At 59.6% G+C, this 48618-nt stretch carries 38 protein-coding genes, 6 pseudogenes and 1 riboswitch; of the genes and pseudogenes, 20 read left to right on the top strand and 24 right to left on the bottom strand.

Features of this window, described 5'->3' with window-relative positions:
• The 10 genes from IYY11_RS02865 to IYY11_RS02820 form a co-directional block, all read right to left on the bottom strand.
• On the bottom strand, positions 1-1363 hold a 1363-nt coding region (locus IYY11_RS02865; RefSeq protein ID WP_196402627.1), incomplete at its 3' end, for an HAD-IC family P-type ATPase.
• A 666-nt stretch (positions 1364-2029) separates the two neighbouring features.
• On the bottom strand, positions 2030-5191 hold the full coding sequence (locus tag IYY11_RS02860; RefSeq protein WP_196402626.1) for an efflux RND transporter permease subunit: 3162 nt from the start codon (positions 5189-5191) through the stop codon (positions 2030-2032).
• Complete coding sequence (locus IYY11_RS02855) at positions 5188-6612, bottom strand: efflux RND transporter periplasmic adaptor subunit (protein WP_124740575.1); 1425 nt, start codon at positions 6610-6612, stop codon at positions 5188-5190. The genes IYY11_RS02860 and IYY11_RS02855 overlap by 4 nt, the downstream gene beginning before the upstream one ends.
• Complete coding sequence (locus IYY11_RS02850) at positions 6609-7763, bottom strand: TolC family protein (RefSeq protein WP_245435099.1); 1155 nt, start codon at positions 7761-7763, stop codon at positions 6609-6611. Before IYY11_RS02850 ends, IYY11_RS02855 begins: the two co-directional genes overlap by 4 nt.
• Before the next feature lie 89 nt (positions 7764-7852).
• Complete coding sequence (locus IYY11_RS02845) at positions 7853-8254, bottom strand: FixH family protein (RefSeq protein ID WP_245435141.1); 402 nt, start codon at positions 8252-8254, stop codon at positions 7853-7855.
• Between the two features lie 2352 nt (positions 8255-10606).
• Complete coding sequence (locus IYY11_RS22725) at positions 10607-10903, bottom strand: DUF6522 family protein (RefSeq protein ID WP_109026906.1); 297 nt, start codon at positions 10901-10903, stop codon at positions 10607-10609.
• Between the two features lie 957 nt (positions 10904-11860).
• Positions 11861-12607 carry an ABC transporter ATP-binding protein gene (locus IYY11_RS02835; protein WP_109026905.1) on the bottom strand — a complete coding sequence of 249 codons (747 nt, stop codon included), beginning with the start codon at positions 12605-12607 and terminating at the stop codon, positions 11861-11863.
• Position 12608: 1 nt separating this feature from the next.
• Positions 12609-13742 (bottom strand): ABC transporter permease, encoded by a 1134-nt coding sequence (locus tag IYY11_RS02830; RefSeq protein WP_109026904.1) that lies wholly within the window; start codon positions 13740-13742, stop codon positions 12609-12611.
• On the bottom strand, positions 13739-14989 hold the full coding sequence (locus IYY11_RS02825) for an efflux RND transporter periplasmic adaptor subunit (RefSeq protein WP_109026903.1): 1251 nt from the start codon (positions 14987-14989) through the stop codon (positions 13739-13741). Before IYY11_RS02825 ends, IYY11_RS02830 begins: the two co-directional genes overlap by 4 nt.
• 288 nt (positions 14990-15277) lie before the next feature.
• Positions 15278-15931: a TetR/AcrR family transcriptional regulator gene (locus tag IYY11_RS02820; RefSeq protein ID WP_109026902.1), complete on the bottom strand. Its 654-nt coding sequence runs from the start codon at positions 15929-15931 to the stop codon at positions 15278-15280.
• A gap of 494 nt (positions 15932-16425) precedes the next feature.
• On the opposite strand from IYY11_RS02820, the gene IYY11_RS02815 reads away from it, so the two are divergent.
• The 3 genes from IYY11_RS02815 to IYY11_RS02805 all read left to right on the top strand — a co-directional run bounded on the left by IYY11_RS02815 (position 16426) and on the right by IYY11_RS02805 (position 18367).
• Complete coding sequence (locus IYY11_RS02815) at positions 16426-16995, top strand: hypothetical protein (RefSeq protein ID WP_109026901.1); 570 nt, start codon at positions 16426-16428, stop codon at positions 16993-16995.
• A gap of 867 nt (positions 16996-17862) precedes the next feature.
• Positions 17863-18114 (top strand): transposase, encoded by a 252-nt coding sequence (locus tag IYY11_RS23650; RefSeq protein ID WP_246695852.1) that lies wholly within the window; start codon positions 17863-17865, stop codon positions 18112-18114.
• Between the two features lie 88 nt (positions 18115-18202).
• A complete protein-coding gene (locus IYY11_RS02805) occupies positions 18203-18367 on the top strand; it encodes a hypothetical protein (RefSeq protein WP_154454016.1) in 165 nt (54 codons plus the stop codon).
• A 16-nt stretch (positions 18368-18383) separates the two neighbouring features.
• Here IYY11_RS02805 and IYY11_RS02800 read toward each other — a convergent pair whose 3' ends face one another.
• Positions 18384-18932: a hypothetical protein gene (locus IYY11_RS02800; RefSeq protein ID WP_124740573.1), complete on the bottom strand. Its 549-nt coding sequence runs from the start codon at positions 18930-18932 to the stop codon at positions 18384-18386.
• A gap of 749 nt (positions 18933-19681) precedes the next feature.
• Here IYY11_RS02800 and IYY11_RS02795 point away from each other — a divergent pair.
• The 10 genes from IYY11_RS02795 (at position 19682) to IYY11_RS02755 (ending at position 28885) form a co-directional block, all read left to right on the top strand.
• Positions 19682-20659, top strand: a complete 978-nt coding sequence (locus IYY11_RS02795) for a YncE family protein (protein WP_158273654.1) — start codon at positions 19682-19684, stop codon at positions 20657-20659.
• A 287-nt stretch (positions 20660-20946) separates the two neighbouring features.
• Positions 20947-21648 (top strand): RNA polymerase sigma factor, encoded by a 702-nt coding sequence (locus tag IYY11_RS02790; RefSeq protein ID WP_245435097.1) that lies wholly within the window; start codon positions 20947-20949, stop codon positions 21646-21648.
• 21 nt (positions 21649-21669) lie between these two features.
• Positions 21670-21915, top strand: coding sequence for a hypothetical protein (locus IYY11_RS02785; RefSeq protein WP_109026897.1), 246 nt, complete (start codon positions 21670-21672; stop codon positions 21913-21915).
• Between the two features lie 112 nt (positions 21916-22027).
• Positions 22028-23005 (top strand): multicopper oxidase domain-containing protein, encoded by a 978-nt coding sequence (locus IYY11_RS02780; RefSeq protein WP_204982133.1) that lies wholly within the window; start codon positions 22028-22030, stop codon positions 23003-23005.
• Positions 23006-23033: 28 nt separating this feature from the next.
• Complete coding sequence (locus IYY11_RS02775) at positions 23034-24875, top strand: hypothetical protein (protein WP_245435095.1); 1842 nt, start codon at positions 23034-23036, stop codon at positions 24873-24875.
• Between the two features lie 191 nt (positions 24876-25066).
• Positions 25067-25672 (top strand): GTP cyclohydrolase I FolE, encoded by a 606-nt coding sequence (folE, locus tag IYY11_RS02770; RefSeq protein ID WP_109026895.1) that lies wholly within the window; start codon positions 25067-25069, stop codon positions 25670-25672.
• A gap of 204 nt (positions 25673-25876) precedes the next feature.
• Positions 25877-26083 carry a universal stress protein gene (locus tag IYY11_RS23645; RefSeq protein ID WP_196399175.1) on the top strand — a complete coding sequence of 69 codons (207 nt, stop codon included), beginning with the start codon at positions 25877-25879 and terminating at the stop codon, positions 26081-26083.
• An 84-nt stretch (positions 26084-26167) separates the two neighbouring features.
• The gene (locus tag IYY11_RS22720; RefSeq protein ID WP_246716394.1) at positions 26168-26824 is read left to right on the top strand and encodes a hypothetical protein; all 657 of its coding nucleotides are present in this window, start codon (positions 26168-26170) and stop codon (positions 26822-26824) included.
• 3 nt (positions 26825-26827) lie between these two features.
• Complete coding sequence (locus tag IYY11_RS02760; protein WP_246716395.1) at positions 26828-28474, top strand: nitric-oxide reductase large subunit; 1647 nt, start codon at positions 26828-26830, stop codon at positions 28472-28474.
• 12 nt (positions 28475-28486) lie between these two features.
• Complete coding sequence (locus IYY11_RS02755; RefSeq protein ID WP_196402625.1) at positions 28487-28885, top strand: SirB2 family protein; 399 nt, start codon at positions 28487-28489, stop codon at positions 28883-28885.
• A gap of 42 nt (positions 28886-28927) precedes the next feature.
• Here the strand turns inward: IYY11_RS02755 and IYY11_RS02750 are convergent, their stop codons facing one another.
• The 10 genes and pseudogenes from IYY11_RS02750 to IYY11_RS22715 form a co-directional block, all read right to left on the bottom strand.
• Positions 28928-30091 carry an NnrS family protein gene (locus tag IYY11_RS02750; RefSeq protein ID WP_312029689.1) on the bottom strand — a complete coding sequence of 388 codons (1164 nt, stop codon included), beginning with the start codon at positions 30089-30091 and terminating at the stop codon, positions 28928-28930.
• Positions 30092-30549: 458 nt separating this feature from the next.
• Positions 30550-31169, bottom strand: a pseudogene (gene nthA, locus IYY11_RS02745) (nitrile hydratase subunit alpha).
• A gap of 72 nt (positions 31170-31241) precedes the next feature.
• Positions 31242-31493, bottom strand: a pseudogene (locus IYY11_RS23640) (SH3-like domain-containing protein); the annotation flags it as partial.
• 19 nt (positions 31494-31512) lie between these two features.
• Complete coding sequence (locus IYY11_RS23635) at positions 31513-31689, bottom strand: hypothetical protein (RefSeq protein WP_409455214.1); 177 nt, start codon at positions 31687-31689, stop codon at positions 31513-31515.
• Positions 31690-32454: 765 nt separating this feature from the next.
• On the bottom strand, positions 32455-33180 hold the full coding sequence (locus tag IYY11_RS02735; RefSeq protein WP_246716396.1) for an RNA polymerase sigma factor: 726 nt from the start codon (positions 33178-33180) through the stop codon (positions 32455-32457).
• A 16-nt stretch (positions 33181-33196) separates the two neighbouring features.
• Positions 33197-33322 (bottom strand): hypothetical protein, encoded by a 126-nt coding sequence (locus tag IYY11_RS23190; RefSeq protein ID WP_281431664.1) that lies wholly within the window; start codon positions 33320-33322, stop codon positions 33197-33199.
• A 66-nt stretch (positions 33323-33388) separates the two neighbouring features.
• Positions 33389-34081 (bottom strand): hypothetical protein, encoded by a 693-nt coding sequence (locus IYY11_RS02730; RefSeq protein WP_109026890.1) that lies wholly within the window; start codon positions 34079-34081, stop codon positions 33389-33391.
• 506 nt (positions 34082-34587) lie between these two features.
• Entirely contained in the window at positions 34588-35115 is a 528-nt protein-coding gene (locus IYY11_RS02725; RefSeq protein WP_109026889.1) for a DUF488 family protein, read from the bottom strand.
• Positions 35116-35127: 12 nt separating this feature from the next.
• Positions 35128-35337: a DUF2945 domain-containing protein gene (locus tag IYY11_RS02720; protein WP_109026888.1), complete on the bottom strand. Its 210-nt coding sequence runs from the start codon at positions 35335-35337 to the stop codon at positions 35128-35130.
• 83 nt (positions 35338-35420) lie between these two features.
• Positions 35421-35705 carry an encapsulin gene (locus IYY11_RS22715; protein WP_245435091.1) on the bottom strand — a complete coding sequence of 95 codons (285 nt, stop codon included), beginning with the start codon at positions 35703-35705 and terminating at the stop codon, positions 35421-35423.
• A 544-nt stretch (positions 35706-36249) separates the two neighbouring features.
• A riboswitch (Fluoride riboswitch) is annotated at positions 36250-36309 on the top strand.
• 115 nt (positions 36310-36424) lie between these two features.
• Between IYY11_RS22715 and IYY11_RS02710 the strand changes: the two genes are divergently transcribed.
• Both IYY11_RS02710 and IYY11_RS02705 read left to right on the top strand, forming a co-directional pair.
• On the top strand, positions 36425-37990 hold the full coding sequence (locus tag IYY11_RS02710) for an MFS transporter (protein WP_245435089.1): 1566 nt from the start codon (positions 36425-36427) through the stop codon (positions 37988-37990).
• A gap of 53 nt (positions 37991-38043) precedes the next feature.
• Positions 38044-38388: pseudogene (locus IYY11_RS02705) on the top strand (transposase); the annotation flags it as partial.
• Positions 38389-38519: 131 nt separating this feature from the next.
• On the opposite strand, the pseudogene IYY11_RS02700 reads toward IYY11_RS02705, so the two are convergent.
• Positions 38520-39076 (bottom strand): annotated as a pseudogene (locus IYY11_RS02700) (TniB family NTP-binding protein).
• A gap of 542 nt (positions 39077-39618) precedes the next feature.
• Between IYY11_RS02700 and IYY11_RS22710 the strand changes: the two are divergent.
• A complete protein-coding gene (locus IYY11_RS22710; protein WP_245435143.1) occupies positions 39619-40377 on the top strand; it encodes a DUF3600 domain-containing protein in 759 nt (252 codons plus the stop codon).
• Positions 40378-40696: 319 nt separating this feature from the next.
• Here IYY11_RS22710 and IYY11_RS23630 read toward each other — a convergent pair.
• A pseudogene (locus IYY11_RS23630) lies at positions 40697-41185 on the bottom strand (LysR family transcriptional regulator); the annotation flags it as partial.
• Positions 41186-41640: 455 nt separating this feature from the next.
• Between IYY11_RS23630 and IYY11_RS02685 the strand changes: the two are divergent.
• The 4 genes from IYY11_RS02685 (at position 41641) to IYY11_RS02670 (ending at position 48125) form a co-directional block, all read left to right on the top strand.
• On the top strand, positions 41641-42723 hold the full coding sequence (locus tag IYY11_RS02685) for an efflux RND transporter periplasmic adaptor subunit (RefSeq protein WP_245435086.1): 1083 nt from the start codon (positions 41641-41643) through the stop codon (positions 42721-42723).
• A gap of 10 nt (positions 42724-42733) precedes the next feature.
• Positions 42734-45877: an efflux RND transporter permease subunit gene (locus tag IYY11_RS02680; protein WP_109026884.1), complete on the top strand. Its 3144-nt coding sequence runs from the start codon at positions 42734-42736 to the stop codon at positions 45875-45877.
• An 86-nt stretch (positions 45878-45963) separates the two neighbouring features.
• Positions 45964-47250: a TolC family protein gene (locus IYY11_RS02675; RefSeq protein WP_109026883.1), complete on the top strand. Its 1287-nt coding sequence runs from the start codon at positions 45964-45966 to the stop codon at positions 47248-47250.
• A gap of 311 nt (positions 47251-47561) precedes the next feature.
• The gene (locus tag IYY11_RS02670; protein WP_109026882.1) at positions 47562-48125 is read left to right on the top strand and encodes a helix-turn-helix domain-containing protein; all 564 of its coding nucleotides are present in this window, start codon (positions 47562-47564) and stop codon (positions 48123-48125) included.
• Between the two features lie 71 nt (positions 48126-48196).
• Here the strand turns inward: IYY11_RS02670 and IYY11_RS02665 are convergent.
• Positions 48197-48618, bottom strand: a pseudogene (locus tag IYY11_RS02665) (hypothetical protein); the annotation flags it as partial.

Raw genomic sequence — 48618 nt, 5'->3', positions numbered from 1 at the left:
GGATGGCCGTGACGCGCGGCTTGCCTTCGGTGAGCGTCCCGGTCTTGTCCACCACCAGCGTGTCTATTTTTTCCAAGCGCTCCAGCGCCTCGGCGCTTTTTATCAGCACGCCCGACTGCGCGCCGCGTCCCACGCCGACCATGATCGACATCGGCGTCGCAAGACCGAGCGCGCAAGGGCAAGCGATGATGAGAACGGAGACCGCTGCAACAAGGCCATACGTCATGCGTGGTTCCGGTCCCCAGATTGCCCAGGCAAGAAATGCAATAACGGCGATGAGAATGACGGCGGGCACGAACCATCCCGCCACTTGATCGGCGAGGCGCTGTATTGGCGCGCGGCTTCTCTGCGCGGATGCGACCATCTCGACAATCCTTGAGAGCACGGTGTCGCGGCCAACCTTCTCCGCGCGCATCACAAAGCCGCCAGTCTGATTAAGCGTGCCGCCGATGACTCTGTCGCCTGCAATCTTCGTCACCGGCATGGATTCGCCGGTGACCATGGACTCATCGACCGAACTGCGGCCCTCGACGAGTTCGCCGTCCACAGGAACCTTTTCTCCTGGACGGACGCGCAGGCGCTCGCCGACCTTCACAAGATCCAGCACAACTTCTTCGTCGGATCCGTCAGCGTTAATCCGAGTCGCCATTTTTGGCGCGAGATCGAGGAGCGCGCGTATGGCGCCGCCGGTCTGTTCCCGCGCGCGCAATTCAAGAACTTGTCCAAGCAGAACAAGGACGGTGATAACCGCCGCCGCCTCGAAATAGATCGGGACAGAGCCATCGAGGTTGCGGAATGCCGGCGGGAAGAGCGACGGCGCCAATGTTGCGATGACGCTGTAAATCCAGGCGATGCCCGTTCCCATGGCGATGAGCGTGAACATATTCAGATTACGTGTCACGAGCGATTGCGCGCCTCGAACCAAAAACGGCCAGCCAGCCCAAATCACGACCGGCGTCGCCAAAATAAGCTGAAGCCAGTTCGACGCCTGCGGCGCTAGCAAGTGATGGAGATTGAATAAATGTCCGCCCATCTCCAAGACGAGCACCGGCGCCGCCAACGCCAGCCCGATCCAGAACCGCCTAGTCATGTCGACGAGTTCGGCGTTCGGTTCGGCTTCGGTCGAAGCGACGAGTGGCTCAAGCGTCATGCCGCAGATTGGACAATTTCCGGGCCCGATCTGACGAATCTGCGGATGCATCGGGCATGTGTAGATAACGTCCGCTACATGGGATGGGTCTTGATGCGCATCCTCGATTGTGACACCGCCACGGGCCGTCTTCGATTCCTCATGCGAGGCGCGATCATGCCGATGCTCGTGGGCCACTCGGTTCATCCTTCCTTGCGCCGTCAGAAGCGGCATCGTAATTGATCTAGGCGTCCTTTGCGCAAGGTCGATCGTCGTTGCTCACTCGGCAATACGGCCGCCCCGCTTCCAGAAATGGCGGTTCCTTCAGTCACGGCCTCGACACCATTGGCTGCGGAGGCTCCCGCTCGACCGATGTCGTCGTGTATCGTCGCTCGAAAAGATCAACAACGCAAAGTTTAACGGCGGAACTGCAAGTCACTGGATGCGGTCCGCCATTTTGCTCGACGGTTTATGAGGGGCGCGGACTCCTTGGATGATATCACGCCGATGAGACCTTCCGCGCCTCGTACTGTTGCCTAAGGAACACGGCCCGACAGCAAATCGATGGTCGGACCGTTCCATTATTGTCGACGACAATTACCGTACGTCAGCTTCGCATCGAATATGCGTTCAATCACGAAGCTCTCTCCATCAGCGACAGACCCACACCCATTTTCCATGATGGCGGTGCCAGCACACATTATGTCTGTGTTGGCCAGGAGTGCTCCAATCACGATGCATGTGACGGCCATGCCCGCCGGGGACCATTCCGTGAGTCTGCGGGTCGTGCTCCTGGAGCTCTTGGGCCATCGCGGGAACGGATAGGGCCAGCATCGTCGCTAAGGCAATAGAGAGTCTAAGCATTAGTCTTTCCTCCTGTGAAGATTGTTGTGCATTGTTCTATGGAGCTGCGTGGATAGTTCCCCCCAACTCCTGTTTGACCTCTCCTTTTTGAGGCAGGCCAAACCCCTTGATCAGCGCATAGATCGCCGGAATGACAACGAGCGTCAGAGCCGTCGAAGACACCATCCCGCCAATCATCGGAACGGCGATGCGCTGCATAACTTCTGACCCTGCGCCAGTGCTCCAGAGGATCGGCACAAGCCCCGCCATGATTGCGACGACCGTCATCATCTTCGGCCGCACGCGCTCGACCGCGCCGAGCATAATCGCTTCTCGCAAATCGGCGCGAGTGAAGATCTTCCCTTTGGCCACGCGCTTGGCCGCGACCTCGCGCATTGCCGCATCGAGATAGATCAGCATCACGACGCCGGTCTCGGCGGCGACGCCAGCAAGCGCGATGAAGCCGACCGCAACCGCGACGGACATATTGAAGTTCAAGAGCCACATCAGCCACACGCCGCCGACCAGCGCGAAGGGCAGCGACAGCATGACAATCAATGTCTCGGTCAAGCGGCGGAAATTCAGGTAGAGCAGCAGGAAGATGATGAGCAGCGTCACCGGTACCACGATCTGCATGCGCCCTCGTGCGCGCTCCAGATATTCGAACTGACCGCTCCAGACGACATAAGCGCCTGCCGGGAACTCGATCGCATCGACGACCGCCTGGCGCGCTTCTTCGACAAAGCCGCCGAGATCGCGGTCGCGGATATCAACGAAGATGTAGACTGTGAGCTGGCCGTTCTCGGTGCGAATCGAGGTCGGGCCACGAACGAGTCCGACACTCGCCACTTCGCCGAGCGGAACCGTCCCGCCGCCAGGTAGGGGAATCAGCACTTCGCTGGCGATCGCTCTCGGATCGGAGCGGAAGTCGCGCGGATAGCGGATGTTGACGCCGTAGCGTTCGCGTCCTTCAACCGTCGTTGTGACGGTCTCGCCGCCGAGCGCCGTGGCGATTATCGCTTGCATGTCGCCGATCATGAGGCCGTAGCGCGCGAGCATCGCGCGATCAGGAACAATATCGAGATAATAGCCGCCGATGACGCGTTCGGCGTAGGCGCTCGAAGTTCCGGGCACGCGCTTCAAGACGGCCTCGACTTGGCGCGCGAGCCCCTCCATTTGCGACAGGTCGCGGCCAAAAATCTTGACGCCGATCGGCGTTCTGATCCCGGTCGCCAGCATGTCAATCCTGTTTCGGATCGGCATGGTCCAGGCATTCGACACGCCGGGGAATTGCAGCGCCGCGTCCATTTCGCCAATGAGCTTGTCGATCGTTATTCCAGAACGCCACTGATCCTTCGGCTTCAACTGGATGACGGTCTCTGACATTTCGAGCGGCGCCGGATCGGTCGCCGTGGAGGCGCGCCCAGCCTTGCCATACGCGGTGTGAACTTCGGGGAAGGATTTGATGATACGGTCCTGCTTTTGCAGGAGCTCGGCGGCCTTGGTGACCGAGAGCCCGGGCAGCGTCGTCGGCATGTAAAGGAGCGCACCCTCATTGAGAGTGGGCATGAATTCGGCTCCGAGCTGCCGCGCCGGAATGATGGTCAGCGCCAGCGCGCCGAGCGCCAGCAGAAGCGTGGCGACCTTCGCTTTGAGCACCAAACGTATGATGGGCCGATAGAGCCAAATGAGCGCGCGATTAATGGGGTTCCTCGCCTCGGGAACGATTTTTCCGCGCACGAAGACGACCATCAGCGCCGGCACGAGCGTCACGGAAAGGAGCGCCGACGCCGCCATGGCGAACGTCTTAGTGAAGGCGAGCGGACTGAATAAACGTCCCTCTTGCGCTTCGAGCGTGAAGATCGGCAGGAACGAAACCGTAATGATCAACAGGCTGAAGAACAGCGCGGGGCCAACCTCAGTCGCAGCATCGATCAATATCTCGATACGCCGCTTGTCGGGCAGCGCGCGCTCCAGATGCTTATGCGCGTTCTCAATCATGACGATGGCGGCGTCCACCATTGCGCCGATAGCGATGGCTATGCCGCCCAAACTCATGATGTTGGAGCCGATTCCCAGCGCCTTCATCGCGGCGAACGCCATGAGTACGCCAACGGGAAGCATGATGATGGCGACGAGTGCGCTGCGCACATGCATTAGAAAGACGACGCAGACGAGAGCAACAATGACGCCTTCTTCGACGAGTGTGCTCCTGAGCGTCTCGACGGCTGCATGAATGAGCTGGGAGCGGTCGTAAACCGAGACGATCTCAACGCCCTTGGGCAAGCTTGTCGCCATCTGCGCAAGGGTCGATTTGACATTGTCGATCACTGTGAGCGCATTGGCGCCATAACGCTGTAGCGCGATGCCGCTCGCAACCTCGCCCTCACCATTGAGTTCGGTGACGCCACGCCGCTCGTCGGGGCCGAGCTCGACGCGCGCGACATCCTTCAGGAGAAGTGGTGTGCCGTTTTCGACGCGCAGGACAATACTTTTCAGGTCGTTCACGCTGCGCAGATAGCCTCGTCCACGCACAATGAATTCAAATTCGGAAAGTTCGACCGTGCGACCGCCTACATCGGTATTGCTGGCGCGGATGGCGCCACGCACTTTCGACAGTGGAAGGCCGAGCGCGCGTAGTCGGTTAGGATCGACAACGACATTATACTGCTTGACGAAGCCGCCGACGCTCGCGATCTCAGCGACGCCTTCAGCCTTGGCGAGGCCGTAGCGGATCGTCCAGTCCTGGATCGAGCGCAATTCGGCGAGCGTCATATCCTTGGCGATGAGCGCATATTGATAGACCCAGCCGACGCCCGTCGCATCGGGACCAAGAACAGGCGTCACGCCCGCCGGCAATCTCTTACTCGCCGCGCTCAAATATTCGAGGACGCGCGCGCGCGCCCAATAAATATCGACGCCATCGTCGAAGATGACGTAGACGAAGGATACGCCGAAGAATGAAAATCCGCGCACCACTTTGGAGCGCGGAACGGTCAACATCGAAGTGGTGAGCGGATAAGTGACTTGATCCTCGACGACTTGCGGCGCCTGGCCCGGATATTCCGTATAAACGATCGCTTGCACATCGGAGAGATCGGGAATGGCGTCGAGTGGCAGTGTGCGCACGGCATAGACGCCCCCTGCGACCGCGAAGGCAGCGCCCACGAATATGAGCAATAGGTTGCGCGCCGACCAGGCGATGAGACGGGCGATCACTTGCCCGCCTCCCCTTGGTCGAGAGCTCGTAACGCCGCCTTCAAATTGCTTTCGGCGTCGATGAGGAAGTTCGCGGTCGTAACTACGCGTTCGTTTTCGCTCACGCCGCTCTTGATTTCGACGAAGCCTTCGCCGCGCCGGCCGATCTTTACTTCTCGCGGCTCGAAGCGCCCTTCGCCCTTGTCGACAATCGCCACTTGCCGTTTACCGGTGTCGATGATGGCGCTTTCTGGCGCCGTTAGCACCTTCTCGTTTCCACCGGCTGCGATCTCGACCTCCGCATACATATCTCCCCGCAGCAACCCGTCGGGGTTCGGCAGTTCGATTCTGACGCGCGCCGTTCGTGTCTCCATATTGAGATGGGGATAAATCAGAGCGACTTGCCCCTTAAAGGCTCGATCTGGGTAAGCCCGTGGCCGCACATCGACCTTTTGTCCGGGCTTGATCAAGGCGATGTCCCGCTCGGCGATGTCCGCCAGCACCCAAACTAGGGAATGATCGACGATGCGAAACAGCATGTCGCCCGGCGCGGCGCGCATGCCGTTAATTGCCGCTCGCTCCAAGACATGGCCGTCTTGCGGCGCGGGCCATGCAATCACACGTGGAACGCTGCGGGCGCGCCCGATCGCGGCGATGGCGCTTTCGTCGAGGCCGAGATTGACGAGCCGCCGCTTGGCTCCCTCCAGACGCTGGGCGTCGATCCCGCCGCCACGCCGCATGTTGAGGACGGCGACATATTCGGCGGCTGCGCTCGAAAGATTCGGCCCATACACGCGCATCAGCGTCTGGCCCTTGCGAACATAATCGCCCTCCGCAAACTTCCCGACCGATTCGATGAAGCCTTCGAAGCGCAGGGAGACGATCGAGATACGTCGCGGGTCGAAGTCGATCCTGCCCGTCGCTCGAACAGGGACGCTCAGCGTCCGGCGTTGGACGGGTTCGGAGCGAACGCCGGTCTTTTGCAGCTTTCCGGGGCTGATCGTGATGGTCGTGCCGTTCTCCGCCTCGTCCTCGTAGACGGGTACGTAATCCATTCCCATCTCGTCTTTCTTGGGAACGGGCGATGTGTCAGGCAGGCCCATTGGATGGCGATAGAAGCGCACGCGTCGTTCGCCACCAATCTTGGCGGAGCCTGCAGGAGGCTTGTCCTCGAAACTCACATCCTCGCTGGCGCGCACCGGCAGATAATCTTTGCCTGCCGATGTCTTCTTGGGCGTCGAGGAATAGGCTGGGCGACCGTCGGGATCCCTGTAGTAAATGATCGGGCCTGTCGTTGCAGGCGGCTTACCCGAGATACTAGGCCCGGCGTCACCCAGCGTTCCTGTAGGTGTGACCCATTTGAAACGTCCCTCGGCCAGCCAAGCGAGGCTGGCCGCGACGACGACAAAGCCCAAAAGAATTGCGAAGTGACGGCGAGTCATAGAGAGCCTCCCGCCAGACGTTCAAGCTCCGCGTATCTGGCTTGCTCTTCGACTTTGAGCTTAAGGATTTCGAGTTCGATCGCTCGCAGGCGTCGTTCGGCTTCCAGAGACGTCGCCAAGTCGGCGGCTCCGGCCGCAAAGCCGCTTCGCGCCGTCTCCACCGACAGCCGCGCCGGACTGAGCTGGCGTTGTTCGACGATCCGGATCGCCTTGCGCACCGCCTCCAGCCCGAACCACGCTTCGGCCACATCGCCGTCGAGCCGGATTCGGATGGCGTCGTAGCGCATCTGCGCGGCGCCGAGCCGCGAACTGGCGGCGCGCTGTTCGGCGTCTTTCGCTTCATATTGCAGCGGCACCTTGAATCCGAGCATGAACATGCCGCTATTGTCGCCGGTGGGACGCTGCACGAAATTCGCGCCAACGGTGACGTTCGGATAGTAATTCAGGTCCGTGAGTTCTTTAGTTCCGATCGCTGCGCGGACCTGCGCGCCGGTCGTGGCGAGGGCTGGATTGGCGACTCTCGCGAGCTCCTGAACGCCGGCGAGCGTCAGCTTTGTTTTCAGCGGCCGAAAGCCTTTGGGCATAGCGAGTGGCTCTTGCGAGCCGCGACCGACCAAGGCATTTAAGCGAGCGGCGGCGGCCTTTGCCTCGCCTTGACGGCGCGCGACCTCTGTTTCAGCCGTCGCCGCCTCGATCTCGGCTTTGATCACTTCCTGCTGGTCGACCGAGCTCGCGCCATAACGCAAGCGCAGGAGCGCGAGAATTTCGTCGAGCCGGCGCTTTAATCCAAGCGAAAGGTCGATCGCCCGATGCGCGGCGCCGTATTGCGCATAGGCGGCTTTGACGCGGGCGATCAAATCTGTGGCGACGGCGCGACTCTGATGCCTCGCAGCCTCGGCGTCGGCCTCTGCGACGCCGCGCTCCAGATCGAGTTTGCCCCAAAGTTTGAATTCCTGCTCGAAGCCGATCCAACGCTGGCCGATGCCGCGTCCATTCACATCCCATGCTTGCAGCGTTACCGTCGGATCGGCCAGCACGCCTGCCGCGCCCACTTTATGCGCTGCCGCATCGGCATCCAGCGCGGCCGCCGCTAGTTCAGGGCTTAGCTGATTTGCAAGGGCGACGACGCTTTCGACGTTGGCGCCGGGCAAGTTTCGCTCGGTTGCCGAAAGCGATGTTGAGCACATCAATACCGCCGCCGATTCCACAAATGAGATGGCGCGAAGGCGCCGTCCTCGACTCATGGCGCCACCTTTAGAATTAGTCGGCCTTGGACCGTGCCGCTCTCGCCCTGCACCTTTGCAGCGAGTGATATCCGCCACGTTCCCGCATCAGTCAGATCGACCTTGAATCGATAAATTCCGGGATCGGGGCTTTGCGCCGGTTCGATCATGCTGGTCATCGTCTCCATGCCATCTGGAGCCATATCGAGACGCATCGCGAAGATCACCGCGTCTGGCGCCGGCTTGTCGTCGGGCTTATGGACGAGACGTACCGATACGATCGCTTGCCCCGTCTTGAATTGCGCTGCGACGAGTCGGAATTCGTAGTCGTTGATATTGGCGCGGGCGAACGGCGCTAGGCCTAGGATGGCAAGCGCGACCAGCGCGAATAAGCGCGCCTTGCTCGAGGTCACGAGCATCATCAGATTCTCTCCGTATCCCATTAATGCGCATGGTCGTCGGGCGGATTGCAGCCGCGCTCAATCCCGACGAGGGACGTCATCGCGCCTCACGCGTCGATGCGACAACGGCGCTGGTTCCTGCGGGAATGGGATCGTGGATAACGATCCCCCTCGGCTAGCCGCAGCGACCGCTTGAGGTCGCGCCAAATCTGCTCCGGGCGCAACCGTGAGCGAGATTGGACTTTCGGCTTTAGACGATTGGAGGCCGAAGAGCGGGCGGGCTTCGCAATCCACCGAGCTCAATGTCGTCGGAGGGAATTAGCGGCGGCGCACACACCCAAAGAACGGCATCAACGAATGGTTGAAACTGCGGAAGCGCTGCTTGACTGGGCCCGCAGAGGATCTCAGCGCACACGGGGAGTGCTGCGCCGTCATGGCCGTTGTGGTCGGGACAATCGTCCATGCTCATTTCGATGCAAGCATGGTTCATCTTCGCGGCAAAAGCTCCGCCCGCCCCAGCTAAAGCTGTAGCGAGAATAACCACAGAGATCAAAAGGCGAAGGCAGCGAAGCATTTCTCTACTCTGTCAGCCGCAAACTACCATGGCAAGCGCCACGCCCAAACCATTTTCTGATCCGGCGAAGGTCGGCTACGGACGGTGTGCGCCCGGATAGCTGGACTCCGCTAGATTGTCTCTCGCCAGTGGCTGGCCGGAATAGGATTGGACTTGAAAAGCGTACTAAAGCGTGAAGGTGCTGAACTAAAACTTCGGAGCGGCATGATTTCGTGCTCATACCGTCGACTGTCGACCTATCGTGCGATGAGATTGTTGAAGAACTTTTGGCGCAAAGTTGTTTCATGCGCATGCCAGATACCGGCGCAAAGACCATCGTCGCTTGTCTGGCCGTGACAACGACCCAAATCGGAGCGATAGGCGATGCCCATAAGAAGGGCGAGAAGAAAGCGCCCGAGATCGACCGAAGGCGAAGGAAGGGCAGTTGCGGTGTTTGCCTGGAATGCGCCCTCGGCGTCCTTTCTCAAACGCGGTCCCCTGAGTTCCTGCCCCCGCGCACGCGAATCGGCCGTGTTCATGTTCCAAATCCAGCGACAGAGCTTCCTTGGTTAGCTCGGCTCGCCGACGTCCTTGTGATTTATCAGAGAAGATGCGCGTTCAGTAATAGCCTTAAGAGGAAGCCGAAGTTCGAAGATCAACCCGTTTGGGTTAAAATCGATCGTTGCTTGTCCACCGAACGGCTTTCCCGACTCGAGTAAGATGGTATTGCCGAATCCGTTCGCTGTCGGTCGAGGATGGATGGGCGGCCCGCCGGCTGGCGACGACATACGACGCCAGCCCCGTTTTTGCACGCGCAGTACAAGCGTGATGAATCTGTAGCCCAGAGTTTTCGAAAAAGGCATCTCGCTCTCTTTTTTTGTCCGCACCTAGTCCCTCACATCGCCCATCCTACGCCTATCGATGATGCACTTGGGTAGCGCGGCTCGAGAGAAGATGCCAAAGACGCTTAGGCTCTGCCTATGACAGAAAGGGTTCTTTCGATGTGGGTCAACCCCCGAGTTTCTTACGAGGACAAATTGAAAGCCCTCACATTAGCTTGCCTCCAAGCCAATCCGGAGCTGGTCAAAAGAATTGAAAGCCGTCCAAATTGCGCTGCAAGCGCGAGCGACGTAATCGGCATTGTCGACATTAAGGTGCTGCTTATGAAGGACGTCTCTGATCGCAGGTGCCTGTCAAATATTGAGACCCTGTCGTGTTGGTGGAATTTCAAGAAAGACGCGTTGAGTTCTCAATCAGACGAATGCATCGGTTTTTTATATGAAACTCTCCTCTATCTCACACGCTAAATTCAGATTCGCCATTCTGAACGAATCCGGGGCACGGCCAGGATCGCGGTCCTTTTTGTGGTGCGCATTGCGAGCCGGCGGGAATGGTCGATGGTAAGCAGCAGCGCCTCGTGCTGTAAATTAGAAGAGGTCGGCGAGTCGGACCCCTCAGAGGTTTGCAGACAGCTTTTCGTTGGCCCGAGCCCATAGGCCGCAGCTCGCGCGGCAACGCGTCAATGCTACGCCCTCGCCACGTCGGCCGCAGGGCGTCGGCGTCGTCATCGAGGCGGAGCACAGCTGCACGACGCTGTGGGGGTCAACACGACGGACTCGCTCCTGACGATGAGCCGGCTGCTCGGCGTGAACCGCGACCACTCGCGCACCCGCAAGGAATTCCTTGCCATGGTGCAGGGGAGGCGAGCGCTGCGCCTAGCAAGTTGTGGAAATTAGCGCCGCGCCGGCGGCGGTACTTGCAAGGCGCCCAGACGAGTCGATGTGATTTATTGGCAAGAGCGCCGGCGCAGCCATAGCTCATGGACGGGATTGTGGTCGCGAAGAGCTGGCGCGTTTAGCCAGGAGCGGGTCTTCGTGGACCGCGCCGTCCCCATCCAGGACGAAGCGCCAAAGCAATATTCCGCGCCGGAAGGTGAGGCGAGTTTTGCCATAATCCTCGCCTTCTCCCCGCTCGCAGGTCGCCACGATTGTTCCCCGCTGCAGTTCCGTGCGAAAGGCTTCGACGGAGAGTCCGAATTTTGGCGCAACGAAAGTCGCGTCCACAACGAAGTCTTCGCCGTCACGGACAATGTCCGCACATCTGGGATTGGCCATCCTGTCCTCCGCTCGCCGGGTCAAGGCCGGCACCCAAAATCAAGTGCCGTTGCTTTATAGCCGACGAGGCAGGGTCGTGTCGCGGCGAAAGAGGCGTGCTTCGATTCAGCGGTTCATCAAAACGCCTTTAGGCTCGGCTTCGGCAACAATGGGGCTGACCTGAGCTTAAAGGAGGTCGATTTTCGCTGGACCTACATCTCATCGCCGCTCAATCGCCGCCACGTGCCGTCCGGCTGAACAGCCGCGCGATCTTGCGTGCTAACGGCGCGCGTGAGCGCCGCAGAATGCGCTTCTCCGCTCTTTTCCTGCGCACGCGCCGCGGCCTTGGGCTCCAAAGCGCGCCGCAGACGCCGATACGCTCAGCGATCACCGCGTCCTGCCTTGGAGTGAAGATGACTCCTGGGAGCAGGTTGGAATGAAATCGGCGGAACGTGAGAATAGCATGGCTCTGCTCCTCTTCGAAATCTCAGACCTCATCAAAACTCACTCAGAGGGCTTATCTCATGAACAGGAACACCTTGGCGATTATAAGGGACTGGGTTGGGCGCTGGTCAGACGAACGTTTCGCCGGGGCGCTCAATCGAATGGTCATCCCTCCGGCAAGGGCAAACCTCAAGTGCGCTCCCGTGCGTCGCGCGCGGTATCCAAGCCTATAATCTTCAGAATGGCTGACGATGACCGAGGCGGCTCAGGCGTCGAGCATAATGAAAGATAGGTTGAGCCATCTTAGCAAGGCTGGCTATTTTCGCCCGCGGCAGGTTGTTTCCGCAGTGCGTAACAAATCCGTGTTAACAGGACCGATGAAATGGCGGGGCTCGAAAAGGGCGCCCGTATCGCATCGCCAACGAGAAGACGCTTCCAGTATTTTACTACGCACGCACCATGATGGGTGTCATCGCAGCTTCGACACGCGTTGTTGTTTTGGATGCTCCGCTTGAGACAAAAGAGCTCAGCCTCTCACAAAGGCGAGTCCAGTCTTGAGACGTCGATCTGCTCGTCGTGCATCCCGAACAGCCTGCCGTCCCGTAGCTGATGGATGTGATCGAAGCGATCGAAAATCTTCTCGTCATGCGTTACGGCGATGATCGCGGCGTCGTGCTCGACCGCGAGCTTGCGCAAGAGGTCCATGACGATGCCGGCGCGCTTGGAGTCGAGGGCGGCCGTTGGTTCGTCCGCGAGAATGATGCGAGGGCTGTTCGCTAGCGCCCGCGCGATGGCCACCCGCTGCGCTTCGCCACCGGAGAGCTTGGCCGGCATCGCTTTTGCGCGGTGGCCGATCTCGAGATAATCGAGCAAAGCCACGGCCCGCTTGCGCGCATTAGCAATGTCGACGCCGGCCAATTGCAACACGATCGCCACGTTATCGGTCACATCGAGGAACGGCAGCAGGTTGTGGAACTGGAAGATGAACCCGATCTTGTCGAGCCTGAGACGCCGCAAATCACCCCGAAGCCGGCGGCCATCGCGGACGACCAGTTCGCCGTCGAGCTCCATGCACCCCGAGGACGGATCCAAAATGCAGCCGATGATGTTAAGGAGGGTGGTCTTGCCGGAACCGGAGGGGCCAAGCAGCGCTACGACCTGTCGGGGGTAAACCTCTAGCGAAACATCGCGCACTGCATCGACGCGGGTTTCTCCCTCGCCAAAGTGTTTTGAGATGCGATCCAGCCGAACAAGCGGCGCGCCAGAGCTTGTGGTTTGCATCTCAGCCCCCAAGCGCGGTCGCCGGATCGACCCTGAGCGCGGCGCGGACGCCAAGGACGCTCGATAGAAGGCATACTACGAAGACAATGGCTCCCAGAATGACAACATTATCCGGCTCCAGCACCACACGTCGTGGAAAGTAGTCCTGAATATTGACGATAAGTGCGCCACCGATTGCAAATCCGATGAAGCCGAGCGCCATGGCTTGCTGCACGATCATCCCGATGATCGTTCTGTCGGGCGCTCCAATCAATTTCAAGGTGGCGATCTGCTTCAGTTTCTCCATGGTCATCGTGTAGATAATAAGCGCGATGATCACCGCGGAGACGACCAGCAGCAGGCCTGTAAAAAGCGCGATTTGTCGGCGCGCACGGTCAACGAGCGAAAGTGTCAGAATGTTCTCTTGAGCTTCCTGGGTAATGGCCGCGAGATGCTTCCACCGCTTGATTGTGCTAGCGACGGCCTCCGAAGAAGAGTTCGGATGCAGACGCGCCACGACCGCATTGACGGTGTCCCGAGTTGATCCGCCCTCGCCACGAGCGAGTTTGAGTCGCGCCGCCGACGGCGCGAGATCGAACTGCAGTTTCTGCGCGTCCTGCAGCGTGACGTAGACGGCCGGGTCGCCTCCCGAACTGACCTGGTGCTGCGTGAGACCAACCACCGTGAACATGCTTCGGCCGAGCGCGACCCGATCGCCGAGGACAAGACCGGCAGCGCGGTCGGCGACTATCTCATAGTGGCTGCGAGCAACTCCGCGACCTTCGATGATTACTGGCGGACCGCCTGGTCGCGTCGGCTCGTAACCGATGACGTAGAGCCGGAGCTTGTTGCCCATGTGCTCACTCTCTACCGTCTGATACGTGACGCTTCCGGCGGCGTCCACGCCCGCGATGCGGGCGATCGCCTCCCGCGTGTCTCCTGGAATGCGAGATATCTCCGCGAAGGGACCGCGCGTACTGGATTCCACAACCCACAAATCGACAGCCGGCGCTCGGGCGATGGTCAGCGCCTCAACGACGAGCCCGCGATAGATGCCGATCATTGCGAGCACGACTCCGAGCAGGAGGCCAAGTCCCAGGCAGGTCAATAGGAACCGACCGAGATTGTGCATAATGTCGCGATATGCAAGGTTCATTTCTTGCTGGCCTCGATCGTCCAAATAAAGCGGCCTTCGCGTAAGCCGCTCTCCAGGTTCGCCACGACACGCGCATCTCCGGGCAGGCCATCCACGATCTCAAGACGCGCGTCCTCCGTGCGATGTCGGAATTTTACCAGACGCCTCCGCAACCGGCCGGACTCGACCGTCCATACCCGGCCTTGCCGTCCGTCGTAGCCCTGCACGACGGCCTCTGGAACGAGGATCGCTCTATCAAGCTGAGCGACGGTGATCCAGACCTCCACCTGCTCGCCGAGATAGACTCGGAATGGCGGATTGTCGCCCTTAATGAGAACGCGCCGTTCCTCCGTAATGCGATCGCTTTCGAGGCCAATGCGGGCGACCCGTCCTGTGAACGCATCCTGCGGACGCGAGCGAAGGCGTGCATCGACATGTTGCCCTTCCTGGATAAATCCCGCGCGCGCTTCGTCGACATGAGCGAGACCCCAGTACGTGTCAGCCGCAATGAGCGTGAAAATTGGATCGCCAGCCTTGACGACAGAGCCCAGTTCCTTGTGGCGCTCCATAATCACGGCGTCGTAGGGAGCCGTGAGCGTCCTATGGCGCAACATCGTTTCTTCGAACTGATACTGAGCTCGCGCATCGGCCAGTTGCGCCTTCGCGCTGGCAATCTCGCTATCTGCAACGGCAACATCGGCGCGGGCTACGGCCTCGTCTCTGAAAGCCTCCTCTGCGACTTGCTTTGTGACGATGCTTCGCGCAACAAGCGCCTGCTTGCGCCGATTGGCTTCCTGTCTTTGCGCCATCACCGCCCGCGCCCTCTCGAGATTGGCATCCGCCCGGTTGATGTTCGTCTCGGCGATCAAGAGCGCAGCGCGCGCCTTTGCGACCTTGGCCTCTTGTTCGCTACTGGCGAGGCGCGCGAGGACCTGGCCCTTCGTCACGCGGTCGCCGTGGTCCGCGTGCAGTTCGACCAGCGTGGCCCCCACTTCGAAACCGATTTTCGACATCACACGGGCCTCGACCGTGCCAAGCCCAAAGACTCGGATCGGCACGTTCTTTTCAATTGACGCGACCTCGACGGCGATCGGACGGTTCGCGTAAACGATTAGAGCCACGGCGATGGCAAACAGTACGCCGGAGGTCGCCAGGGCGTATCTAGCGATACGCCCGCGAAGCGCTGCGGCATACAAGAGGCTGGCTCCGGTCTTTTCGCCAATAGACGTGTCAGGCCCCCTGGCCGATCGTTCGGAGGACTCATTCATGATCAGTCTCCCGGTCGCATAGAGTTCCGCTCCAATGAGGGACTATCGTTCATTCATTGCCGCCACGTCGGAGATCCTCCAGCCCTCGGCCAGCGTGCGAATGCGTTCCATGCCGGCCGGCAGTGGCGCGTCGCTCTCCCACTTCCTTGTCACGTTGAGCATGGATCGAGCCCGATTGGCCTGATCGGTAGTGTTTTCGCCATGTCGCGTCGGAGCCTCCCGACATGCCGAGCTAGAACGCCAGCGCGGCTCCCAAGTTCGTTCCCGCTTGCCATGAACTTGCGCGCATCATCGCCTGATCTTTCCTCTTGGAGTTCTTGCATTCAGCGTCTCAGCATCGGAGGCGCCTGACTTCACGCCACGGAGGTAGATGCCGAGAACTCCATGAGCATGGGTGCGAACGCCTTTGATGTCGCCCGACAGCAATGATTGCATCACCAGACCCTGGATCATCCCGATGAACAGGATCGCCGCCGCATGCGTGTCCAGATCATTGGCTGCTTCTCCAGCCGCCTTGGCCTCCTCAAGCTTTTTTGCAAGCCGCTCGGCATAGCGCTTGATGAGCATCCGTGCGATTTTCGTGGCGGGTGCGGCTTCGGCGCGCTGCAATTCACCGAACATCATTCGAGGCACGCCAGGATATTCGATCACGAACTCGATATGACTCATGAACATCGCTCGCAATCCGTCCATCGGCGAGCATGCGCCTTCTGCCGCATGATCAATGCGATCCAGCAAACGATTGGTCACCCACTCCATCACCGCCTCCCAGATCGCATCCTTCGTGGGGAAGTGACGAAACAAGGCGCCCTGCGTCACGTTCATGTGCTTAGCGATCGCTGCTGTCGTGATCTCGCTGGGGTTCTGCGCGCCGGAAAGTACGACAACTGCTTCGACGGTGAGTGATCGGCGCTCCTCGGCCGGAAGATACTTGGACTGCATGCTGCGGCTTGGCTCGGATAATAGTAAGCAATTACTATTATTGGTTAGCCGACTGCGTTGTCAAGGGACAGGCCTTCCTCTCCCGTGGCGTCGCGCTTAAGTAGAGTTGGATACGTTAGGAGCGCGGCGAGCGGGAGCTGATTACTCACTTTTCCGCTGAGCGGAACAAGCGGAGAACCGTGGCATTGATCCTCTCCATAGAGCGTTGGCTGGAAAAAAGGGGACGCCATGGCTGAGCTGCCCAGACGGCGATCAGGTTTTCTGGTTCAGCGAGATCTTAATCGAGCGATCGGAGACGTGGGATATAGGGCCCCATTAGCGTAACCGCCCCCATAACCAAGCTCTATCTTGATCTTTGTGGCTACCTTTTCATATCGCAACGCTTTACAGAGTTGCGAGATTAGGGTCGCCGACATTTCGCCGGGACCAAAGCGCTACGGCCGATGCCGCCAACTTGCCAGTTGCGCGAAGAAAGCCTTCCCTCCGGAGCTAGAATGCGCAACTTTTTTCGAACACTTGCGCCCGAGCAATTCGATGCGAGCGTCGCAATCCGCGCCGACGGAAGCTATTTTTATTCGTACGACGGCATTCTTATTTTCGTGCCCGCTCTTATTCAGGCCTGCCGAGCGGGTTTCCTGGAAGCACGCCTGGAGGCCCGACTTAAACATGCCGCTGCGCAATTGCGCGACGAAGGCTTTCGATATGCCCAATATCTTGCCCGAGGACGTTACGCAGTATTCTTGGAGCGATCGGTCGCTAGAGGCCAATCGTCCTGTTTCCCATCACGCGAGATGAAGGTGTTTTGCATTCAGCCGCAAGCCGACGGCGCTATCGTGATTGGCGGCTCTCGACCAGACGCTAACGCCCCATGTCAACTTTCCGGAACAGATGCAGAAATCGACGGACGGCTCACCGTCAGGTTAGAAAAAGGCGTCAATGTCGTCAAACATAATGCGCAGACCAAGCGGTCGAATTTGAACCATTTCCTCGTCTACCAATGGCGCATTAAATCACCAGACGCCGACCCGTTCATGGTCGTCCAGCTTCCAGAATTAGGTCGATAAGTCTGATAGCGCCTTGGTAACGCTCATCTTCGACTCGCCGGGCTGCCACGACTTCAGAAAATCGATCCAGCCCCGGCTCAACCAGGACGCTGCCGTTAGTTGCGTGCCATTTAAGCATCGGGTTTCGTTCTGGCGCGAGCGTATCGTCCTTTTACACCGATGCCCCTCATACAAGACGAGTAGAGGATCTCTCGAGCAGCGGCCATAACGCGGACGTATGCCGCCAATCACAGTTCGAGCACGGCATCATGAAGGCAATAAGCCCTTGCAGAAAGGTACAAATCTGATGACGCGCTCAGTCGCGTCGAACCAAAGCAGAGTAGCATCTAAGGCGGAGAGGATCGAGCTACCGAATTCGTTGACAGTGGACTGATGGCTATTTCGACGATGGCCTCCGCCCCGAGGCTGTTACAACTTTGGGCATGGCGCTCCGCGAACCAATGTCCAACGCCCCGTTTAACCTTGCTAAGAAAATCGAGACCGCGGTCGTCCGCCAAGTGACCGAGATCACATATCAAGTCCGCAATAGCATGCGCCTCGACAGTGCCGCACTCCTGTTGAAAAACGGCGACTGCATTAGCGCCGGCGGCTATGTGATTGGCCTTATTCATCGTTTCTCCAACCTGACAATTAGCTGGACCCTTGGAGCAGGATATCAAGTCGGGAACTTGCACAATCACAGAGCGATAGGAGCTGATCAGCGGTCAGTGCTGTTACGGCCCCACCTTCAAACGAACGATGAAAGCGGCGAGTCTGATCTCCTGATTTGGAGATAAGGCTTATGTCTAGACTTGATCTTTCGCTTGAGCCGAACGGCTCCGGGTTACGGCGCATCGAGGTGATCACTGGAGCTGGTGGTCGGCGCCGGTGGTCCGAAGGGGAGAAGGCGCTGGCAGTCGAAGGGAGTCGCTGGCTCCTGACGCGGTCGTCTCGCAGGTCGCGCGTCGACATGGCGCTACGCCACAGCAACTGTTCACCTGGCGAAGGGAGGCGCGCCGGAGGGCAGAGGCGGCGGGTTGCAATATTCTTCATCATTCCCCTCCGTTCATTTCTGATGCGGCAACTCAACTATGCCGAAAAAGGGGGGAGCCATTCCATAATCTTACGCTAAAGCGCTGATGGAGGTTCGCTGGTATCTCGGGATGGAGTTGCGCAGATAAGCCGGACCGCTGCGCGAAGGCCCTATTGCGCACCAAAGGAGCCGGCGATGAAGAAGCATGAAATCGTCTTGGCGCAGGCCCATGCGACGCTGTTCGATCTGCCCAACCGCCCCGTCCCCGACGGCGATCTTCGGCGCCATAATTTAATGGTCCCAGCGCGGAAAGCCGCGTGGGTCGTCGGATGCAAAGAAATCTCAATTGGCAACTATTAGCGAAACGCAGAATGCCTCACATGGCGCCTTGCGGAACGTCTCGGTGATCCAGACGAGTCATCGAATACCGTATGATACTGGTTGTGACAGGCAACAGTAGCGCTCCTCCAAGTATGGCTACGATCATGATCGCTATCCACGTCGTCCTGTAGTTTGCGAGCGCTTCTTCGGGCATCAACCCTTGGAAGGGCGGCATCGCTCCAATGTCAATGATGAGGCCTAGAAAGGCAAAAAACAAAGATAGCACGATCATTTGCGCAGGGGGATTCTTCGCCCAGGCATATAAATCGGCTCCAGAAGTGCGGTTGCTTTCATTTTTTGTTTCTGCAGCGCTATTTTGTGCATCATCTCCGACAAGCTCTCCGCACCGAAACACGCCGACTTGCATTCCGCCATTTTCAACACTTTTCGCGCCAGTTCCGTTCACTTGATTTGCGGAAGGCGGAACCCCGGGGCGGCTAAGGAACACGTCGTCGGATCGCCAAGGTAGTTCAATGGCGTTTGCCGCCGGCGGAGGCGTGAGTAGGAAAGTGGCGAGCGCAAGTAGGTAGAAAACGTGGTTCATGCCATTGGGTCCTGCTACTTGGAGTTATTCGCCGACTCGGAGATCGCCCATCGTGCCGAATGCATGACGCCTCTTAGATGTGATGAAAAGACGAAATCTTACTTAGAGTCGGACTCAAATTCACATCTCGATTATCCAGGGCGATGCGTCGATGGATGCCTCCGATCTCTGGAGAGCCTTAGCGGCGATTGAGCCAAGCGAGCGTTCGTTCGACCAACGCCGTGCGCGAGGATGAATTCCAAGGTATCGATTTCGGAGGACCGCAAGCCTCGCTCGCGCTATTGCGGAAGCGAGCGGTGTGGTGCCCCCTTAGCATCGACAGTCACGCGGGAAAGGCAATCCGTTCTCAGCCGCGACGTTCACTCACACGCGCCAATCACGTCACCCTTTTATAGCGGGCGTTGCTTGCTATTACCGCACCGAGCGGCTTGCGTGTCGCAGCTTTCGTTGACAACGAAGGAAATTGGTGGATCATCGCGCCTGCGAGGGTGGCGATCCCTATTCCAGGCGGTATGCCCAAGCATCGCGGACGGCTCTTCAAAGCCGAGGATTCCGGATGCCGTCTTTATATCGACGTCTGTCTATGGACTTGACCGCTCGGCTCTACATTTGGCGGCGTGCCCCGGAGCGTCTGTTGTCGCGCCAGCAAAGCTGCGCGCGCAGCACGCGGCGGCTTTCTCATTGCGCCTCGCCTTGAACGCAGGCCGGCGGGCGCTTCGAATCCATCCAAAATCAAAAGGAGAAAGCACTTGGTTTCCGCGATCATTCGCATTGTTCTCTTAACGAGCGCCCTGGCGCTTGCAATAGGCGCGCCGCAGCTGCGCGCCGAACCTGCGACGCCCATCAAGGGGACCGCCTATGTGACCTCGTGGTTCGGCGGCGTCGTTTCCGTTATAGATCTCGCATCAGGCGCACTGAAGAAGAAAATCCCAGTCGGCATCCACAATCATAACGTCACGCTGCGTCCCGATCAGAAACAAGCTTGGGTCACGAACAACAACGCGGGGACCTTATCCATCATCGATACGCAAGCAAACAGCGTGATCAAAGCGCTGCCAACAGGAAAGGGTCCGCGACACATCTTTTTCAGCGCCGATGGCAAGGAAGCATACGTTACGAACGAGTTCGACGACCGGGTCGAAATTTTTGACGCGCAGGCGGGTGCATCGCTTGGCGTCGTCAAGGTCGGCGCGATGCCGCATTTCGCGCTCGCTTCAGGCGACAGGCTTTTCGTCTCCAATTTCGGCGGCGGCGACGTGACGGTGCTCTCACGCGCAAAACGCCAGGCGCTCGCGACGATCGCTGTCGGAACAGGGCCGCTGGGCCAAGGCGCGACCAAGGACGGCAAGCGCGTTTATGTCGCCTGTCACAACGCCAATCTCGTCGCCGTGATCGACGCCGAAAGCCTTCGGCGGATCGCGGATATCGAGACCGATGCGGGACCGGTGCAAGTCACGGTCGCGCCAAATCAGACCTTCGCTTATGTCGCTAATGACGGGGCGGGCACGGTGCAGAAAATCGACCTTGCCGTGAACAAAGTCATCAAAACGATCTCCATAGCGCCGGACGCGGGTAGTCACGGCGTCGGCTTCGCCGGCGACGGTCGCTGGCTCCTCATCACCAATACGGGAGCCAACAGCCTCTCGATCTTCGACACGCAGACGGATGAGATTGTGAAGACAATCTTCGTTCCGACAGCGCCTGAAGGCGTTGCGGTCCGGCGTTGAATAGCATCTTTTTTGCGAAACGGGGGAGACGCTCGCAATTCAATGGCGCCAGACTGCCCGAATCAGTCTTGTTCTCTTTAGCTATAACGGCGCTTCGAAATTCCAAGGACTATCGTCCATGCCGCGGGCGCCGTTTAGCAGCTTTCCCTGCCCGCAGCGGATCAGAGACTTAGTTGCGCCGCAAAAAATCCCAGCCGTTCATGAGGATGGCATTTCCCTAAAGTGTTGCTACATTTGGCTGCGGTACGCGTTTGTCACGCACCCGCGTTAATTTCTCCTGAGCCGTGATGGAAATTATGCAACGATCCAATGCAGAGTGGCTGACGGCGCTTCAGGAGAGCGGTCGAGACCAACAGTTGGCGCTTGCGGACCTTCGAGCACGACTGCTTGCGGCAATTCGGGCCTATTTGGCGAAAGGCTACGCCACGCAAGAATCAACGCGTTCAGATGAAGCGCAGCACCTTGCTGAAGACTGCGCACAAGAGGCCATTCTCATTATACAATCAAAACTTGGAGACTTTCGCGGCGAAAGCCGCTTTATGACTTGGGCTTATTCAATCGCAATCAGAGTCGTGCTCGGAGAGCTGCGCCGCCGTCGCTGGCGAGAAGCTACGATCGAGCGCGCTCAGCTTGGACAGACTTTGCCGGCTTGGCCGATTCAAGAACCGGGGCCGGAGCGCAGTCTACAGCAGCGCGAAGCGTGGACTCTACTTGCGCGACTTATCGGCGCCAAGCTTACTCCCTTGCAACGGACCGCACTTGTCGCTCACGCTTTTCAGGGGATGCCCTTGGACGAGGTCGCCGAATGGTTGGGTTCTAATCGGAATAATCTTTACAAACTCATCCACGATGCGCGTAAACGGCTCAAGCAGGCTTTGCTCGAAGAAGGCGTGACGCACAAAGATCTTATTGCCGTGTTTGACGAGCCAAAATCGGGAACCCATCTCCATTCGGAGGGTAAGACTTCCTCCGTTCAACGCATCTTATAGTCAGTCGTGCCGGAACCCGACATGAAACACAAAGACTTTACCCGCCTCATTGACACCGTCTTCGCCGCTAAGAGCGGAGAGGAGATGCTGTGCACGGAATATTTTGATGAACTTCCACGTTACGTCGACATTGAGGCATCCGGTCAGGACGCCGGAGCCTTATTGCCCGAGGTTAAACACCATATGCATCAGTGCCCCGAGTGCGAAGAGGTTTATCTCGCCCTTCTGAGACTCGTGAACGCAGAAAAAACTTTTCCTTCGAGGTAAGACCTCAGCGTTCCGTCGCATCTAAGTCGTATCGGATCGAACTGGTTGGCGCGCGCGATCGGATCGATCGCCGGCATTGTCCCCGGTTCTCCGCTCGAAGGAGTGTGATGCGATGCTAAGAACCTGGGCGCAGTTGGGGATTTCACGTTCGTTCGCGTTTTTGCTCATGTGGCCAGCCGCGCTTCTCGCCGCTAGCGCAGCCTCTGCCGCCGACCAACATTTGATCACGCTCAAAGCAAGCGCAATGCCGTCGGGTCAGCTGGCCTATGAGATGGTCAGTCACAAGGTCAAATCTTCCACGGGAAAAGAAAGCGACCTTACGGATCGGTATGCGAGCGGTCCTACCATCCCTGGTCCCACGCTCGTCATGAAAGAGGGGGACGTCGCCGAGGTGACTCTTCAACATGGCATCGCCGACTCGGCGTTGCCGGTCAGCATCCATGTCCACGGCGTGCACTTCAAGATCGACAGCGATGGCACCATGAAGGTTTTGAATGGCGTCGCCGACGAAGCTGCGTTCCCAGACAAACCTTACACATACAAATGGACGGCCGCGCCTGGAACGGCAGGCACGTGGGCCTATCACGATCATGCATTCGGCAATCCGATGCTCGGAGCCGAGGACAAGGGGCTGTTCGGTACGCTCATCATCAATCCGGCGAGCGGGAAGGTTCCTGCGCTCATCGACGGCAAGATCGTCGACGTTGATCTTGCCGATGTGAAACGCGAATTCATCATCTGGATGCATGAAACGACCTTTTGGGGTCAGGAGCTCAATCATATCATCGAGGGCGGCAAGGAGATTCCGTTATGGACTAATCCGACCGTCGGCGCGCGCCTGGGCGAAAAGGTTCGCTTCCACGTCATGGGGATTGGCACCGCGTTCCATACTTTCCATCTCCATGCGCATCGCTGGATCGAGCCCGGAGCAACCGCCGGCGTTGACACCGTCAACATCGGTCCAATCAGCCGCACCTCGTTCATCGTGAAGGCCGGCGAGGGTGTTGGCCCCGGCGACTGGCACTACCACTGTCACGTTATCCAACACATGCAGTCTGGAATGATGGGTGATTTCCGCGTCATCGAATGATCAATGGCGGAACGGGGGAGTTAAAGGCATGAACCACGCAACAATCATGAACCGCGTATCCTTTCTGACGTTGGCCGTGGCGACGACCTCGCTTGCTGCGCCGCTGGCGGCGCAGGCGAAAGACGCCGTGAAATCTGACGACGTCATCATCAGCCGCCCCGGGGTCCTACCGTCGGCCGTGCTGGAGATGACCGACGAGCCCGGCAAATGGTTCAAGGATCCCAAGAGCGGCGGCTCGCTCGTTGTGGTGAAGCCTGGCGAGGCGGTGCTCATCAAGATGACGGACACCAATACGGATCACACCATCACCAGTCTTGCCTGGCAGCCTGGCGCGGACAAATTCCCGGTCGATCAGGAGAAGCCGTCGAACGCCAGCGTTACGCAGACCTTCGACAAACCGGGGCTCTATGTCTTCACTTGCAAGGTCCATCCCTACATGTTCGGCGCCGTTGTCGTCGACGATCCGAAGACGGAAGGGCTGGACATCGGCGGCGAATTGCAGCTCGTGACCGGCGCCAAAGTTCCGACGACAAGCGACATCGCCAAGAAGCTGCTCCGCACCTTCTTCGTCGCCACGACGCCGGCGCTATGGCGCGACTATCGGCAGCCGAAGTGGGAGGTGAAGCTTCCCGATCTCGGACTCAATCTCGGCGGCGCGCAGATCAATCTGAGCGCGCTCAGCCTTTCGGCGCCGAACACGCTGCTGACGCCCAAGACGCCCGGCGTCGGCGAGGTCTGGGTCAACACGCAGTTTGAAGGGGTGAGCGGCAAGACGAAGTTCGGAACGGCGACGCAAATCGACGCGGCGGATTGGACGCTCAAGAAAAAAGTCAAGGGCGTCGAGCAGAATATGAACAACCCTCACAATATGTGGCCCGATCCGACATATAAATACATTTATCAGACGGAATGGTTCGACAAACGGCTGACCACCTTCGACCGCGAGAGCGGAAAGGTTCTTAACACGCAGGTCGTTGGACAAAATCCGTCTCATGTGATGACGAGCCCGGTAAACGGCATGCTCTATGTCGCCATCAATGGCGAGGACCGCGTGGCGAAACTGTCGCCTGGCGAATTCCCTTCGGCGATGGGCAACATTAATGTCGGCCCGCATTCCGGCCCCCACGGCCATCACATCACCGACGACGGCAAATATATGATGACGCCGAACGCGCTGGCGGGAAGCGTTACCGTCGTCGATCTCGCGACCGAGAAAGCGACGGAAATTCCGACCGGCGGCGTTATTCCGATCGCGATCTGGAGCGACATGAACCATAAGGGCTATGCCGCCAATCTGCTCGGCACGCCCCCCGCCATGCTCTCCTCATTGACGGTCATCGACATTGACAACAAGAAGAAGGTCAAAGACATCGACCTCGCTGCCGATTACGACCCGATCAGCGGCGCGCACAAGGGCGAGGCTTATGGCCTGCTTCCGATCCAGACCCCGGTCAGCCCGGACGGCAAATACGTCGTCACGGCGAACACATTGAGCGCCACAGTCACGATTGTCGACGTGAAGACCGACAAGGTGGTGAAAAGCCTGCCCTGCGAAGCAGGCTGCCACGGCGTCAACTTCGGACATAAGAAGGGGGGCGGCTATTACGCCTATGTGGCGAGCAAATTCGCCAATGACTTGATCGTTATCGACATGGATAAGCTCGAAGTCGTAGGCCGCATTCTGCTCGCGGATTCGAAGGACGGTCAGATCACCGCGCATAACGGCATGGGCGGACAGGGCGTGCTGCCCTTGCCGATCGTCGAGCGTGGCATGCTGGCGCCCACGCTAAAACTCGCGGGAACGGGCAAGTTGAGCGCCGAAGTCGAGGGATGGCTCAAGCTTTTGAACAAGGAGCAACGCGGCAACTGAGCCACTGCAAGTCAGCTCCGATGGATAGCCCCAAGCAGGGCTTCCATCGGGGTGATCAGTTGTTACCGCAACAGACGCAGCACCCGCCGAATAATGTTAGGAGATGCGCGAATGATCGAGCGTCAAGCCAACAAACTGAATATCTAGTTTCGGCCCATGCAGATCGATTTCGTGACGGCCCGAGTCGTTTAATGGGTTTGGACAACAACTTTAGCGGAGTCCGAAGGTCGAAGCGTACCCAGGCTGAAGCTGAAGCGGCTGTGCGGGTTCTTATCGAATGGGCAGGCGACGATCCGAACCGCGAAGGTTTGATCGATACGCCTGAGCGGGTGGCGCGTTCTTATCGCGAATTGTTCGCTGGCTACGCCGCCGATCCTCGCGAATATCTCAAGCGCACGTTCGAAGAAGTGGGCGGTTATGACGAGCTGGTCGTATTGAAGAACATCCGCGTCGTTACTTTTTGCGAACATCACATGCTGCCGGTGATCGGACGCGCGCATGTCGGTTACCTGCCGACAAACAGGGTCGTGGGAATCTCCAAACTGGCGCGGGTCGTGCACGGATTCGCGCGTCGATTACAGATTCAGGAGAAGCTAACCGCTGAGATCGCCGAAGCCATCCAGGAAATTCTCGAGCCGCAAGGAGTAGGAGTGGTCGTCGAGGCCGAACACAGTTGCATGACCTTGCGTGGCGTGAACACGCTCGGATCCACATTGACCACTAGCCGGTTACTCGGCGTAATCCGCGACGACGCCCGCTCACGAGAGGAATTCCTCGGCATGGTGCGCCGAGCCTAGAATTTGGACCAGCGGCTGACGAAAGAAGCATTGGGAGCGGAACGCCATGGAAGATGGCATTCTCTAAGTTCTCCCGCTTGTAATTTTGCCTCGACCTGAGGGACCGGCTCTAGATGGAGACCGTTGCACGAGCGTTGTCGCCGATAATAGCTCGAGCCTTGAATCTGGAAGACGGGGGGTTTCCAAATCTGGAGATCCGCAACGGTGAGTCTCGTTGGAACGATAGTTGCTTGTGCGGTAGAAATGCGCGCTGACCTGATCGTTATGCAGACCGATGGTCGCGATAGCGCTTTGGACTCGATCATCGGGAGCACAACCGAGCGCGTCATACACGAAGCGCCTTGTCCTGTATTGGCGATTCCGCGAAGCTCCCTAGATGACGTGAACCGAGAGCGTCTGTTTGGAAGGTAGCGGCGACTCTTGAACTCGCACTGGGCGCTTTCCTTTACGATGCGCCGCGCCGGCCGTTTCGCTGTTGAGTTCTAGGAGGGCGTCGTGGAAAGCGCGCGTAAACTCTGGATCTCGCTCGTCGCCCTGTTGGCGCTTTCCTTCGCCGTGCTTTTGCTCATTGGCCGCGAAATCAGCGTCAAGGCGCCGCCATTGCCGGAGCGCGTCGTTACGGAAAGAGGCCGAACGGTCTATACAATCGACGACATCCAGCGCGGCCGGCAGGTATGGCAGTCGATCGGCGGTATGCAACTCGGCTCCGTCTGGGGCCATGGCGGCTACGTCGCGCCGGACTGGACCGCCGACTGGCAGCACCGGGAACTCGTCGCCATCCTGGACGCCTGGGCGCGCCGCGAGTTCGCGGCCGGCCGCTACGCTGATCTCAGCGAGGAGCAGCAGAGTTCTCTGCGGGGACGGCTGCGCCCGATGATGAGGCGAAACACGTTCGATCCGAAAACTGGGACAATCACTGTGTCTGAGGAGCGGGCTCAGGCGATCGTCCTCGTCTCTAGCCACTATGAGAGCCTATTCGGCGACGATCCGCGCAGCGCGGAGCTTCGCGAGAACTACGCAATGAAGAACGGCACTGTCGCCGACGCCGAGCATCGACGGGCGCTATGCGCCTTCTTCTGGTGGACCGCGTGGGCCGCGACCACGGAGCGGCCGGGAAGCCACGTCACCTACACCAACAACTGGCCGAGCTAGCCGTTGATCGACAACCGCCCGCCTGCAACCACCTTCATCTGGTCTGCGTTCAGCGTGGTTTTTCTGCTTGCCGGCATCGGGCTTCTCGGCTGGCACCGCGCCGTCAGTCATGCGCGCGGCGGCGAGACGTGCGACGTGCCCGCGCGTGATCCGATGCGCAACGTGAGGGTCACGCCGTCCATGCGCGCGACCGCCAAGTATTTTTGGGTGCTTCTTGCCCTGTTTCTCGTCCAGATCCTGTTTGGCGCCATAAGCGCCCATTACCAGGTCGAGGGGCAGCTGTTTTACGGCTACCCGATGGCGGAGATCCTTCCCTATTCGATCACCCGCACCTGGCACACGCAATTGGCCGTGCTGTGGATCGCCACGGCCTGGCTGGGCACTGGGCTCTACATGGCGCCGGCGATTTCCGGCTACGAGCCGAAGTTCCAGGCGCTCGGGGTGAATGTGCTCTGGATCTGCTTGCTGATCATTGTCGTCGGCGCCTTCGCGGGCCAATGGCTCGCGGTCATGCAACGGCTGGGATTGGAACACAATTTCTGGTTCGGGCATCAGGGCTGGGAGTATGCCGATATCGGGCGTTTCTGGCAGTGGTTCCTCTTTATCGGACTGCTGCTGTGGCTCATCCTCGTCGGCCGCGCCTTGTGGCCGGCGCTGCTGGTAAAAAATGAGTCACGCTCCATCGTCGCTCTTTTCTTCCTCTCGACCGTTGCGATCGGCCTGTTCTACGGCGCGGGGCTGATGTGGAACGAGCATACGCATCTGTCGATGGTCGAGTATTGGCGGTGGTGGCTGGTGCACTTGTGGGTCGAAGGGTTTTTCGAGGTGTTCGCCACCGCCGTCGTCGCCTTCCTGTTCACCCGCCTCGGCCTGGTCGCAGTCAAGCCGGCAACTTCGGCGGTGCTGTTCGCGACGATTGTCTTTATGGCCGGCGGCGTGATCGGCACACTGCATCATCTCTATTTCGCCGGCACTCCGACGTCGGTGCTGGCGCTTGGCGCCAGTTTCTCCGCGCTGGAAGTCGTGCCGCTCGCCTACATCGGCTTCGAGGCCTATGAGCATTGGCGGTTTTGCGGCGCCACGCCATGGATGCAGCGCTATAAATGGCCCGTGCTGTTCTTCATCGCTGTCTCCTTCTGGAATCTCGTGGGAGCCGGTCTGTTCGGTTTCCTGATCAACCCGCCGCTCTCGCTCTATTACATGCAGGGGCTCAACCTGACACCGCTGCACGGCCACACGGCGCTGTTCGGCGTCTATGGGATGCTCGGCATCGGCCTCGTGTTGTTCTGCCTGCGCGGAATGATGCCCGAACTCGTCTGGAACGAGAAGATCCTCAGCATCAGCTTCTGGTGCTTCAACGTGGGGCTGGCGATGATGGCGTTGTTCACGCTCCTGCCGCTCGGCACGCTGCAACTCCTTGCCGCGATCAATGAAGGTTATTGGTACGCCCGCTCTGAGCAGTTCATGCAGCAGCCGATCGTCGATCTTTTGGTATGGATGCGCGTGCCGGGCGACACGGTCTTCTCGATAGGCGCATTGGCCTTCGCCTGGTTCGTTGTCAGCCTGTGGCTCCGGCCGCGCCGCCAGCCTCATGAAGTGGAGCAGGAGGACAGGGAACTGGAGGCGGGACCGGCGAAGCGTGCGGCGTGATCCGCCACTTGCATGGAAGCCTATTACTTCGAGATTCGCGCCGTCCACGTCGCGGCGGCGCTGGCGAGCGGCGGCTTCTGCCTTATGCGGGCGCTCGCTTTGAACTTGCTCGCGGCGTCATGGCCACCGTCGCTGCTCGCGCGGCTTGCCTCCTACGCTATCGACACCGTGCTCTTCACGGCTGCCCTCATGCTGACGGCCGTCACGCGTCAATACCCGTTTGTTGACACTTGGCTGACCATGAAGGTCGTGGTCATGCTGCCGCTCTATATTTTTCTGGGTTACTGGGCGCTCCGAGCCAAGGCGTTCAAGTTGCGGTTGGCGGCGATGGCCGGCGCGATCGCAGCTTTTCTTTTCATTTATAGCATCGCACGCAAGCATAGCCCGCTTGGCAAGTTTGCCCTCGGGTGAGAAACGTCGGCAAGCTTGGTCGACCTTTCCGGGAACTGGCCTTTAGGCGGTTTGATGCAAGCGCCTCGTCGTCACCATCCCGAAATAGAGCACCACGAAGAGGCCGTAGGCCAGGCTCCACATCCCGCCGGCGACCGCGAGGGCTGCGAAGTAGTGCTCGCCCATGAAAGGCGCGCCGATGCGCAGGATGGCCGCCAAAGTTATGGCGACGTAGATCGCGGCCGTCCACCGATCTGCGAGGAGCGGGCGACCGGTGTGGCCGCGCGTTGCGCGGGTCATCACCGCGAGCGTCATTGTTCCGATGGCGCCGACGGTGAGGGCATGCAGAGGCGCGGCAGGACCCGCGACTCCCCATAGTTCATTGCCGCCGATGAGCAGGAAGCCCAAGGGCACCCAGCCATAGCCCAGATGCAGCACGAAGAGCATCGGTTCCGCGCGCGTGCTGACGCCGCGCCAGCGGATAAGACGTAGAAAGAGCGCCGCGCCGGCGATAATGAGCGGAGCCGCGGTAAGTCCGGCGTCGGGAAACGCGACCCAGGCGACGAGCGCCACGAGCGTCGCCGCGAGCGCGAAACGATCGAGCGCGCCGAAAGGCGCGGGCTCCACTTCAGCTGGCGAATTCTTCGCCAGCCAGTTGCGGGTGAAGCTCGGCGCGATGCGCCCCCCGATGATGGCGATGAGCATGATGAGGGTCGCGACGCCGACGCGGGCCCCGATGGCGCCCGTCGCGGCAAGGTCCATCGCTTCGAGATGCGTGAGCAGATTCCCGAAGAACAGAAGCGCGAGAGCGGCGACCATGGGCAAGTTGCGCCAGTTTCGCCCCGTGGCGATCTCGCGCGCGACAACGAAGATAAAGACCGCCGGGAAAGCGAGGTCGAGCGCCGCGGAGACAAGCGCAGGCGCACTATTCGAAGTCAGGACGGCGATGCGGCCGAGAAGCCAAAGGGCGACGAGGCCGGCGAGCGGCGCGCCTTGCAGGGGCAGCCGACCGGTCCAGTTTGGAATGGCCGTCAGCAAGAATCCCGCGACGACGGCGCCGCCAAAACCGAAGGCCATTTCATGCGCGTGCCAGAGAGAGGGCGCGAAGCGTGTCGGCAGTTCGGCCGCCGCCTCCAGATAGGCGATGGAGAGCGGCAGCCCGACAGCGGCCCAGAGCGCGGCAAAAAGGAAGAAGGGGCGGAAACCCGCGGAAAGAAAGATCGCCACAGGGTTTTGACTCGCCTGAGCGCGATATCGCGGAATTGGAGGCATCGTTGACTTCCCCTTTGGAATTGATGATGGGCTGGCGCTCGGTCACCAACGCACACATCGAGCGCGCAGGTCGCGAGCCTCTCGTTAGAAACCAAGCGGAATGTCACAGAGGGGAGGGGAAGATCAATAGGCCTTCTCTTGCGACACCATTCCTTCTTCTACGCGGATTCCCCGCAGATCGCGAAGGCGTTGCAGGGAAAGCGTCGCGCGCCACGGGTGTGGGCTGCGCTGGGGTTTTTCGCCCTTGTGACCGCGACGATATAGATATCGACGACTTCTTCCGCGAACCGCCGCGGGCAGCTGAGCGATAGTGGCCGAATTCGATAACGCGATGGCCAAGCCGAACTCGCGTCACTGCCACTCGTGGTCAAACCGCGGCGCTCCCTGATCAGTGGTGCAGGATCCGTGCAACCTCATGATGGCGCTCCGGCCAGCGCGACGCCCATCATCGACTCGGTCGTCACGAGCTCCATCAGCTGCGCCTCAGTAAAATCCTCTGTCGCTGCTGGCCTTTCAGGAATTACGAACCACCGCGCCGTCCCGCTGCTGTCCCACACCCCGATCTCCGTTTCCTCGGGCAGGTGGACGCCAACCTCGGCGAGCACTTTCCGCGGCTCGCGGGCCGCGCGGGCGCGAAATACCGGATCCTTGTACCAGTACGGCGGTAACCCCAGCACCGGCCATGGAAAGCACGAGCAGAGCGAGCAGATGATCAGATTGTGCACCCCGGGCGCGTTGGCGACCGCCCGCAGGTGCTCGCCTCGGCGCCGGCCATTCCCTCGGGCAGGTCGAGTTCGGCAATTGCGGCCGGGGTGTCGGCCAGCAGCCGGGCCAAGAAGCCCGCGTCGGTCCACGCCCGCACGACGATCTTCTTGCCGTTGAGCGGCGTCATCTCCGATTCGAAGTAGGCCAGCACCTTATCGACGGTCTGGGGCGTGATGACGCCGTTTTCGATCAGAAGCGATTTCAGCGCAGCGACTTTGGCCGCGCTGGACTTCTCGCGGTCCTGCGGATACTTGAACTGGCCGCTCATGCAGGTTCCTCCAAGTATGCCTCGAACAGTTCGGCGTAAAGCGTCTGCGCGCCGGGTTCCGCGCGCGGGACCCCACAATTCGGTCGGCGTGAACTCGACGATGTAGACGGGCATTGGATCGCCGATGCCGTCGCCAGTGTGCCAGAAGTAGGCGTAGTCGCCTTCGAGCACCTGCGCCACCGTGCCGCTCCGCCCCCGCAGATAGCCGGGCAGGCGAGTGTGCGCGCCAGCTGGGACATTTGCGATCCGGACCCGCTGCCCGACGGCGAACTTCGGATGCGCGACGTCGCGCCGCGGGCTGTCGCCGCTGCGTAGATATGCGATGATCTGCTCGTCGATGGCTTCAGCCCGATCGGGTCCCCCTGGCCGAGCGCCGTCCGGCCTGGCCGCTTCGCCACGCAGTTCGCTTGTCCGCGAGGCTAATTCGTCCTCGCGCAGGTATCCCTTGTCGACGAGGAATGGGGATGCCGCTGAGCCACTTCTCGTAGTAACGGAATTTGAAGTAGTCGAATGGATCCATCGTCTCGGCGCCAGCGCGCAGATCCGCCCTGTCCACATGTCGCGGAAGCGGTCGGCACGTCGGCGATCGCGCAGGCCGGCACGGACGAGTCGAGATGGCCCGAGAGAGCCATCATCGCCACATAGATGCCGAATATCCGATTTCCCACTGCCTCGGCAGGCTGGTTCAGAAAAAAGGGTCAATTCGGATCTGGAGCGCTTTTCCGACGTTGTCCAAAATAGGCTCAGAGTTGTGGAAGGCAAAGGCCGCAACACGCCGACGGTGGAATGGGAGGATCCAGGGGCGACGCGCGCGGAAGATGCGGAGCGGCGGCGCATGAGCGCATGACGAATAAAGAAGTTGTCGCGCTGGTTTTTCAAGGCGGCGGCGCGCTCGGCGCCTATTAGGCGGGCCCGTTCGGGGCGCTCGCGGCGGGGATATTGTCCGAAGGGGCTCGCCGGCATTTCGATCGGCGCGATCAACGTCGTGATCATTTGCGGCAATCATCTGGAAAAGCGCGTCGAGCGCCTGCGCGCCTTTTGGGAACGCGTGATAAGCAGGACGCCCCTTCCCTTCAATCTGGACGGATTCCTCGGTCCCATTTTTGCCAACGCCAGCGCAAATCCCCTAGCGACGGTTGGCGCGCCCGGTTTTTAGGCTGCGTCTACCGCCTCCGGCCCTCTTATGCCCTATTCAGCGTCCGGCTATCCCACCTCATATCTTCCCTTCCGAATAGTTCCATCAAGCAGGCTTATGCGGCTGAGGTACGGGGCTCTCGACCCGCCGCTACTCTTCGCTGGCCAGCCCTTCCGCTTTACAGCGTTCGAGGACACCGGTCACGATGCGGTCGCACCGCTCGCCGGCGAAGGCGAAAACGTCGCTTAAGCCCGCGTCCATCTCCTGGGCAAGGCTTTCGCGCAACAGGCTGCGAGCTCGGAAGAAGCGCGTACGCACCGTCGCCTCGGGGATCTCCAGCGCCTCGGCGATTTCTTCGACGCTCATCTCCTCGATCGCGCGCAGCATGAACACCGTCCGGAAGGCCTCCGGCAGAAGGTCGATGCGCGCCTCCAAGAGCTTGCGCATCTGAACCCGCATCATCGATTGTTCTGGGCTACGCTCAGGCTCATCGTTCAGCGCTGTCTGGGCTTCAGATTCATGGGGCGTCATGGCAGCTTCCAAAGGAATGATCTGGGCACTCTTTCGCCGCAAGCGGCCGAGCGCTTCATTGGTCGTGATCCGCACAAGCCAGGTAGAGAGCTTGCTCTCGGCGCGATAGTTTCCAAGCGCGCGCCACGCCCGCAGATAGGCGTCCTGGACGACATCCTCCGCCTCCGCATCATTGTGCACGATGCTACGCGCCGTACGGAACAGAAGCTGGTTGTGCCGTCGCATGATGGCTTCGAACGCCACTCCGTCACCGTCAGCGGCGCGCGAGATCAGCTCTGCCTCCGGCGTGGTTTTCGAGAAGCTATTTGCCGCCTGACGCTGAAGTGATTGCATTTTCGCCTCCATTCATTGAACAGGTAGGCTACCGGCGTGCCTTTGCCGGCGCTGCCGCTATAGGGATCGCGCGCGCCGCGTCTTCCGGATCGCGCAGCAATTCCATCATGCCCGCGACCATCGCGAAAGCGATCAACGCGTCGATGAGTATCACGGCTCCTTTCCGGGCGTACGGGCAATGGCGGGGCGCCGTTCCGTCGTCGCCCTTGGCGTTGTCCGACTAATTCTCGAACTTCGTTGGGAAGGCGGCGATCAAACCGTTGGTCAGGGCATCGGCCAGCATCATCATATGAGCTTCGGCCTTTCCATATTCGGCGATGCCGTCGGCATATTTGCCCTGCAAAAGCCCCGTGGCGTAGACCACAGTTGTGTCGATATGCCCCTTGAGCATGTCGCGTACCGTGGTTTGCGGCCAGTTCTTGTTCGCCTTGGCGAGAAAATCGGCAATTTCCTGCGCGTTTGCGTAGGCGGCTGCGACGGCCTTGTCGGTGGCCGGCTTGTCGCCGGCCTTGGCGGCTTTCACGACCTCGACGGCTGCGCCGATATGCTCCTGAAGCAGCTTGGTGAGCGCGTTACCAGCTGCATCGCCATAGAAGGGCTTGATAGCGTCGCCGATATCGGCCTGGTTCTGCATCAGCCGCGCTGCGGTGGCGTCGAAAGATGGCGAGCCGTTGGCCAAGGCCGTGACTGCCGCATAGGTCCATTCCATATGCTGAGCCCACAATTCACGCATCGCATTATTGAGCGCGAGTCCGCTCGGGCTGCGAATGATCTGCGCGGCTTCGGTGTGCGAGGTGTTAACGGAATAGGCGGCGGTCGGGCGGAAAACGGGAGTAGCCATAAGTGCGGCGGCGAAGCCCGCAAGGGCGAGGCGGCGATTAACGGCCCGGTGGAACATCTGCACGCGTGTCATGACGGTTCTCCTTGGTCGATCAGTTTGCGTAGCGGCCGGTGTGATCGACTCGATGCGGCCCCGTATATTCGATGCGACCCTTTCGCGCTGCGTTCCCGTTGCACGAGATTTTTTTGGGGGAAAAGAGAAAGCTTCCGAGCACGTCGAGCGGCAGAGTACGGTCAGCTCTAAAACATCCTGCGACAACACAAGCGCTGGATAGGCTCTCATTACTTCGTAAACGGGCTGCGGAGGCGCTAAAACTCATAGCGCCTCCGCTATCGCACCAGCGTGATTTTACGGGGGTTCCCGACGGTACGATATTTCTGTGCAGAGCGGTAGCTGCCGCTCAGTTTTTCTCCGCACTTGCGCCCTGTATATTAGATGCGACCATTCCGTGCTGCGTTCCCGATGCAGAAATATTTTTAGCTTTAGGCGTGTGGCCGGGTTTGTTCGCTTGGGCGCGAGCATCGAGGCGTTGCTCGAAGCTCTGGCGTCGAAGCGCTGCCAATGCTGCGAGCGGCGGACTACGGATAGATCACGGCGCCGTCAGGTTGAATGACCGCGCCTGGAGTGAGATGGGCCGGCTCCAGACGACCTTCCCCCATAATGTGGAAAACGGTCTCCCCGCTGGCGATAAGATAATCGGCGACGATGCGGCGGTGGCATCGCCACCATACGGCTTCCGAACACATGATGGTACAGCGCCGCTTGCGTCCTCTGTCCAAGAGGTGTTGGAGGCCTGCCTGAAACTGTGCAGTAAGCGCATAATCGGCGTAGTTGTGGAAACTCTCGTTCGTCCAGAAGGCGTTGACAGTCGGAGATATGCCGCGTGACCTTCCACGAAGGCCACCGAGGGCAGCCATATGTTCATAAGAGATGGCGACGGCCGCCAAGGCGCCGGGAAGCGTGTTCTTGTCGAACTGTGGATTGGTTCGTGACTTCGGAATCGTTCTGATGTCCGCGACAAGAGCGATATCGGCTTCGCGCAGTAGACCGATGAAAGCCTCGAGGGTTCGGTTGGAATGGCCGATGGTGAAAAACGGAAGCTTCACGCGCGGCCTTCGTTATGCATAGTCGAGCGCGCCGCCCTTATGCGCTGCGATGTGATCTGTCTTGTCGCTTTTGATTTCGTACTGGGGATCGTCTTTCGACGCGTGATGCGTGTGGCCTTTATAATCGAAATCTCTAATGTGAATGGCGATGATAGTCCCCGACACGCGTCCGGCCTCGGAGTTCCAGCTCACATGATCGCCGATCTTAAACTTCCTTGCCATCGCCGCGTCCTCCCGGTTCCAAGAAGCGCTTCTCCCAAACAGATGGATCCGAAGTCTATGCCCGGCGCCAGCACCACGGAAGCCTAGGTCGTCGGCAGCCGGAAGGTGAAGGTCTCCAGAAAATTCAGTTCGACGGCCGTGCTGGAATAGCTCGTGTAACCAACGGATATGTCCCGACCGATATCTAACTCGAAGTCACCGCTGCAGGTCGTGCGCACGACGCCGCCTTCAATGGCGGGCGCCCAGATGATCCCTCCGTCCACCACACGCTCAAGATGGTGAAAAACCGGATAGCCCTGGACGCTTCCACCACTCGCGGCGGTGTAGGTGTCTAGCCCGAGCATGAGCGCGTACGGACCATGTCGCACAACTGGCTGAGCGAGGCGCTTGGGTAACCCGGACGTTGGAAGGCAGCACAACGCCCTGATTGCTGCTGGCCTCGCGAATGGTGAATGCCTGCCGCAGCGCACCCATCGGACACAGCGCGATCCTTTGCAAAGGGGATTTCCCGGGCACCCAATCTGAATCCATTGCGCCGCGCTCCACGTCGTCGATCGATTGCCGCGTCAGACCGTCTGGAATACGATCCAGAACGACTTGCCGACCAAGAAACAGCAGATGACGACGGCGGGGACGAAGATGACTGCTGAATGGGACAGGTTCACGCTACGGAAATTGCCATGCTGAGGCTGATACTGATAGCAAACAGCCACGTTACCATTTTGCCAAGCCTTTGTATCAACCCGCCAATTTTGAATCCAACAACGGGCACGCAATTAGCCGATGAAGACGGCAAAGATGCAGCTTGCGTGATCGGTGAGCAATTTTCTGTCTTTCACCCAAGGATGGCGTCCTGTCTGATGTTCTTCCTGCTACTTTCACCATTGACAGGCTTAGGTCCGATTCAGTTATCCTTGTCCCGGCGATCGAGTTCGCGCTCAACCGCCTGCGGCTGATGACCCCTGCTCTACATTGTGTCGGAGTCCGTCGTTGCTCTAGTCGACAACCGCGGATGATGTCGCGTAATACCGCCCAGTAGCGATTATAGAACGGAGCGAGGGTGGCGATCATGGATAGGCCGGCCCGAATGATAGGCTGGCGATTCCTGCTGCTGAATGGCGCGGCGGGGGCGGCGAATGTCGTCATGCTCTCGAACGTTCCGGGCTACACGGTGCTCGCGCCCTATGCCGCCGGCAGTCTGCAGGGCGTGACGCCGAGCTTCGGCACCTGGGCGACCACCGACCACATGGTGGGAATCGCGCTCGGCCTGCCACTGTCGCGGTGGTTCTCCGGGCGCTTCGGCGACTATCGCGTGCTGATCGGCGCGCTCATGTTCTACGCCATCTTCTCGCTGATGTGCGCGGCGAGCGAAACCATCTGGTTTTTCGCGCCGATGCGATTTCTCCTCGGCCTTGCCGGCGGCGTCGCCCTTCCGCTCGCCCAATCCGTGACGCTTGCGCAATATCCGGATCACCAGCGCACGCTCGGCGTCGGCTTCTGGGGCGTCATGAGCATGGCGCCCTTCACCATCGGCGTATTCATGGGCGGCTTCTGGGCCGAATATTTCGACTGGCGCTGGCTATTTTATTCCAACGTCTTGGTCGTGATGCCCGTCGCGGCGATCATTGCCGCGCTGTTCTACCGGCGCGGCTTTCAGCGCCGCATGACGCGCTTCGATACGATCGGCTTCATTCTGCTCGCCGCGGTGCTGCTCGGCGTGCAGACGATTCTCAACATGGGCAATGATTTCGACTGGTTCGCGGAGCCTCTCCTCGGATGGCTGCTGCTCGTCGTGCTGCTGGCGCTGCCGATGTTCATCTTTTGGGAGTTCGGCGAACGACGGCCCGCGCTAGACCTGCGTCTGTTTCTGCATCGCAACTTCGCCATCGCGACTTTCTGCTCGATCGTCGGCTTCCTGGTGATTCAGGGCCTGCTCTCGGTGTTCATCGTGCAATTGCAGGTGCTGCTCGGCTACACGTCCTCGCTCGCCGGCATGGTCTATCTGATCATGATTTTTCTGGCGATGGCGGCCGCGGCCGTCGTGCATGAAATCACGAGGAACGTCGACGCGCGACTGATCGTGTTCCTCAACTTCATCGGTCTCGCAGTGACCTTTGTCTGGCTCGGACAATACGACAAGAACGCCTATTTCGATGACGTCAAGACGCCGATGTTCTTTTTCGGCTTCTCGCTCGCGATGTTCTTTGCGCCGCTCGCGACCCTCGCCATGACCGGGCTCGTCGGCGAACGACTGATCCGCGCGGCGGAAGAGCTCGCGATGCTGCGCACCGTGGCCGGCGCCCTGGGCATCTCGCTGCTCGGCGTTCTCTTCTTCCGCCGAACGCCGTTCCATCAGCTCGATCTCGCCGATCATTTCGGCGGACGGCGCTTCGCCTCGCTCGACCTGCTCGCCACTTTCCTGGATCGCATGCAGGCGATGGGCATGTCGCCCACCGCCGCGCAGAGCCGCGCGGCGCAGCTCATTCGACAGCAGGCGTCGATCCTCGCGCTCAACGACGTCTTTCTGTTCGGCGCAATGGCGTTCATCCTGCTCTCGGGAGTCGTCTGGCTCGCCTATCCAAGCTACGCGTCCAAGAAGCGCAAACAATCGCTCGCACGGCTTTCCGCCGAGGAACTGATGGAGCAGCCCTGAGAGACCGTTTGAGAATGGTTGCGACGGAGATAGGGGCGTGATTCAAGCTAGGGATGTGGACCCGAGCGAATCGCGCCAAGATGGCCGCCATTGAGAAGAAAACCAAACGTTACCCGACGGATTAGACCGATGAGGAGTGGGAGCGCGTTGAGCCGTTCCTTCCCTCACCTGCGCGCAGAGGGCGCAAGCCTTCGGTCGACCCACGCGAGGTTTTGAACGCCATCCGCTACATCGCCCGCGCCGGCTGCGGCTGGCGCATGCTGCCCAAGGATTTTCCGCCCTGGCAAACCATCTACTGGTGGTTTCGCCGCTTCATGCGCCGTTTTCTGTTCGAGACCATCCACGACGTGGCGCTGATGATCGACCGGGAACGCGCTGACCGCGATGCGAGCCCGTCTGTCACGCTGCGCTTAATTGTAAGAATGCGCCAGTTCGCGCCCGTTGCTGCAGCATCCAACGCAATGATTTCGTGCTGAGCACGGAAGGATTACGTAGCGGCGTGTTACGCAGAGTGGACGCGACGAGCGATTCAAATTTCATCCGCCGCCCAACGGTTCAGCGTGAACTGTTCAAACCGGCGGGCAAGTTGAACGTCACCGCTGATGGCTTCGCGCGCTTCGTTGACGCCAAAGCAAACAAGCGAGATTTGAAGGCGATTGCTCAAGAATCGAAGGGTGTTCAGCACGACTCTCTGTTCGCGATAGGAACCGGCGAGAATATTGTGGACTTCGTCGATAACAAGAACTTGAACACCGAGATCCGCAATGCGGACTGCACCATCTGCGCAATGTCTGCGCGCGGACGCTGCGGCCCGCCAAGAAGCGTGAGCAGTTCAGCATAGAAGCGGCGTTCTCCAGGTCGACTGGTCATCTCCATCGCGAGCGCAGGCGTTCGGAGCGCTCCCGTGACCGCATTGAAGCCCGGCGGGTGTTCATCACGGAATCGCTTCATGATCATGGTTTTGCCCATGCCGCTGTCGCCATAAATCGCAACGGAAGGCCTCCTCCTTCCCCGAGGATGGTCGAGCAGGAGCCCCAAACGGTCGAGGGCCTGTTTGGCCCGCGGATAGTCGGCATAACGCGCCACGCTCGATCTGCAGCGTCGGCGTCAAACCGCGCTTCCTGAAGGGTTGGCGAAAATCGGACTGGTTCAGCATATGCGCTCCTATGCGCGCATTGCGTGGGGTCGCGCCATCAATGGCCAAGCGTGACCCTTATGATCTGACTGCCACGCTTGCCTCAGCGCGCCTCGGCGCAATTTGGCCGGCGTCGCCTTCATCGCGACGCTCCAATCTCCTTTGCCCGCGGTTCACGGCCGCGGGCCTTTTTTCAACTTCAGCCGGGATCCAGCTGCTCAGCCGCCGTGCGGACGTGCGCTCGCGAGGCTTTTTTGGTTTTGCGTGGCCTTGGCGCTATCGTCCCGCCTATGTGCGGACGCTTCATGCAGCATCTGTCCTGGGAAGAGCTTTTCTCCGGGGCTCCGTTAGCGCTTGGCCTTGTCGAAGGCTTCAAGCGGGGGCATGCTGATATTTGATACGCCGATCACAGGGCAAATGACCGCTCAGATGGGCAAGGGCGCACACAGAGGCCGGCTTCGATTCAAGAGTAATGAGCTTCGGGAGGAACTCCATGGAATCGAATGAAACGACTGCGCTCGAACAGTCTCGCGAATTTTCCGAAGCCGTAGGCCTGTTCGACTCGCTTGATAAGCTGCAGTCCGCCATTGACTATTTGATGACTCATGGATTCGATCGATCCGAAATCAGCCTGCTCACCGAAGACGCGAAGACGCGCGAAAAGATTGGATCGAAACGCTCGGTCGAGATCGAGGACAGCGATGAAGCTCCTCGCATTTCCTACATCGAAGCCGAGTCGCTTAATGAAGGCAAAGCTGCGCTCATCGGCCTGCTCTTCTATGTTGGCGCCATTGCTGGCGCGATCGCCGTTTGGACCATCTACGGCAGTTTCGCCGAGGCGATCGTTGCGGGCATTGGCGCTGGTATGGCCGCCAGCCTGGTTGGCGTGGGCGTCGGCGCATTCATTCGACGTCGTCAGCGCAATTGGGTGCAGGCGCAATTAGCGCGCGGCTGGCTTCCCCAAATCCAATCCGATAGTGCTAACTTTTTTCATGGACGCCTCCCTCGAGTGAGATTCAACACCTCCACTCTGGCACATCGAGGCCGTCGGGGGGCGTCCACCCCATCAGAGCCGTTTCAACAGCGTGCTAGTCGTTCTGAGCGACGATTGCGCTACCAGTACCTCTTGCTGACTTTCTCCGTTTCTTCGACGGAGATCGTTGCGATAAATTTCGCGACAACGCTCTCGCACCGATCGCCGGCGGTATTCCCGCCCTCTCGTGACCTGACGCCACCAACCGTAATCCCTTAAGGACGCGTTGCATGACATCATCCTCGCGCCCCGTGGCGTAGATGGCGTACGTGGAATATGAGAACTCAGGAGCTCGACTTACACGATGCAACCGTCCGTCGGCCAAAAATGGCTGCGCACCGCCAATACGAAAATACCCCGCTCCGCCGACGCTCAGTATAAAGGTCAACGCGAGCGGACCCAGCGATATTGACAAGGGCGCAATGCTCAGCTTGGGAAAAGCGGCCTGGTGATTGACAGCGAATTCTGGCCCCCAATCGACGAAAACATACTCATTTGGATCGATTCTACCCTTTGGGTCGGTTGTTACCTGAATCAATTTCTCTTCAATGAGCAGTTCGCAGACAAGATCAGACCGTTGCGGCGGATTATGGAGAACGGCGAGGTCAAGCGAGCCCTCCTGCACGCGCTCGAGAAGTCGCGCAGGGGTGTCAACGTCCGCTGTTATCGCTGTTTCATACGATTCCGCATGCATCCATATGAGCCAATCTGCTAGGAGCGGATACCAGAGACTGAATTCTCCACCTATGCTGAAACCACTCGCTCGCCCCACGGGCAGAGCCACTTGTCGACAAGCGCCCTCCCATAACTGAACCATCGTCGTCGCGTAGCGCGCGAAGCGTTCGCCCGCCGACGTCAGACGCGCGCCCGCTTTATTGCGAACGAAGAGTGGTCGCTTGAGCTGACTTTCTAGAGTTCGAATTCTGGCGCTCACCGCTGCTTGCGTCAGGTGTAGACGATCCGCAGCAGCAATGAAGCTTCCACTCGCAACCACTTCCAAGAAGGTCTTCGCTAGATTGACGTCCATATTTTACATATAAATTTCTTTTGTTCTATTTTCAACAATTTTGCGTTTGCGAAAAATGAATGCAACGGTCACTCTTGGGGCTCAATCCAGACGGTGGAGCCCAAGCACGACGCAATTGAGTTGAACATGTGGACAGCAGACCCAATAAGGTGAAAGCCCTATGCGCACAGCAGCTTCGACGCCACGGTTGATCGACGTAATTAAGCGAATCGCTTAGTTGGACGCGTCATCATGGCGCATGCGCACGCTATCCGCCGACGTTCCTGGAACGGACAATAACGCAACTCCCGAGCCGACATGCTGGCATCGAGAATGATGCAGTAAGCAGCAATCAACCTCCCTCGGAACACGCCGCAGCTCGCTGCCCCTAATGGCCAGAATCCGTTAATTCCCCAGAAGGTCTAATGCATCACGCCCGATACCTTGGCGCTCAGCGCTTGCTCCTGGCCCTTACAATGGCCATTCCCGTCCGGGCGAGTTCGGAAACGAACGCTGGCGCAGGTCACGAAGTCGTTCTTCAGTTCAACGAAGCGCAGATCCGTGCGGGTGGGATCGAGACTCAGCTAGTAGTGCATGAGTCGAGTTTGGGCGAACTAGTCGTGCCGGGGGTCGTCACCGTCCCCCCGCAGCAAATGCGTGTTGTCGCTGCGCCGGCTGCAGGCCTCGTCGAAACATTGCTTGTCGTACCTGACGAAGATGTGAAGCAGGGCGCGCCTATCGCCACGCTGAAATCTTGGGACCTGATCGAAGCGCAGAGAAGCTTTCTCCATGCGCTTTCAGCTGCGAATCTAGCAGCCGAGAAACTGCGGCGCGACGAACAACTGTTCAAAGAACATATCATTGCGGAGCGACGTCTAATCGTCACACGAGCCGAAGCTATCCAGGCGCGCTCAGCGCTAGAGGAACGTAAGCAAATATTGTCGCTCGTCGGAATGTCAGACGAGGACGTCGCCTCATTGCAGCGCGAACGAACACTCGCGAGTTCCCTCCAAGTGCGCGCGCCGATTGCCGGCACCATTCTGCAGCGCCATGGCAAAACGGGCGAGCGCGTTCAAGCCTCGACGCCCCTTGTTACGATCGCGTGCCTTGATCCGATTTGGGTTAATTTGCAAATACCGATTATTCGCGCTGCAGCACTTGAAAGTGTCGACCGTGTGCACCTGCCGATCGCCGGCCTCGACGGCAAACTCATTCGAATTGGCCGCTCAGTCGATACTCCCACGCAATCGGTAAATGCCGTAGCCGAATTTCGTCCTGGTCGCCGCCCGCTGCGCCCTGGCCAGGCTGTGCAAGCAATCCTACACATCAATGGCAATTCACGCACTCAATGGCGTGTTCCAGCGGATGCGGTCGTCAGCCACCAGAATCACAATTGGGTGTTCGTGCGTACAGCGGACGGTTTCGTCGCACGACCCGTGACCCTTGTTTCCGAAACGCCGCAATTCGCCTCCGTGCAGGGGTCTTTGAAAGCTGAAGAACGCGTCGCGACAGGCGGTCTATTGACCCTGCTGGCGGAACTCGCCGCGGCCGCGAAGTAATCAGGAAACAATGCTCGAAAAACTGATCCGCCTTGCGCTTGGACAACGGCTCCTGGTTCTCATCGCCGCGCTCGGACTCGCGGTCTGGGGCGCCGTCAGCTATTTCAAACTCCCAATCGACGCTTTCCCTGACGTCGCTCCAGCACAGGTGCTGGTCGCCATGCGTGCGCCGGGCCTCACGCCTGAGGAGCTGGAAGCTCGCGTCACAGCGCCGATCGAACTCGCCGCTAAAGGTATTCCTCATCTTGTCCGGATGCGCTCCATCACGCGCTATTCGGTGGCGTTGCTGACTTTCGAATTCGAGGAGGGAACCGACATTTATTGGGCGCGCGTACAAGTCAATGAGCGGCTTGCCTTAGCCCAGGATCAGTTACCCGATGGCGTCAGTGGCGGGCTTGCGCCGATCGTGACGCCGCTCGGCGAGATGCTGATGTTCACAATCGTGGGCGGTGATTTATCCCCGTCGGAACAGCGCACGCTTTTCGACTGGACGATTCGTCCCGCCCTCCGCGGCCTGCCTGGCGTCGCTGATCTCAATAGACTTGGCGGTTTCGTGCGCACATTCGAAGTCGCGCCATCGCCTTCCGCCATGGCGGCGCGCGGCGTTACAGTAAAGATGCTCGATTCGAGCCTTCGAAACAATAACAGAAATGACGGCGCCGGCCGCGTACGGGACGGCGAGGAGGCGCTGCTGGTGCGCGCCGAAGGGAGGTTACGTTCTCTCGACGATATTCGCTCGGTCGTCATCGCGGCGCACGACTCCGGCATCGTGCGTGTCGGCGACGTGGCAGAAGTGCGCTATGGCTCATTGGCGCGCAACGGCGTCGTCGTCCGCAATGGCGAGGACGAGGCGGTATGGGGCCTCGTGCTTGGCCTGCGCGGCGCCGATGCGCGCACCGTCGTAAGTGGCGTCAAGGCGAAACTCGCCGAACTCGAGCCGACCCTACCAAAGGGCGCCAGATTCGAAATCTTCTACGACCGCAGCGAACTGATCGGCAAGGCGGTGTGGACGGTGCAAAAGGTTCTACTCGAAGCGATCGTCCTCGTCGTGGTTCTGCTTGCACTATTCTTGGGCAATCTGCGCGCGGCGATCGTCGTCTCGGTCATCCTGCCGCTCGCCGCGCTCGCGACCTTCGGCATCATGCGGCTGTCGGGCCTCTCCGCCAATATCATGTCTCTCGGCGGCCTCGCTATCGCCATCGGCCTGCTCGTCGACTGCGCCGTTGTCGTCGTCGAGAATGTCGAGCATCGCATGGCGAATGCGCATGACGCGACTCTCTCTGACCGCATTTTCATGACTCTGGAGGCGACGAAAGAGGTCGCAACGCCGCTTGTCTCTGGCGTTATCATCATCGTCACCGTCTTCCTTCCGTTGCTCTCGCTCGAAGGGTTGGAAGGTCGTTTGTTTTCGCCCGTCGCGCTCACCATCGCATTCGCCCTCGGCTCTGCGCTCGTCCTGTCGCTAACCGTGGTGCCAGCGCTGAGCGCCACGCTGCTCAGGCCCGGTCATTCCGACGAGCCCTGGCTCGTGCGCAAGATCGCCGCGATCTACGAGCCCTTGCTCCTGCGCGCGCTCTCGAAGCCGTCGTGGGTCGCCGCCATCGCCTTCTTCGGCCTTATTGTCGCCGGCGTCGCCTATTCCCGCATCGGCCAGACATTCATGCCGGTGATGGACGAGGGAACGCCAGTCATCACTGTGCGCAAACATCCAACGGTTAGTGTCAAAGAAACCGCCGAGACCGACATGCGCATTCAACGCGAAATCATGAGTCGGGTGCCCGAAGTCAAGGGCATGATGGCGCGCGCCGGCGCTGACGAACTCGGCATCGACCCTGTCGGACTCAACGATACCGACAACTTCCTCTCACTCGCGCCGCCAAACGAATGGCGCGGCAAGGGCATGGCCTGGTTGATGGGCGAAATCCGCGCGGTGCTCGACTCCACGCCAGGCATTTCTTACGCCTTTTCGCAGCCGATCGACATGCGCGTGCAGGAGATGATCATCGGCGCGCGCGGCGATGTCGTTGTCAAAATCTTTGGTGACGACATCAACGAGCTCAATCGCCTCACACGCGACGTGGAGGAGATTCTGCGTAAGATCAAAGGCGCGCGCGACGTCTTCGGCCTGCAGAACGATGGCATGCGTTATCTCACCGCGCGCGTCGACCGGCTTGCCGCCGGACGCTTCGGTCTCAATGCTGAGGAGATCCAGGATGCGCTGCGCGTCTGGGTCGACGGACAACAAGTTGGCATTGTTCTCGAAGGACCGATACGCACGCCGCTTGTCATTCGTGGATCCGAAACTTCGCGCCGCTCTTCGGTGGACTTCGCGCGGCTGCCGGTGGTGTCTTCGGAAGGAAAAGTTGTCGAACTGTCGCAAATTGCCCAGGTGCAGGCGGAGGACGGCCCCATCCAAGTGATTCGTGAACAAGGTCGCCGATTCGCGACTGTGCTCGCCAACGTGTCGGAACGTGATCTCGTCGGCTTCGTTGACGAGGCGAAAAAGGCGGTCGGGCAAAATGTGAAGACGCCGCCGGGCTATCGTTACCAATGGGGCGGGCAGTTTGAGAACCAACAGCGCGCCTCAGCGCGTCTTGCCATCGTCGTGCCCATCGCGCTGGCGTTGATCTTTCTCCTGCTCTATCTGACCTTCAGTTCGATGCTGCAGGCGACGCTGGTATTTTGCAATGTGCCCTTTGCGGCGATTGGAGGCATTCTGGCCCTGTGGCTTTCGGGAGAATTCATGTCTGTGCCGTCGTCTGTCGGTTTCATTGCCCTTATCGGCATCGCCGTGCTCAACGGCGTTGTGCTGATCTCGTACATTAACAAGCTAGTCGCGGAAGGCACGCGCACGACGCGCGAAGCTGTCGTCGAGGGCGCGCGCCGGCGCATGCGGCCGGTGATGCTCACCGCGGCCATTGCAGCCTTCGGTCTAATACCCTTTTTGTTTGCACATGGGCCGGGCGCCGAGATCCAGCGGCCCCTCGCGGTCGTGGTCATCGGCGGACTGATTTCAGCGACCGTGCTGACGCTCGTGCTGCTGCCGATTCTTTACGATCGCTCCGCTAATCTTAGTCTTTTTCTACGCCAGAAGCTGAGCGCCCGTGGAACTCGATCGCCAACGGCTCGCTGGCGCGAGGACGCGCGTTTATGAGCTCTTGGTTGATCCTTGTCGCGGCAATATTTCTCGCCTATACGTCTTCCGCGTTACGCGCCGAAACTAAGGCGACACCCCCATTAATGCCAGCACAAGAAATGCTGCGCGTTGAAGTCCTTTTCGAGGGCAAGAAGAAGGTCCGGGTCAAACGCGCCAAGTCGTTACGTGTCGACAAGAGGCCGCGCGTCCGCAAGCCTGCATCCAATCAAGTGCTAGCCCAACATCTCGACATGGCCGTCGCTATCGATGCGCAAAGCAAGTCGCTTGAAGCGCAATATCGCGCGATCTCCGCGCGCTACGCCACCGCGAATTCGATCACGCCAGGATCGCCATATGTCGGCGGCTCGCAGCGTAGTGCGCTATCCGGAAACTTACGCAACTACAATGAACTGGAAATGGAAGCCGGCATGCCCCTATGGCTGCCGGGGCAGCGCGACGCCTTTGAGGCGACGGTGACGACCGGGATTCGCGAAGTTGAGCAACGCTTCGCGTTACGTCGGCTGGATGTCGCGGGCCTATTGCGTGACGCCTGGTGGAATGCGAGTCGCGCGGCGCGAAATGTCGCCGTTGCCCGGACGCGCGTGATGACAGCCCATGATATCGGCCGGGATATGACCCGCCGCGTCGAACTCGGCGACGCCGCCCAGAGCGACGCGCTGCTCGCGACGAACGAGACACTCGCCGCCGAAACGGAGCTCGCCCAGGCGGAAGGCGCCATGAAGGTTGCTCGGGTGAACTACATGGCGCTGACTGGCGGCGCGCCCCCGGAGGGCACGCTCGAATCGGTGCGTCCCGCAACTGATATAGAAGATCATCCAGCTTTGCGAACGCCGCGGGCAGCGCTCGTACGAGCTGAAGCCCAGCTGCGGCTCGTCGACGCGACACCCATCGCCAGTCCCGATATCGGCGTGTTCGGACGGCGCGAATACAACAATCAGTATTCGACCGACCCTTCGCAAATCGTCTCGAACCAACGCACGGATTCGACCACTATTGGCGTTCGCATTCGCATTCCATTGCCAACACCTGGTCGCAATGCGCCGAGACGCGCAGAAGCGCGAGCCGAAATGGATCGCGCCCGGGCCGAATATGATCGCGCCAAGCGCGTCGTAACGGCGGAGATAAAGGCGGCGCGCGTGATGCTCGCTGCTACGCGGCGCGCCGCTGAAATCGCCAACAACCGACTCTCAGTCGCCGATGAACAATTCGAACTGTCGCGCAAATCATATCGAATTGGCGAGGTAAGCGCGTTCGACCTCTATCGCGTGCGGCAGATCCAACTCGAGGCCCAGCGTATGCAGGCGAACGCCGCGATCAACGTTGGCGTCGCAATCTCGCGGCTCAACCAAGCGTTCGGTTACGCTCCATAGAGTTTTGTACCTATAATCAGTGGTTTACGCATCAAGGCCGCTGATGTTTCACGAAAGATGCCGATGCAGACCTTTATCGACTTGTGCTGACGGCGAACGAGCAAATAATCGTCGCGTGGCAAGGTCCTACAGCTCTAAATGGCGGACGCAAAGTGTACCACTAAACCGGCTTTGCTCTGTTATTTTTACGGCGGCGCAAAAGTGTACCGGTCCTGCTAGTGGGTCGCTTCAGCGAATTTGAATAGGGCGCTTCCCCCGGCTGGCTATCCCTGATTCGCTACTGCCATTGATTCGACCTTCAGGAGGCGAAGATGGCGCGGGAAGCAGTCGGCGTGAAGCGGTATGTGGTGCGCTTGAGCGGCGAGGAGCGGGCGCATCTGGAAGCCATGCTGCGCAAGGGCAAGTATGGGGCGAAGACGCTGATAAAGGCTCAAATTTTGCTGAAGGCGGACGTTTCCGAGGCGGGCGAAGGCTTGAGCGACGGCGAGATCATCGAACAATTGGAGACGAGCGCGTCGATGGTCTATCGGGTGCGCAAGCAGCTCATAGAGGAGGGCTTCGCCGCGGTCTTGACGCGCAAGCCGCACACGCGTCCCTCCGTGCCGCGGATTTTTGACGGCGAGAAGGAAGCCAGGCTGATCGCCCTGTCCTGCTCGACGCCGCCGAAAGGCTATGCGCGCTGGACGTTGCGGCTGCTGGAAAAGAAAGTCGTCGAGCTCGAAATCGTCGAGACGGCGAGCGACAGCACGATCGGTCGTGTCTTAAAAAAACATTCTCAAACCCCATCGCAAGCAGCAGTGGGTGATTCCCCCGCAGGCCGACGCCAGCTTCGTCGCGGCGATGGAGGACGTTGTCAGGATACATCCTTTGATTAGAAAATCCCTGTTCGCGCGGCGCGTTGACATCATATTTGAGAATTTCGGCGCGCATTTTCGAGCTTTGACGCTTAAATTGAGAACTCCAGCGGCATCCCGAGCGCGGCGTAGGCGAGCTCGTCGAATCGCTTTCGATAGACGGGGCGACAGAAGGGGCGCAGGCGCTGAATCGTATCCGCCGCGTTTTTCGCGGCGACTGCGAGACCGGCGAGTAGCGCGATGCGTAAATAGAGCGGCACCATAGCGTTTGCGCCTTTGCTGATGGACGGCGCTATGCGTAATGCTTCGGCGTCAAATCCTGGAACGATCTCGTTGAGCAACCAGCTCTTATTGTAGCCTTCGGGGGGCTGCGTCGTCTGCGGGCGATTTAAGATCAGCAAAAGCCGCATCATCGCAATAGGGGATGCTAGCGGCGTCGGCTCGCCCCGCAAGTGACGATTGACAAGCTCCTCTCCGATTTTGGCGGCGTCCCAATGGTCCCCAAATGGGCTCG

Source organism: Methylocystis sp. H62 (genome assembly GCF_015709515.1).
GTDB lineage: Bacteria > Pseudomonadota > Alphaproteobacteria > Rhizobiales > Beijerinckiaceae > Methylocystis.
Note: the sequence above shows the minus strand (reverse complement) of the source record. Positions and strands in the feature narration are given on the sequence as shown.

Coding starts and splice junctions, on each gene's coding strand:
- IYY11_RS02820 (WP_109026902.1), bottom strand. CDS start 15,931: ATGCAGTCCAAGTATCTTCCGGCCGAGGAGCGCCGATCACTCACCGTC.
- IYY11_RS02775 (WP_245435095.1), top strand. CDS start 23,034: ATGAACCACGCAACAATCATGAACCGCGTATCCTTTCTGACGTTGGCC.
- IYY11_RS02685 (WP_245435086.1), top strand. CDS start 41,641: ATGGCCATTCCCGTCCGGGCGAGTTCGGAAACGAACGCTGGCGCAGGT.
- IYY11_RS02800 (WP_124740573.1), bottom strand. CDS start 18,932: ATGAACCACGTTTTCTACCTACTTGCGCTCGCCACTTTCCTACTCACG.
- IYY11_RS02680 (WP_109026884.1), top strand. CDS start 42,734: ATGCTCGAAAAACTGATCCGCCTTGCGCTTGGACAACGGCTCCTGGTT.
- IYY11_RS02805 (WP_154454016.1), top strand. CDS start 18,203: ATGAAGAAGCATGAAATCGTCTTGGCGCAGGCCCATGCGACGCTGTTC.
- IYY11_RS02730 (WP_109026890.1), bottom strand. CDS start 34,081: ATGACACGCGTGCAGATGTTCCACCGGGCCGTTAATCGCCGCCTCGCC.
- IYY11_RS02720 (WP_109026888.1), bottom strand. CDS start 35,337: ATGGCAAGGAAGTTTAAGATCGGCGATCATGTGAGCTGGAACTCCGAG.
- IYY11_RS02845 (WP_245435141.1), bottom strand. CDS start 8,254: ATGCTCGTGACCTCGAGCAAGGCGCGCTTATTCGCGCTGGTCGCGCTT.
- IYY11_RS02675 (WP_109026883.1), top strand. CDS start 45,964: ATGCCAGCACAAGAAATGCTGCGCGTTGAAGTCCTTTTCGAGGGCAAG.
- IYY11_RS02830 (WP_109026904.1), bottom strand. CDS start 13,742: ATGAACCTTGCATATCGCGACATTATGCACAATCTCGGTCGGTTCCTA.
- IYY11_RS02815 (WP_109026901.1), top strand. CDS start 16,426: ATGCGCAACTTTTTTCGAACACTTGCGCCCGAGCAATTCGATGCGAGC.
- IYY11_RS02735 (WP_246716396.1), bottom strand. CDS start 33,180: ATGGAGGCGAAAATGCAATCACTTCAGCGTCAGGCGGCAAATAGCTTC.
- IYY11_RS02785 (WP_109026897.1), top strand. CDS start 21,670: ATGAAACACAAAGACTTTACCCGCCTCATTGACACCGTCTTCGCCGCT.
- IYY11_RS02825 (WP_109026903.1), bottom strand. CDS start 14,989: ATGAATGAGTCCTCCGAACGATCGGCCAGGGGGCCTGACACGTCTATT.
- IYY11_RS23635 (WP_409455214.1), bottom strand. CDS start 31,689: ATGGATCCATTCGACTACTTCAAATTCCGTTACTACGAGAAGTGGCTC.
- folE (WP_109026895.1), top strand. CDS start 25,067: ATGGGTTTGGACAACAACTTTAGCGGAGTCCGAAGGTCGAAGCGTACC.
- IYY11_RS02710 (WP_245435089.1), top strand. CDS start 36,425: ATGATAGGCTGGCGATTCCTGCTGCTGAATGGCGCGGCGGGGGCGGCG.
- IYY11_RS22710 (WP_245435143.1), top strand. CDS start 39,619: ATGGAATCGAATGAAACGACTGCGCTCGAACAGTCTCGCGAATTTTCC.
- IYY11_RS02780 (WP_204982133.1), top strand. CDS start 22,028: ATGCTAAGAACCTGGGCGCAGTTGGGGATTTCACGTTCGTTCGCGTTT.
- IYY11_RS22725 (WP_109026906.1), bottom strand. CDS start 10,903: ATGGCCAATCCCAGATGTGCGGACATTGTCCGTGACGGCGAAGACTTC.
- IYY11_RS02835 (WP_109026905.1), bottom strand. CDS start 12,607: ATGCAAACCACAAGCTCTGGCGCGCCGCTTGTTCGGCTGGATCGCATC.
- IYY11_RS02790 (WP_245435097.1), top strand. CDS start 20,947: ATGGAAATTATGCAACGATCCAATGCAGAGTGGCTGACGGCGCTTCAG.
- IYY11_RS02670 (WP_109026882.1), top strand. CDS start 47,562: ATGGCGCGGGAAGCAGTCGGCGTGAAGCGGTATGTGGTGCGCTTGAGC.
- IYY11_RS02755 (WP_196402625.1), top strand. CDS start 28,487: ATGGAAGCCTATTACTTCGAGATTCGCGCCGTCCACGTCGCGGCGGCG.
- IYY11_RS02855 (WP_124740575.1), bottom strand. CDS start 6,612: ATGACTCGCCGTCACTTCGCAATTCTTTTGGGCTTTGTCGTCGTCGCG.